53 protein-coding genes, 15 tRNA genes and 2 pseudogenes (1 of these 70 running past the window's edge) are annotated in these 57,671 nt (G+C 36.0%); 8 read left to right on the top strand and 62 right to left on the bottom strand.

Annotated features, from left to right (window positions below):
• On the bottom strand, positions 1-523 hold the 5' end (the start) of the coding sequence (gene mqo / locus C8D70_RS18370; protein ID WP_110368270.1) for a malate dehydrogenase (quinone). 983 nt of this gene lie to the left of the window's left edge; the window shows 523 of its 1,506 coding nt (coding positions 1-523); its start codon is at positions 521-523; the stop codon falls past the left edge of the window.
• 267 nt (positions 524-790) lie between these two features.
• Positions 791-1,831 (bottom strand): NAD(P)H-dependent glycerol-3-phosphate dehydrogenase, encoded by a 1,041-nt coding sequence (locus C8D70_RS18365; protein ID WP_110368269.1) that lies wholly within the window; start codon positions 1,829-1,831, stop codon positions 791-793.
• A gap of 224 nt (positions 1,832-2,055) precedes the next feature.
• Here C8D70_RS18365 and C8D70_RS18360 point away from each other — a divergent pair, with 224 nt between their 5' ends.
• Entirely contained in the window at positions 2,056-3,087 is a 1,032-nt protein-coding gene (locus tag C8D70_RS18360; RefSeq protein ID WP_110368268.1) for a M23 family metallopeptidase, read from the top strand.
• A gap of 300 nt (positions 3,088-3,387) precedes the next feature.
• Here the strand turns inward: C8D70_RS18360 and C8D70_RS18355 are convergent, their stop codons facing one another.
• The 5 genes from C8D70_RS18355 to C8D70_RS18335 all read right to left on the bottom strand — a co-directional run bounded on the left by C8D70_RS18355 (position 3,388) and on the right by C8D70_RS18335 (position 7,294).
• On the bottom strand, positions 3,388-4,560 hold the full coding sequence (locus tag C8D70_RS18355) for an MBL fold metallo-hydrolase (protein WP_110368267.1): 1,173 nt from the start codon (positions 4,558-4,560) through the stop codon (positions 3,388-3,390).
• Positions 4,561-4,577: 17 nt separating this feature from the next.
• Positions 4,578-5,231, bottom strand: a complete 654-nt coding sequence (locus C8D70_RS18350) for an NAD(P)-dependent oxidoreductase (protein WP_110368266.1) — start codon at positions 5,229-5,231, stop codon at positions 4,578-4,580.
• 62 nt (positions 5,232-5,293) lie between these two features.
• A complete protein-coding gene (locus C8D70_RS18345; RefSeq protein ID WP_110368265.1) occupies positions 5,294-5,704 on the bottom strand; it encodes an Rrf2 family transcriptional regulator in 411 nt (136 codons plus the stop codon).
• A 65-nt stretch (positions 5,705-5,769) separates the two neighbouring features.
• Positions 5,770-6,720, bottom strand: coding sequence for a hypothetical protein (locus C8D70_RS18340; protein ID WP_110368264.1), 951 nt, complete (start codon positions 6,718-6,720; stop codon positions 5,770-5,772).
• A 139-nt stretch (positions 6,721-6,859) separates the two neighbouring features.
• Positions 6,860-7,294 (bottom strand): FKBP-type peptidyl-prolyl cis-trans isomerase, encoded by a 435-nt coding sequence (locus C8D70_RS18335; RefSeq protein WP_076596658.1) that lies wholly within the window; start codon positions 7,292-7,294, stop codon positions 6,860-6,862.
• Between the two features lie 298 nt (positions 7,295-7,592).
• Here C8D70_RS18335 and C8D70_RS18330 point away from each other — a divergent pair, with 298 nt between their 5' ends.
• Complete coding sequence (locus tag C8D70_RS18330; RefSeq protein WP_110368263.1) at positions 7,593-8,594, top strand: catalase; 1,002 nt, start codon at positions 7,593-7,595, stop codon at positions 8,592-8,594.
• Between the two features lie 48 nt (positions 8,595-8,642).
• Here C8D70_RS18330 and C8D70_RS18325 read toward each other — a convergent pair whose 3' ends face one another.
• The 9 genes from C8D70_RS18325 to C8D70_RS18285 form a co-directional block, all read right to left on the bottom strand.
• Entirely contained in the window at positions 8,643-9,053 is a 411-nt protein-coding gene (locus C8D70_RS18325; protein WP_110368262.1) for a nuclear transport factor 2 family protein, read from the bottom strand.
• A gap of 3 nt (positions 9,054-9,056) precedes the next feature.
• A complete protein-coding gene (locus C8D70_RS18320; RefSeq protein WP_110368261.1) occupies positions 9,057-9,584 on the bottom strand; it encodes a TetR/AcrR family transcriptional regulator in 528 nt (175 codons plus the stop codon).
• Positions 9,585-9,748: 164 nt separating this feature from the next.
• Entirely contained in the window at positions 9,749-10,789 is a 1,041-nt protein-coding gene (locus C8D70_RS18315) for a TerC/Alx family metal homeostasis membrane protein (RefSeq protein WP_110368260.1), read from the bottom strand.
• Positions 10,790-10,875: 86 nt separating this feature from the next.
• Entirely contained in the window at positions 10,876-11,484 is a 609-nt protein-coding gene (locus C8D70_RS18310; protein ID WP_076596653.1) for a TerD family protein, read from the bottom strand.
• A gap of 68 nt (positions 11,485-11,552) precedes the next feature.
• A complete protein-coding gene (locus C8D70_RS18305) occupies positions 11,553-12,500 on the bottom strand; it encodes a hypothetical protein (protein WP_083688872.1) in 948 nt (315 codons plus the stop codon).
• Positions 12,501-12,516: 16 nt separating this feature from the next.
• Positions 12,517-13,692 carry a toxic anion resistance protein gene (locus C8D70_RS18300; RefSeq protein ID WP_181416165.1) on the bottom strand — a complete coding sequence of 392 codons (1,176 nt, stop codon included), beginning with the start codon at positions 13,690-13,692 and terminating at the stop codon, positions 12,517-12,519.
• Positions 13,693-13,694: 2 nt separating this feature from the next.
• Complete coding sequence (locus tag C8D70_RS18295) at positions 13,695-14,252, bottom strand: TerD family protein (protein ID WP_047428250.1); 558 nt, start codon at positions 14,250-14,252, stop codon at positions 13,695-13,697.
• Positions 14,242-15,066, bottom strand: coding sequence for a phosphoribosyltransferase family protein (locus tag C8D70_RS18290; RefSeq protein ID WP_110368259.1), 825 nt, complete (start codon positions 15,064-15,066; stop codon positions 14,242-14,244). Before C8D70_RS18290 ends, C8D70_RS18295 begins: the two co-directional genes overlap by 11 nt.
• Positions 15,067-15,074: 8 nt before the next feature.
• Positions 15,075-15,743: an HAD family hydrolase gene (locus tag C8D70_RS18285; RefSeq protein ID WP_110368258.1), complete on the bottom strand. Its 669-nt coding sequence runs from the start codon at positions 15,741-15,743 to the stop codon at positions 15,075-15,077.
• A 625-nt stretch (positions 15,744-16,368) separates the two neighbouring features.
• On the opposite strand from C8D70_RS18285, the gene fusA reads away from it, so the two are divergent.
• Entirely contained in the window at positions 16,369-18,435 is a 2,067-nt protein-coding gene (gene fusA, locus C8D70_RS18280; RefSeq protein WP_110368257.1) for an elongation factor G, read from the top strand.
• Between the two features lie 161 nt (positions 18,436-18,596).
• On the opposite strand, the gene C8D70_RS18275 is transcribed toward fusA, so the two are convergent.
• Complete coding sequence (locus C8D70_RS18275) at positions 18,597-20,135, bottom strand: SulP family inorganic anion transporter (protein ID WP_110368256.1); 1,539 nt, start codon at positions 20,133-20,135, stop codon at positions 18,597-18,599.
• 622 nt (positions 20,136-20,757) lie between these two features.
• On the opposite strand from C8D70_RS18275, the gene C8D70_RS18270 reads away from it, so the two are divergent.
• Both C8D70_RS18270 and C8D70_RS18265 read left to right on the top strand, forming a co-directional pair.
• Positions 20,758-21,186, top strand: coding sequence for a transposase (locus C8D70_RS18270; RefSeq protein WP_076596648.1), 429 nt, complete (start codon positions 20,758-20,760; stop codon positions 21,184-21,186).
• Positions 21,187-21,197: 11 nt separating this feature from the next.
• The gene (locus tag C8D70_RS18265) at positions 21,198-21,536 is read left to right on the top strand and encodes a helix-turn-helix domain-containing protein (RefSeq protein WP_110368255.1); all 339 of its coding nucleotides are present in this window, start codon (positions 21,198-21,200) and stop codon (positions 21,534-21,536) included.
• Between the two features lie 611 nt (positions 21,537-22,147).
• Here the strand turns inward: C8D70_RS18265 and C8D70_RS20930 are convergent.
• The 4 genes and pseudogenes from C8D70_RS20930 to C8D70_RS18250 all read right to left on the bottom strand — a co-directional run bounded on the left by C8D70_RS20930 (position 22,148) and on the right by C8D70_RS18250 (position 25,346).
• Positions 22,148-22,234 (bottom strand): annotated as a pseudogene (locus C8D70_RS20930).
• Positions 22,224-22,445 (bottom strand): phosphate ABC transporter substrate-binding protein, encoded by a 222-nt coding sequence (locus C8D70_RS18260; protein ID WP_076596646.1) that lies wholly within the window; start codon positions 22,443-22,445, stop codon positions 22,224-22,226. Before C8D70_RS18260 ends, C8D70_RS20930 begins: the two are co-directional and overlap by 11 nt.
• A 344-nt stretch (positions 22,446-22,789) precedes the next feature.
• A complete protein-coding gene (locus tag C8D70_RS18255) occupies positions 22,790-23,317 on the bottom strand; it encodes a DUF6584 family protein (protein WP_110368254.1) in 528 nt (175 codons plus the stop codon).
• A gap of 511 nt (positions 23,318-23,828) precedes the next feature.
• A complete protein-coding gene (locus tag C8D70_RS18250; protein WP_110368253.1) occupies positions 23,829-25,346 on the bottom strand; it encodes a TROVE domain-containing protein in 1,518 nt (505 codons plus the stop codon).
• Positions 25,347-25,715: 369 nt separating this feature from the next.
• On the opposite strand from C8D70_RS18250, the gene C8D70_RS18245 reads away from it, so the two are divergent.
• On the top strand, positions 25,716-26,168 hold the full coding sequence (locus tag C8D70_RS18245) for a VOC family protein (protein ID WP_110368252.1): 453 nt from the start codon (positions 25,716-25,718) through the stop codon (positions 26,166-26,168).
• Between the two features lie 83 nt (positions 26,169-26,251).
• Here C8D70_RS18245 and C8D70_RS18240 read toward each other — a convergent pair whose 3' ends face one another.
• The 35 genes from C8D70_RS18240 to C8D70_RS18075 form a co-directional block, all read right to left on the bottom strand.
• The gene (locus C8D70_RS18240; RefSeq protein ID WP_076596642.1) at positions 26,252-27,595 is read right to left on the bottom strand and encodes an SWIM zinc finger family protein; all 1,344 of its coding nucleotides are present in this window, start codon (positions 27,593-27,595) and stop codon (positions 26,252-26,254) included.
• 3 nt (positions 27,596-27,598) lie between these two features.
• Positions 27,599-30,295, bottom strand: a complete 2,697-nt coding sequence (locus tag C8D70_RS18235) for a DUF6493 family protein (RefSeq protein WP_076596641.1) — start codon at positions 30,293-30,295, stop codon at positions 27,599-27,601.
• 5 nt (positions 30,296-30,300) lie between these two features.
• The gene (locus tag C8D70_RS18230) at positions 30,301-30,861 is read right to left on the bottom strand and encodes a hypothetical protein (protein ID WP_076596640.1); all 561 of its coding nucleotides are present in this window, start codon (positions 30,859-30,861) and stop codon (positions 30,301-30,303) included.
• 689 nt (positions 30,862-31,550) lie between these two features.
• Positions 31,551-32,102: a 3'-5' exonuclease gene (locus C8D70_RS18225; RefSeq protein WP_110368251.1), complete on the bottom strand. Its 552-nt coding sequence runs from the start codon at positions 32,100-32,102 to the stop codon at positions 31,551-31,553.
• Positions 32,103-32,213: 111 nt separating this feature from the next.
• On the bottom strand, positions 32,214-32,756 hold the full coding sequence (locus C8D70_RS18220) for a 3'-5' exonuclease (RefSeq protein WP_076596638.1): 543 nt from the start codon (positions 32,754-32,756) through the stop codon (positions 32,214-32,216).
• 87 nt (positions 32,757-32,843) lie between these two features.
• Positions 32,844-33,407 (bottom strand): metallophosphoesterase family protein, encoded by a 564-nt coding sequence (locus C8D70_RS18215; RefSeq protein WP_076596637.1) that lies wholly within the window; start codon positions 33,405-33,407, stop codon positions 32,844-32,846.
• A 193-nt stretch (positions 33,408-33,600) separates the two neighbouring features.
• Positions 33,601-34,617 (bottom strand): RNA ligase, Rnl2 family, encoded by a 1,017-nt coding sequence (locus C8D70_RS18210; RefSeq protein WP_110368250.1) that lies wholly within the window; start codon positions 34,615-34,617, stop codon positions 33,601-33,603.
• 6 nt (positions 34,618-34,623) lie between these two features.
• On the bottom strand, positions 34,624-35,187 hold the full coding sequence (locus C8D70_RS18205) for a DinB family protein (protein ID WP_110368249.1): 564 nt from the start codon (positions 35,185-35,187) through the stop codon (positions 34,624-34,626).
• Positions 35,187-35,558, bottom strand: a complete 372-nt coding sequence (locus C8D70_RS18200) for a cyclic-phosphate processing receiver domain-containing protein (protein WP_110368248.1) — start codon at positions 35,556-35,558, stop codon at positions 35,187-35,189. The genes C8D70_RS18205 and C8D70_RS18200 overlap by 1 nt, the downstream gene beginning before the upstream one ends.
• A 7-nt stretch (positions 35,559-35,565) precedes the next feature.
• Complete coding sequence (locus tag C8D70_RS18195) at positions 35,566-36,342, bottom strand: ATP-grasp domain-containing protein (RefSeq protein WP_110368247.1); 777 nt, start codon at positions 36,340-36,342, stop codon at positions 35,566-35,568.
• Positions 36,343-36,367: 25 nt separating this feature from the next.
• Positions 36,368-37,180: a RimK family alpha-L-glutamate ligase gene (locus tag C8D70_RS18190; protein ID WP_110368246.1), complete on the bottom strand. Its 813-nt coding sequence runs from the start codon at positions 37,178-37,180 to the stop codon at positions 36,368-36,370.
• Between the two features lie 17 nt (positions 37,181-37,197).
• The gene (locus tag C8D70_RS18185) at positions 37,198-37,683 is read right to left on the bottom strand and encodes a ribonuclease H-like YkuK family protein (protein ID WP_110368245.1); all 486 of its coding nucleotides are present in this window, start codon (positions 37,681-37,683) and stop codon (positions 37,198-37,200) included.
• Positions 37,684-37,784: 101 nt separating this feature from the next.
• Positions 37,785-37,855, bottom strand: a tRNA-Trp gene (locus tag C8D70_RS18180).
• Positions 37,856-37,863: 8 nt separating this feature from the next.
• Positions 37,864-37,935, bottom strand: a tRNA-Gln gene (locus C8D70_RS18175).
• Between the two features lie 85 nt (positions 37,936-38,020).
• A tRNA-Leu gene (locus tag C8D70_RS18170) sits at positions 38,021-38,093 on the bottom strand.
• Between the two features lie 78 nt (positions 38,094-38,171).
• Positions 38,172-38,245, bottom strand: a tRNA-Leu gene (locus C8D70_RS18165).
• A 336-nt stretch (positions 38,246-38,581) separates the two neighbouring features.
• Positions 38,582-38,653: transfer RNA gene (locus tag C8D70_RS18160), tRNA-Glu, on the bottom strand.
• Between the two features lie 77 nt (positions 38,654-38,730).
• A tRNA-Tyr gene (locus C8D70_RS18155) sits at positions 38,731-38,817 on the bottom strand.
• A gap of 209 nt (positions 38,818-39,026) precedes the next feature.
• A tRNA-Cys gene (locus tag C8D70_RS20925) sits at positions 39,027-39,108 on the bottom strand.
• A gap of 218 nt (positions 39,109-39,326) precedes the next feature.
• A tRNA-Asn gene (locus C8D70_RS18150) sits at positions 39,327-39,398 on the bottom strand.
• A 4-nt stretch (positions 39,399-39,402) separates the two neighbouring features.
• A tRNA-Ile gene (locus C8D70_RS18145) sits at positions 39,403-39,476 on the bottom strand.
• A 2-nt stretch (positions 39,477-39,478) separates the two neighbouring features.
• Positions 39,479-39,553, bottom strand: a tRNA-Glu gene (locus tag C8D70_RS18140).
• A 6-nt stretch (positions 39,554-39,559) separates the two neighbouring features.
• A tRNA-Pro gene (locus tag C8D70_RS20920) sits at positions 39,560-39,631 on the bottom strand.
• A gap of 68 nt (positions 39,632-39,699) precedes the next feature.
• Positions 39,700-39,773, bottom strand: a tRNA-Arg gene (locus tag C8D70_RS18135).
• Positions 39,774-39,781: 8 nt separating this feature from the next.
• A tRNA-Lys gene (locus C8D70_RS18130) sits at positions 39,782-39,855 on the bottom strand.
• A gap of 75 nt (positions 39,856-39,930) precedes the next feature.
• Positions 39,931-40,004, bottom strand: a tRNA-Arg gene (locus C8D70_RS18125).
• An 8-nt stretch (positions 40,005-40,012) separates the two neighbouring features.
• Positions 40,013-40,080 (bottom strand) — tRNA-His (locus C8D70_RS18120).
• Positions 40,081-40,655: 575 nt separating this feature from the next.
• A complete protein-coding gene (locus C8D70_RS18110; RefSeq protein ID WP_076596632.1) occupies positions 40,656-40,784 on the bottom strand; it encodes a penicillin-binding protein in 129 nt (42 codons plus the stop codon).
• Between the two features lie 196 nt (positions 40,785-40,980).
• Complete coding sequence (locus C8D70_RS18105) at positions 40,981-42,003, bottom strand: hypothetical protein (protein ID WP_110368244.1); 1,023 nt, start codon at positions 42,001-42,003, stop codon at positions 40,981-40,983.
• Positions 41,996-43,693 (bottom strand): APC family permease, encoded by a 1,698-nt coding sequence (locus C8D70_RS18100; protein WP_110368243.1) that lies wholly within the window; start codon positions 43,691-43,693, stop codon positions 41,996-41,998. The genes C8D70_RS18105 and C8D70_RS18100 overlap by 8 nt, the downstream gene beginning before the upstream one ends.
• Positions 43,683-46,061: a hypothetical protein gene (locus C8D70_RS18095; protein ID WP_110368242.1), complete on the bottom strand. Its 2,379-nt coding sequence runs from the start codon at positions 46,059-46,061 to the stop codon at positions 43,683-43,685. Before C8D70_RS18095 ends, C8D70_RS18100 begins: the two co-directional genes overlap by 11 nt.
• The gene (locus C8D70_RS18090) at positions 46,052-46,795 is read right to left on the bottom strand and encodes a hypothetical protein (protein WP_110368241.1); all 744 of its coding nucleotides are present in this window, start codon (positions 46,793-46,795) and stop codon (positions 46,052-46,054) included. The genes C8D70_RS18095 and C8D70_RS18090 overlap by 10 nt, the downstream gene beginning before the upstream one ends.
• Positions 46,768-47,901, bottom strand: a complete 1,134-nt coding sequence (locus tag C8D70_RS18085; RefSeq protein ID WP_110368240.1) for an AAA family ATPase — start codon at positions 47,899-47,901, stop codon at positions 46,768-46,770. Before C8D70_RS18085 ends, C8D70_RS18090 begins: the two co-directional genes overlap by 28 nt.
• A gap of 12 nt (positions 47,902-47,913) precedes the next feature.
• Positions 47,914-48,495 carry a DUF4919 domain-containing protein gene (locus tag C8D70_RS18080; RefSeq protein WP_110368239.1) on the bottom strand — a complete coding sequence of 194 codons (582 nt, stop codon included), beginning with the start codon at positions 48,493-48,495 and terminating at the stop codon, positions 47,914-47,916.
• Positions 48,482-49,138, bottom strand: coding sequence for a hypothetical protein (locus tag C8D70_RS18075; protein ID WP_181416164.1), 657 nt, complete (start codon positions 49,136-49,138; stop codon positions 48,482-48,484). Before C8D70_RS18075 ends, C8D70_RS18080 begins: the two co-directional genes overlap by 14 nt.
• A gap of 283 nt (positions 49,139-49,421) precedes the next feature.
• Between C8D70_RS18075 and deoD the strand changes: the two genes are divergently transcribed.
• Positions 49,422-50,132: a purine-nucleoside phosphorylase gene (deoD, locus tag C8D70_RS18070; RefSeq protein WP_110368238.1), complete on the top strand. Its 711-nt coding sequence runs from the start codon at positions 49,422-49,424 to the stop codon at positions 50,130-50,132.
• A 60-nt stretch (positions 50,133-50,192) separates the two neighbouring features.
• Here deoD and C8D70_RS18065 read toward each other — a convergent pair whose 3' ends face one another.
• The 5 genes from C8D70_RS18065 to C8D70_RS18045 form a co-directional block, all read right to left on the bottom strand.
• A complete protein-coding gene (locus tag C8D70_RS18065; RefSeq protein WP_110368237.1) occupies positions 50,193-50,978 on the bottom strand; it encodes a TatD family hydrolase in 786 nt (261 codons plus the stop codon).
• A gap of 220 nt (positions 50,979-51,198) precedes the next feature.
• Complete coding sequence (locus tag C8D70_RS18060; protein WP_110368236.1) at positions 51,199-51,849, bottom strand: hypothetical protein; 651 nt, start codon at positions 51,847-51,849, stop codon at positions 51,199-51,201.
• Positions 51,850-51,851: 2 nt separating this feature from the next.
• Positions 51,852-52,565, bottom strand: a complete 714-nt coding sequence (locus C8D70_RS18055) for a DUF434 domain-containing protein (RefSeq protein WP_168801996.1) — start codon at positions 52,563-52,565, stop codon at positions 51,852-51,854.
• A 125-nt stretch (positions 52,566-52,690) separates the two neighbouring features.
• Positions 52,691-53,740, bottom strand: coding sequence for an MBL fold metallo-hydrolase (locus C8D70_RS18050; RefSeq protein ID WP_110368234.1), 1,050 nt, complete (start codon positions 53,738-53,740; stop codon positions 52,691-52,693).
• A 349-nt stretch (positions 53,741-54,089) separates the two neighbouring features.
• Positions 54,090-55,841, bottom strand: a complete 1,752-nt coding sequence (locus tag C8D70_RS18045; RefSeq protein ID WP_110368233.1) for an alkaline phosphatase D family protein — start codon at positions 55,839-55,841, stop codon at positions 54,090-54,092.
• 1,165 nt (positions 55,842-57,006) lie between these two features.
• Here C8D70_RS18045 and C8D70_RS21345 point away from each other — a divergent pair.
• Positions 57,007-57,303: a lantibiotic dehydratase C-terminal domain-containing protein gene (locus C8D70_RS21345; RefSeq protein WP_369073661.1), complete on the top strand. Its 297-nt coding sequence runs from the start codon at positions 57,007-57,009 to the stop codon at positions 57,301-57,303.
• A 185-nt stretch (positions 57,304-57,488) separates the two neighbouring features.
• On the opposite strand, the pseudogene C8D70_RS18040 reads toward C8D70_RS21345, so the two are convergent.
• Positions 57,489-57,671 (bottom strand): annotated as a pseudogene (locus C8D70_RS18040) (IS256 family transposase); the annotation flags it as partial.

The following is a 57,671-nucleotide window of genomic DNA, read 5'->3' as shown; positions in this document are numbered from 1 at the left end:
CAGACTGATTTCTTTTGCTCATCACCAAAGGAATCCATTCTTTCAGTTTCTCGTGATCTGTAGAAAATTCCATTCCTGAAAAAAGGACAGATTCAGCCATTTTATCGTGGCGTTTTCTAAGGTATTCAGCATCCTTTTCTCCGAATACCAGACTCATGTGTGCACAGGAATTGATAAATTCTTTGGGTTCATGAATATATCCTTTGGTAATCAGATAAGACCAGAATTGTTTTGAAATTTCAAACTGCTCCGCAATACTTTCAGCTTTGGTAATATCAATAGATCCGTCTGGTTTTTCAGGGGTATAATTTAGCTCACAAAAAGCGGAATGTCCTGTTCCGGCATTGTTCCATGCAGCTGTACTTTCTTTGGCAAATCTTCCGAGTCTTTCGAAGATCGCGATTTCAAGAGTTGGATCAAATTCATGAAGCAGCGTTGCTAAAGTGGCGCTCATGATTCCGCCGCCTATCAGTACAACGTCGTATTTAGGTTTCGGTGTTCTGCTTGTAAGCGATTGTGACATAATTTTAAAATTTTACTTCAAATTTCGGGAAAAGTTTTAAAAACCGGAACGATTTTACACGTTATTTTTTCGTTCAAAACACTTATTGAGTACGCAACAAAAAACCATGGAAAATTTCAATAAAACATTATTGAAAGGATTGATAATGTAATATCATTATCATCTCCACGATCATCAAAATGAACATAAAAAAACTTAAGCATTGAAATGCCTAAGTTCAATTAATTTTATTTCACAAACAAGGTTTTAGTAATACGCCTTTGTTTTTTAATTCAATTTTGCAGTCAGTTTTTTAAACTGTTTTTCAGCATTTTTACCTTCATACAAAATAGCATATACTGTATCGATAATCGGGAGTTTAAGATTTTTCTGTTTCGCTGTTTTATAGATGGAATCTGCAGCGTAATATCCTTCTGCCACCATGTTCATAGACTGAATTGCAGATTTTACCGTATACCCTTTCCCGATCAGGTTTCCAAGGTTTCTGTTTCTTGAGAAAAGTGAATATGCTGTTACCAGAAGGTCACCCAGATAGGCACTTTCATTCACGTCTCTTGGTGCTTCGTAAATAGCTTCCAGGAAAGTTTCCATTTCACGGATCGCATTGGAAACAAATACGGCGGTAAAGTTATCTCCATATCCTAATCCACTGGCAATTCCCGCACCTATTGCAAAAATGTTTTTAAGAATGGCACTGTATTCATTTCCTAAAATATCTTTGCTTGTATGAACTTTGATAAAGTCTGAACTGAAGATTCCTTCAAGTTTTTCTGCAGTTTCATCTTCTACTGTCGCAATCGTAAGATAGGAAAGTCTTTCCATAGCCACCTCTTCCGCATGGCAAGGCCCTGCAATAACAGCCTGGTTTCTGAAACCGATTTTAAATTCATCACGCAGGTAATGCGCTACCACATCATTTACTTTAGGAATAATTCCTTTAATTGCAGAGATAAAAATCTTATCCGAATAATCACACGTCATCTTATCCAACGTATCAGACAGGTAGATAGACGGTGTTGCAAGAACAATAACATCACAGGCAGTAACAAGCTCGTTAATATCTGTGGTCAACTTTAAACTTTTAAGATTAAAATGTGCAGCTGTAAGATAAGTCGGGTTATGTCCACGAAGCTCAATGGCTCCTTTTACAAATTCATTTCTTACACACCAGTGTACTACTTTGCAGTTTTCAACAAGCATTTTTACGATAGCGGTTGCAAAACTTCCGCTTCCTACAACTCCTACAGAAATATCCTTTTTATTCTTTTTTGGATTCGAAGATTCTGAAATAATTTTCTTTTTAGCCATAATTGGAATGTGAAATGCAAAGATATTAAAACAAAGACGTAACGCAGGCTTTGAAACTATGATAAAAGCCATTTTCTGAAAAAATTAACACTTCCACACAATTAAACAGCTAATTAGCCGTTAAATACAGAAAAAACTGAATTTTAAATAAAAATAACTCACAAAACTTATTTTTATTTAAATTTGCATCTTCAAAACCGTTTTAACTTACTAAGAGAAGAAATATGAAAAAATTTCTAAGCAGCAAGAAGAACGTAAACATTCTCCTGGGAGGACTTTTACTAGTAGTTTTTGCACAAGGTGTATTCATTGCGAAGCTCTTTTCTGAAAGAGACGACAAAACCTACGAAGTGAACCTTGTAAAAATAAACACTGAAAAAGACAGTGTAGATTATTTAAAAATGAAAACTGATCTTACTCTTGTAGATCAGACCGTTGCTCAACTCAACTCCTTCCTGAAGGCCAAAGACATCACTAATGAAAAACTAATGATGCTCAATCAGGACAGTATTTCAAATTCTATTTATCTTTCCAGGCAGGCTAACCGATACAGCCAATACCTGATGGATCTTCAGAAAAAACTGATGCAGGTTCCATTAGGAATGCCTACTGACGGATATATTTCATCTAATTTCGGGATAAGAAAAAATCCTATTCCGTTCAAAACTGTTTTTGCTTCGGTAAGATCAAGTGCCGCAACAGAGGCAAAACCAACAGTAGTGGCAGCAGCTAAGCCTGAAGTAAAAGCTGAACCTGTTGAGAAAATTATAGAACTTACAGACAGCTATGGAAATAAAAGAGAGGTAAAAGTGATGGTTACACCAAAAGCGGCTCCTGTAGCTGCAACTTCTGCTCCTGCAACGACAACAAAAGCAGCTTCCGGAACTCCTGCAACTAAAACAACTGTTACTGAAAAAAACAATCCACCTGCTGAAGCTGATCAGATGCAGTTCCACAAAGGGCTCGATATTGCTGTGGCTTATGGTTCTGATGTAAGAGCTGCCGCTGCCGGAACTGTTATTTTCTCAGGACAGAAAGGCGGTTACGGAAACTGTGTGATTGTTTCCCATGGTAACGGATTGGCTACATTATACGGACATTTATCTGAACTTATCTCAAAAGTGAATGATAAAGTAAAAGTTGGTCAGGTCATTGCAAAATCCGGAAATTCCGGGCGTTCTACAGGGCCTCATCTTCATTATGAAGTACACAAAAACAATACTCCGATTAACCCGAAATTATTTATGAATCTATAAAAGAAAACGGTCTCTCATGAGGCAGTTTTTTGGTTTTACAAAATAGAGTATTCATTTAAAGACCTTTTTTAAACACGAAGAACACGAATAGTTCCACGAATATAAAGAATCACTAATATAATTCTCATGATCATAGATCTATAAAATCTGCGAGAGATTATTTTAACACAAAGTTTTTAATTTCCCATCTTTTGGTAAAGTTGGAATCAGCAAGCTGATGTGACGAAGCTTTAAGGATATTTTTATTGTTGATTGTTAATTCTTATGATATAAAAAAACAGCTGCCAATGCAGCTGCTTTTTAGTTTAAAATTTTAAGTGTTCCTTTCAGATGGGTAAATGTACCGTCCGGACCTGCAATATTCGAATAGATGATATTTTTATTATAATCCTGAATATGAGTTACATTGAAACCAAGTTGTGGCTCATGCCAGTAGACCATAAAAACATTTTTTGCTACTTCTACAGCAGTATATTCTACGGTATCTGTACTGTTTTTTGAACTTCCGGCTGTTCCTGTGAATGTCATGGTTTTGTTATCTTTAAAATCCAGGATGAATTTTACTGCTCCAAAATCCACTTCTACTTTATGTCCGATTGCCGGATATGATGATTTAAGATCCCAGTCCATTTCTTTAAGATAAACCTTTACTCCCATTTCAAGTTCTTCCTTTCCTGGCAGATCAGGGTATTTTTTAACCATGAAATCTACAATAGCAGATGAAGTTTTGTTTTCATTAACTGCCTGTTTATAATTTTCCAGATAGCTTTTTACAAAATCAAGAGATTGTGGTGATGTGGAAAGTTCTGCAAAATGAGAAGGAATAACTTTTTCCGGTTTCAAACCTTTCATAGCATCAATCTGTTCTATCCATTGATCGATTGCTTTAACATTCTGAGTATCCGCCATCCAAAGATGTGAGCCAACAGAAACTGAAATCCCGCCTGCAATGGTTTTGATGGAAGGAATCCAAAGAAAACTATGCGCCGGATCTTCCGGATTTTGTCTGATCTCAATTTTATTTCCTTCTAGATCAGGAATTGAAACAGCTGCTTCAGGAACTATAATTTCTGAAGGCGCATCTGTTTTCAACTGTGGTTTCCATACTGACAGTTTATCATCTTTGGAAGCTGATATCAGATAAGCGGTCTGAGCTGTTGAAATAATTTTTGCATCAGGAAAAGCTTTTTTAATCACATCCAATCCAAAATAAAAATCAGGATCACTGTGAGAAATGAAGACTGTTTTCAGGTTTTTTCCTGTTGCTTTTATTTCTTTAACGAGCTGTTCTGCATATTGTTTCTGAAACTGAGCATCTACAAGTATGGCATCTTTATCTCCATAAATAATGGTAGAAGTAATAGGAAATATAGCTTTGGTTCCCGGATTATATACTTTTACTTTGAGATTTCCCGCGAATATGCTGATAAATCCCAACAGTGCTAATAACGACCATAATTTTTTTTGTATCATCTTTGTTCTTTTATCTATTAGTAAGCTGCTGTGAAACGTTCACGGATATGGTTGTTCTGCTCTAATTCATCTACTAAAACTACGGCTACATCTTCTACAGACAGACGGCTTCTTCCGTTGTCATCAAATACAGGAGTTTCCAGTGATGTTCTGTATTTTCCTGTTCTTTCTCCTACGTTGGCCTGGTTCATTTCAATAGCAGGGCTGAAGAATGTCCAATCGAGAGTATTATTTTCTTTGATTTTGTTTAAATAGTCTCTTGCTGCTGTTGCACCTGGTTTGTAAGCTTCAGGAAAATCTGGTGTATCTACGATTTGTACATTATCCGGAGTATAAAGGCTGCCTGCTCCGCCTACTACAATCAGTCTTTTTACTCCAGACTGTTCTACTGCTTTTTCAATGTTCTCTGAACCATTTAAAAAATCGTTGTAAAGATTAGGATTCGTCCATCCTGCATTGAATGTGCTGATTACCGCATCACTTCCTTTCAATGCTTCTGCTAATTCATCAACATTGTTTACGTCAACACTTTTTGCGGTTACATTTTCCTGTATTTTCACTTTTGATGCATCTCTTACCAATGCTTCCACCGCATATCCTCTTTCTGCTAATTCTGATACTACGTGTGCTCCTACAAATCCTGTTGCACCAATTACTGCTACTTTTTTCATAATGTTTTATTTTTTTTAATTAAATTGTAATAAATTTTGTTACATTTAAGGTTAAAAAATTTTTAGCCGAACTGGTCTGTGAATTTTTGTAATGACTTGTCTCCTAAAAAGTTTACCACCAATTGATCCGTTTCTTCAAATAATGTATTTAAATGATTGTTGATCTCCTTTCCAACACTGCATGCCGGATTGGGATTCTGATTTTTTTTGCCTAATACTTCGGTATTTTTTACTGCTTTATAGATCTCAGAAATAGTGATCATTTCAGCATTCTTCGCAAGCTGGCTTCCTCCTTCTTTTCCTTGTCTGCTGATAATCAGACCTGCTTCTCTCAATACGCTGATCTCCTTTCGGATAATCACCGGATTTACATTGATACTGCCGGCCATCCAGTCAGAAGTAAGCCACTCCTGAGGACTTTTCGCCAATAGTGTCATAATATGTACTGCCGTAGCAAATCTTGTATTGTTCATTGTAATTACAGGGCAAAGATACACATTTTTTAAATGTAACAAAATTTATTACAGTTAAATTTTTCTTAAAGGATTAATTTATCCAGATCCAGCAACAGATAATTGATGTTCTGATTAATGGTACGGGTTGCCGACTGCATCTGATTAAGCATAGCAGCTCGGTTATGAAGATCATCAGCCCTGTAAAACCCGCCATCACTGAAGATCACAGATTTATCTGCTGTCTCCTTACTGTCATCAAACTGATAATGCAGCCATCTCATTTTCATATTTCCAATAATGGAATGCTCTTCTTTATTGGAAAACTTTTTCTCAGTATACATATACCATATAAAAGGCGGAAAATTGGGAGATTCTAATTTTTCTCTCCATATATCTCTTAAAAGATTTCTCTGATGGATAAATTCTACTTTTTTACCTTTAGGATTAAGGGTTGCCAAACCAAAACCAGCTCCCAGAACCCCTCCGCCTATATCGATAGCATTACTCCAGCCCTGATCTTGTACAATTCCTCCTGCGATGGAAGCTGCTGCTCCTGCAACGATTGAATATAAAATAAGTTTATTATTTCTTGACGAATTCAGGTTATCCACATAGTTTCCTATCTGTGCTACTCTTTCTCCTTCACAGTCAAACTCCGCAGCTACCGCATCCAATTCTGTAAGAGCAATCGTTATTTTACTATTTATTTTTGTCTTTAGCTGTAAAACTTTAATTTGGGAAGCAAGGGATGAGTCTTTTTTAAGATCAATAATTTTATGAACTTCGTCTAAGTTATCCAGTGCATTTAATATCAGGATACTCTGATCGGAAAAAACTTCTTTTAATTCTTTATTGGCTGCCAAAATAGAATCAGCATTGTAAGAGGGAAGTTTATTGCTGTAGTTATATTTGAACGGAGCTTTGCAGTAGCTGTCTTTCAGTGTGAGAATATTCTGCTGAATAGCCTGATTCTTCCTGGAAACACAGGATGTAAGAAGCCCGAAAACAATCAAAAGATAAAAAAGTTTTTTCATTCAGTCATTTTTTGTGCAGCATTGATGAATTGTACCCGGTTCATAATTTTCTTCACCCATACAATTGTCAATACGAATATAATACAAATAAAAAAATTTACCTGAAATCAGGTAAATTTTAATCTATTTTTAAGTAGTCTTATTTAATATCCAGCAATTCAACTTCGAAAACAAGAGTACTGTTAGGTCCGATTTCTTTACTGATCTCCTGATCTCCATACGCTAAGTGCGGAGGAATAATCAGTCTCCATTTGCTTCCTACAGGCATTAGCTGAAGCGCTTCCGTCCATCCTGAAATAACTCTGTTTAAAGGGAAAGATGCAGGTGTACCTCTTTTCACAGAGCTGTCGAATACTTTACCGGAAATGGTAGTTCCGTGGTAGTGACATTTTACAGTAGATTTTGGGCCAGGTTTCGGGCCTTCACCTTCTGTAATTATTTCATATTGCAAGCCGCTTGGTAACTGCACAACGCTTTCTCTTTTACCATACTCTTCCATATATTCTTTACCGTCTTTCAGGTTCTTTTCTGCTAATTCTTTTTTACGTTTAAATAACATATCTGCTACTCCCATATTATAATTTTTTACAAAGATAAGGCTTTTTAGGGTTGGAAGGTGGAAGCTCAGTGAGGGAAGTTTAAAACACCAAAGCATTTCCTTTCTAATCGATATGTTCTTAAAGCATTCTTATAAAAAAAAAACTAAACACTAAAAATCAACAAGTTAAACAGTATTTTTTTTAATATTCATTAATCATATTATCTTACATTTCCTTATTTTCAAAGATATTTTCAACAAAATTCAAATAATTGTAATACTTATTTAACACAGATTCCAAAACTTGGCGTTATAATTGAATTTTAAAAACTAAATGCCAAATCCATTAAAATATAATAAGAAGTTTGATGAACTGAATGAGGAGGAAAAAAAGCTTCTGGAAATCAATAAAAAAACAATAGCAGATTTTGTTGAGCAGTCCTCTTCCATCAGTGATGTCAATTATGCTACCCGGAATGCTCATGCCAAAACCTATGCGGTAGCAAAAGGTACTTTCTGGATAGAACCTGATATCCCTGAATCATTACAACCCTATTTTGATAAGGAAAAATTTGATTTGACCATACGTTTTTCTAATGCTCAGCTGAAAATCAAAAATTCAAAAAAAGATATTCCGGCCTATGGCTTTGCTGTGCAGATCAAGGATGAAAACGGAGTATTGCTTGCCAATTATCCGTTGGTTAATTTCCCTTTGTTTCCTATTAATTCTGTTTCTACATTTTTGAAGTTTTTTACAGCAATTAATCAGCTTTATATGAAGCAATGGAGAAAAGTATTCCCTATATGTATTCAGATGATTAAAATGATTCCTTCTTTGTTCACTGGGGATATGCTCCGCAATATGCTAAAGCTTATTGGAAAGAGAAATGATTTTATGCTGTCGTTTGATTATCATTCTGTAGGCGCTTACCGTCTGGGAGACCAGGTCATTAAAATAAAATTATGTCCAAAGTCTGTAGATAAAAATATTGGCAGGAAGCAAAAGGTCAAAGATTCGTTAAAAAACTATCTTCAGACAAATGATTTTGCAGCAGATGTTTTGATACAGATCTGTTATGATCTGAAAGATCAGCCTATCAACAAACTGAATGTTGAATGGAAAAACTCTCCTTTTATTAAAATTGGTAAGGTAAGAATCAATAAAGATTCCTTATTGGACTCCCGTAATTGTACGAATGAACTTCTTTCATTCAATCCTTTTGAAAGTAAAATATTCTTCCAGCCTGTAGGAAAAATACAGAAACTGAGGGATGAAGCTTATAAAATTTCTTTGCAAACCAGAAGAAAGATCAATAAGCTGCTGCATGGGAAATAAGGATAGAATAATTATAAATAAAAGACTGTCGTTATAACAGTCTTTTATTTATAATTTCCGGTCTTTTTCTTGGATAGCAAGATCATTGATGCTTGCGTACCTTTTGGCCATCAGTCCATTCTCATCAAACTCCCAGTTTTCATTTCCATAGGCTCTGAACCAGTTTCCATCCTTGGTCTGATATTCATATTCAAAACGAACGGCAATACGGTTATCAGTATGTGCCCAATATTCTTTTTTAAGCTTATAATTCAGTTCTTTTTCCCATTTCTTCTGAAGGAATACTATTATTTCTTCTCTTCCATTCACGAAGGTATCCCTGTTTCTCCATTCACTGTTGATGGTATAAGCTTTGGAAACCTTTTCAGGATCCTGACTGTTCCATGCATCTTCTGCCAGTTGAATTTTTTCCAGTGCCGTTTCAATAGTGAAAGGCGGAAGCGGATGTTTTTGTTCCATAACTTATTGTATTAAATTGGTAATTATTTTTTTTGACTTTTCAAGGAGTTCATTGGATTTAAAAAGCTGGCTTTCTATAATACTGCTTTCAAAAAGCAGATAGATATGATCAGAAAGTTCTTCATCATTAATCAATTCTGAAAAAAGATTTCTCAGATCTGATTTATGTGACTGAATAACGCTCAGTATTTTAGTATTATCCATTGGAATTTCCGATAGAATATTCAGGAAGCTGCATCCCCGGAAGTTTTCCTTTTCATTCATATAAACTAAAAAATCAAAAGCTTTGATGATTTTAGATTTTGAATCTTTTTCTTTGGCTAAAAAAATATTGAGTTCACCAAACCAATATTCATGTCTCACGTTCAGAAATTCTACACACAGATCTTCTTTGGATTTAAAATGCTGATAAAAGCTCGCCTTGGCAACTTCAGCTTCGGAAATAATCTGGTTGATCCCTGTAGAATTATACCCTTGTTTTGTAAACAATTCAAAGGTTGTTTCTACAATTCTTTCTCTTGGAGATTTCATATGCTTTTCTTTTCTGTAACAAATGTATGAAAAAAAACAATATACAGACCAGTCTGTCTATTGTTTTTTTTAAAAATATTTTTGGGGGAATAAGATTGGAAAACGCAAATAAAAAAGCCTCCGGAAAAAAATTCCAGAGGCTTGATAGTATATTTTAAATAGGATTATTCTTCCAGTTCTTCTTTCTTCTCTTCTTCCTTTTCAGGGAAGATAACGGATAAAAGAACAGAGATCACCAATACACCTCCTACGATTCCTAATGAAATCGGGGACGGAATATGAATCCATGGCGCAATAAGCATCTTAACTCCAATGAAGGACAGGATAATTGCCAATCCGTATGGAAGCTTGCTGAACATATGAATAAAGTTTGCCAGCAGGAAGTATAATGATCTTAATCCTAAAATAGCAAAGATATTCGATGTATAAAGGATAAAAGGGTCATTTGAGATTGCAAAGATCGCCGGGATGGAGTCTACAGCAAAAAGAACGTCCGTAAACTCGATAACACCCACTACTACTAAAAGAGGAGTTGCCATTTTGATTCCGTTCTGGATGGTGAAGAACTTATCTCCATCGTAGTTATCTGAAACTTTCCAGAAGCTCTTGATCAGTTTTGCTCCTGCCGTATTGCTGTAATCTTCGTCATCATCATCATCACCGTCTCCCCATGACTTGATCCCTGCATAGACAAGGAATAATCCGAATAAGGTCATCACAACGTTGATTTTAACCGCTTCACCAAAGATAATCATTTCAGGAAGGTAAGTCAGGTTAATTAACCCTACTCCTGCAAAGATGAATATAGCCCTGAAGATCAATGCTCCAATGATTCCCCAGAAAAGGACTTTGTGATGAAGAAATTTCGGAACTTTAAAGAAGCCGAAAACCAGGATAAATACAAATAAGTTATCCACAGACAAGGCTTTTTCAATCCAATAGGCAGCCTGATACTGTGTAAATTTCTCTACTGCCAAAGCGTGGCTTTCAGGGCTTCCATCGGTATTGAATACCCAATAAACCACTCCTGAAAATACCATGGATAATGAAATCCATACGACAGACCAGATGGTAGCTTCTTTGGAAGATACTTCATGACTTTTTTTGTTAAATACCCCTAAGTCCAGGAGCAGCATGATAACGACCGTTACTGCAAATCCCCACACCAGACCAGGGTGCAGTTCTAAAATACTTTGATGTTCCACTTTGAGTTATGTTATTATATGATAAAAGCAACAGATGTACAGAGTACAACTATTGCTAATTTATTTACCTTTTGATTTACAATTGATTATAGATAATTCATTTGTACCGTTTGGATCGTCTGCTCCAGCTTTTTATCTGCTGTAGGATCTCCGATTGCGTTGAATTTCCATTCTCCGTTTCTCTTGTAGAAAACACCCATTACCATTGCTACGTGTCCGCTGAAAGAAGCATCATTCGCAATATCATATTTTGCAAAAACTTCTCTCACATTGGTAGGAGTTCCTTCATAAATACGGATAGAAGCAAAAGGAATGGTTCCGAAATCCTGACCTCTGTAGCTGTTCAGCACCATTGCTACATGCTCTACATTAGGTTCCAGCTGGCTGAAATCTACAGTGATCACTTCGTTATCCAATCCGTCATCTCCGTTTACGTCACCGGTAAGATCGTCTCCACTGTGTCTTACAGATCCGTTTCTGGATTTAAGATTTCCGAAATAGATTACTTCTGTAACGTTTTTATTTGAATCATATAAAATACAGCTTCCATCTAAGTCTACTGCTTCTTTTTTAGTTCCAAAAAATCCTTTCTTTTCAATTGCTCCCCAGTTAATTCCTACGCAAGCCTGGGAAAGCTCAGCTCCATTTTCTTTTTTAAGGTTGATTCTCTGACCTTTTTGTAAGTTGATAGCCATCTTTTTATCTTTAGTTGTTATTTACTTTTCTGCAAAAAAGCGAATCTTCTTTGCTTTACAAATTTCTTTTAGTTATTATTCAAATTCAGATTAAGCATTGCCCGCAAGATATTGGTTTCTTCGTCGAAGTCAAATATTTTGCTCATTATATCCATATTTTCCAGGTTTTTGATATAATCTTTTAAAACTGCTTCTACTTCTGCCGGTAACGTACGTTTTCTTTCGTTCATGCTATGTTCAAGCTGTTCATTTTTGCTTCTCAGCTGATCAATAATAGAACTCTGGTTAGACTGATTTTCAGAAATATCCAGTTTATCCATTTCTTTGTCAAAAAGATACAATTTCTTTTCGTCTACACTGAAAATAAAATGATCATCAGACTGAAAGATTTTAAAAAGTTCATAATCATGGGTTCCTATAAGGTAACCGCAGACAAAACGGACTTTAAATCCCTGTATATTAAGTCTTCCCAACAGCTTTCTTTCAATGGAATAGTCTTTATACTGATAGGCCGGGAAAGAATCAGATTTCAGCAGCGTTTCATCTGCTTCCGTTCTGTAAAATTCCTGAGCATATTTTTTATGAAAGTACAGTACATTTTCCCAGTTGGCTGTAAAGCTATCTTCCGTAAGGTCTTTATATACCGTTTTCAGATGCTGGGAAAATACTCCGCTGTACATTTTCCTGTCGGTCTCAAAACTGTCTACCCTCCTTTCTTCAAAACCTGAAATATATTTACTGTTGATGTTAATTTCATTGATGACCGCCAGCATGTCATTTTCCTTCTGTTTTTTAATTTTAGTCAGAAGTTCTATAAGGCTGTCGGTATACTGCAGGTGGAAAAGTTCCAGTTTATTATAATCTAAAGCCGTATTTTCCTGGAACAGATTGTGAATAATATCCGTTTTGATGTAAATAGATATAATATCAATATGTTCAAAAAAATTAGCGAGAAGCTTAAGCTTTGTTAACCTTCTTTTGCTTTGCGACAATATGGTTGCTGCATCATCCCCCACCTTGGTATCCTATAAATTAACCTCTGACATTCGCTTTAAGTTCATGCTCCAATGTCTGAAGATCCTGATCCAGCTTTCTTCTGTTATCTGCTCCCTGTTTCTGGATTTGTTTCACTTCATTCAATGTATTGATCAGCATTGATGTTGTTTCTCTCAATGTTTCTACAGACACAATAGTCTGTTCGTTGGCTCTGGCAACATTCACTGAATTCTGGCCAAGACGTTCAGCATTCTTTCTTAAAATTTCTTCTGTAGTAGAAGAGACTTTCTGCTGGATTTCAATATTCTGCTGCTGTCTGTACATCGCTACAGCTAATGAAAGCTGATTTTTCCATACAGGAAGTGTGGTGGTAAGAATTGTCTGTGCTTTTTCAGCAATAGAAACGTTATTATTCTGTACCAGTCTGATCTGAGGAAGCGACTGCATCATGATTACACGCACCACTTTAAGATCAGCCATTCTCCTGTCTAGCCTTGCAATGAAATCTCTTTTATCTGCAATCTGATAATCCTGAAAATTCTGAGGAGCAGCTTCCATTTGAGCAAGCTCTACGGCAGCTCTTTCCATTCTGATATTTCCTGCAATCACAAGATCTTCAATCTGCTTGATAGAATTCACATTGCTTTCAAAAATAGTCTGAAGTACAGCGTTATCTTTTGTAGAGGTGATAATTCCGGCATTTACTTTATAAGAGATCTGCTCAATATTATTGATGATCTTATCGTATTTTGCAAAAAGATTTTCCACCTGAGTCATCACCTTTTTCATGAATGGTAATTTGCTCAGGAAGCTTTTTACTTTATTTCCGTGAAGCTCCTCTACATCTACATAATTAAGCTCTACCAAAAGATCATTGATAAGTCCTCCTACTTCTCCGGAGTTGGATCTTCTTACATTCCCTAAGAAGCTGTCACTCTGATTGGTAAGAGTTTTCTGAAGTTCCGCCCCGAAATTCACGATGGAACCTGGGTTGGCCTCATCAATGGAGTTGGCAAGAACTTCATATTTCTGACGTTCTTCTGACTGCAACTGAGTAAGGTTTACATTTCCTTCTCTATCCACAAGAACTGCCGGCGCTGCATTCTGAACAGGCTGAGCCGGAGTTGGCGGAACCATTGGAGTCGGTTCAAAGGTTTTAAGAGGTTCTATTGATCCTAGCGGATCTATGGGTTGATTTTCCTGATTGTCCATAATTACTTCTGATAAATTGATACAAATTTCTCAAGGCCGTCTCTCTGTCCTGCTCCTACAGCCTCAAATTTCCATTCTCCGTTTCTGTTGTAAATTCTTCCGAATTCTACAGCGGTTTCGATGGAGAAATCTTCGTCTAATTCATATTTTAAGATCTCTTCATTCGTATCTGTATTGAAAATTCTGATGAAAGAATTTCTTACCTGTCCAAAGTTTTGTTTTCTTGAATCAGCTTCGTGAATGGTTACTACTACTGTAATTTCTTTGATAGCATCATCAATCTTTGTAAGATCAATTTTGATCTGCTCATCATCACCTGATCCTTCTCCTGTAAGGTTATCTCCTGTATGAATTACAGATTTGTCCGGAGACTCAAGATTATTATAGAAAATAAAGTGATTATCTGAAACTAATTTTTTGTCGTCACCAAGCAAAAATAAAGAAGCATCAAGGTCGAAAGCCGTTCCTGTAGAAGTATTATTGATATCCCATCCTAAACCTACAGTAAATTTAGGTGCGTTAATGTTTTCTCTTTGTCCTTTTTGTAAGTTAATAGCCATAATATAATTCCGTTTGTGTTAAAGTATTGATATTGTTTTCGTATTCTTTTATTAAATGATAATTGTTACTGATCGCCAGCTCCAAAAGCAGGTCCATCTGTTCCTTTTTTACTTTAGACGTAAGATAATCAAAATTACCTGAATCCAACCCTAAAATATATTTTACAATCCTTGTATTGAACTGAAAGCTTTCTTTATTCATCACTTCTGCAACATGATTTACATTTTTCACAGCGTAATAGTTGAAAAAGTTTTCAATTTTCGGGTCAAGGTCAAAATTCATCAGCTCTGCATAATACAGGAACATAAAGTCAGCCTCCACGTTATATTCGTCCAGGATTCTGTTGACTGTATATTCATGACTTCCCGTGATTTTTATATCGTCTATAAAAATACAAAGTTTTCCTCTCAAAAAATCTTTATCGATATAATAAGTGTCATTGGCGATCAGATTTTTTCGGTCTTCAAAATTAAGATTCCCGTAATCTGTGATGTATGTATGATTACGATTGATTTTAGATAAAATGCTTGACTTTTTTCCTTTTTGAAACAAGTAAAAATCAAGATGCTTTTTAAAGTAAAAACATAAAAAATTGGATGCTGTAGGAATCGCCATGTACGGACTTGGAAGTACAACAATTTCTTTATCCGTATTTAAGAGTTCTTCATTTTCCGAAATAAATCCGTCGAATAATTCTCTTGCAAATTTTTCAGCATACGACTTATCGCCATACTTGAAATAGCTGTATTCCGCAGGTGAGAAACTAAACTCATCCGCCGAATGAATGTGGTGTAAGCTATACCTTGTATTCATGTTTATTTTTAGTGTTTAAGTAAGTGGGCACTGAAACCGAAGTCTTTTGCTCCCTTATAATCTGCTACAGGATTATCTCCGATGTGCAGAATCTGATTGAGTGGCAAGTCCTGATCTTTGATCTTATTCTTCACTTCCTGAAAAATAAGCGGGTTCGGTTTGGAACAGTTGATTTCATCAGAATAGATATGAAAATCGATGTACTGATCCAGATTTTCATGAATCAGAAATTTTCTCATAGTTTTCCCTTTGATAAAGCCTGTATTGCTCAGAATATTAATGGTCTTTCCCTGGTTTTTGATATCCTCAAAAAAATCATGAATATTTTCAAAAATAACAACGGGTCTGTATTCCAGAAACAAGTCTTCACTTTTAGCGTAAAACGCATTGAGTTTTTCTTTATTCAATTCCTTTACATCTACATCCAGAGCACCGAGAATCATCAGGTAGATCTCAAAAGTGTTTATATTTCCTCCCGTCACTTCATTAATATTATTGCAAAGATTATCGTAATATTTTACGGTTTTCGCAACCTGCTCTATCGGTTTATCTACATTAAAAAATGAGGAGAACAGCTCAACTCTTTTTGTTTTAAATTCAGGGTGAGATTTGATTAAGGTGAGCCACAGGTCAAAGGAAAAATGACGGTGGTTATGGATGTCGATATCTGTTTTCAATAGGTTTTAAGTTAAAAGTTTTTATTTAGCTTCTTGAAAAAGATGTAATTTTTTTATCATCAAAAAGTGTCTATAATACTATTCTTCCCAAAGATAAAATATTTATCATAAAAGCATTACGTCCGTTATCTGTTTTAAGATATTTTTATGAAATTCTATGAATTTGGCAGACTTACAGAAAGTGGTTTACAAAGTGTTTAATATCCTTTTACAAAAAAATATTTTCAAAAATTGTTTGGAAATCAAAAAAAAATTATAATTTCGCAACCGATTAACAATCAACAATGTCAACAAAAATGATACATATTATAACGTTAAGTAATCCTGTCAGAGCTGTGTTCTTTGGCAGCACTGAATATTTATCTGAATAGTTCTATAGATCTTTTATACCCAAAAATATATTGAAGACCTGTCTATTCGGATAGGTCTTTTTTGCTGCCCTGATTTCAGACTTTAACAATTCAAAAAACTTCTGGTATTTGTTAAGATCTCTGAAAATTTCCCTTTGATACGAAATATAAAAAATGTTTTACCGGCTTTATAAGACCGGGGTGTATTTTGTGTTCATTTTTTCAGAACCTTTTCTAAATACAGAGCTAAAAATCAACAATTTAAATCAAACAAAATGAAATATAACACACGAAATATAGGGGTCATAGCACACGTAGATGCAGGGAAAACAACGTTATCAGAAAGGCTTTTGTATTATACAGGACTTATTCATAAAATTGGTAATGTAGATGATGGAAATACCACCATGGATAAAGACATACAGGAAAGAAACAGAGGGATTACCATTTCATCCGCTGCAGTTTCTACCCAATGGAAAAAGGACGAAAAAGTTTATAACATCAATATTATTGATACGCCAGGACACATTGATTTTGCAGTGGAAGTAGAACGTTCCTTAAGAGTTTTAGATAGTGTTGTCGCCGTTTTCTGTGCTTCTTCAGGAGTTCAGCCACAGACTGAAAATGTCTGGTTCCAGGCTGAAAAACACGGAACATCCAAAATCTGTTTCATCAATAAAATGGACAGAATTGGGGCAGACTTCTTTGCGGTTCTTCATGAGATAAAAACCAAACTGAATGCTGTTCCTCTTGCCCTTCAGATTCCGATTGGCGCTGAAAACCATTTTGAAGGAGTAATCGATCTTGTTAAAATGAAAGCGTTATACTGGAATGATGAAAACGGTGAAACCATTGTGGAAAAGGAAATTCCCGACCATTATATTGCTGAAGCCGATGAATACAGGATAAAATTAATGGAAACTCTGGCAGAAAATGACGAAAAGTTCTTTGAGATTTTTATGGATACAGAACAAAAAGTCACTCTTGAAATACTCTCGGAAGCTATACAAAGCGTCTGCAAATCAGGATCTGCTGTACCTGTTTTATGTGGCTCTGCTTTTAAGAATAAAGGAATCCAGCCTCTTCTTGATGCTATAGTCACTTATCTTCCTGCTCCGGACCAGCTTGCTGACCTGCAGGGAAAAGATCCTCATACAGAAGAAACGGTAGTACTGAAAAGAAATGAGGAAACTGCCTTTTCAGGACTTGTTTTCAAAGTATTGATTGACAAACACATGGGAAGACTGGCTATGCTTCGTGTGTATTCCGGAAGGATACAATCCGGAGATACTATACTGAATGTAAGAACGGGTGAAAGTTTCAGGATTTCCAGGATTTTACAAATGCAGTCAGACAAAACGTTATCTCTTGAAGAAGCTAAAGCTGGAGATATTGTTGCCTTAACAGGAATAAAAGATGCCAAAACCGGAGATTCTTTATGTTCTACAGAGCAACCGATTTTACTGGAAGCCATTACAATTCCGACTCCTGTGATCAGAGTTGCTATCGAGCCGAAAACGAATGGTGATGAGAAATCTTTCGGTTTGGTATTGGCCAAAATACAGGAAGAAGATCCTTCTTTGGTGGTTGAAAGAGATCCGCAGACCGGAGAGACTTTATTGAGTGGATTGGGTGAACTTCATCTTGAAGTCACTTTGGAAAAAATCCGCCTGAATCATGGTATTGAAATCAATCAGGGAAAACCTAAAGTTTCTTATCGTGAGATCTTAACGGAAACTAAAGTTCACAGAGAAAAGCTTTCCAAACAAAACGGAGGAAGCGGTCAGTTTGCTGATATCACTTTTGAAATCGGACCAGGAAATGACCATGAACACGGATTGGAGTTTATTAACCTGATCAAAGGAGGCGTTATTCCTACTGAATTTATTCCTTCTATTGAAAAAGGATTCAAGGAAGCCATGAATCATGGACCATTGAAAGGATATCCTCTGGAAAATATGAAAGTCACTCTTCTTGACGGTTCTTTCCACGCTCAGGATTCTGCAGCATTTGATTTCGAAATTGTTGCACGAGAAGGATTCAAAACGGCAGCAAAAGGATGTAGTCCTAAACTGATGGAACCTGTCATGCAGGTAGAGATCCAAAGTATAGAGGAATACACAGGTGCTGTCACTGCGGATATTAACAGAAGAAGAGGAATGATCACTTCTATTGATGAAAGATCAGGAAGAAAAATTTTTGCGGCAGAAGTTCCGTTAGCTTCCACTTTCGGGTACATCTCTGACCTGAGAACACTGACAAGCGGACGCGCTTCTATCAGCATGAAATTATCTCACTATGCTTTAGTGCCTGATTTTATTGCCAATACATTAATCACCTAACCAAGCAAGGACTGTAGATTTTTTCTTACAGTCCTTGTCTGGTTATGGGGAGTTTTTATAGTGAAAAGTCAATCGTCAATCCGCTGCGCCTGTTAATTTTTTCTAAACTACAAAAATTCATCATTCACTTGCGAAGCAAAATTTACTTATTGCCCTCTTCGCTATTTTTCCGGCATTACTTTATACGTTGGATCTTCCAGGATATCAACTTCCACTACGGCCTCTGCATTTTTAAGTATTTTCCGGCAGTCTTCGCTGAGATGACGCAGGTGTAAGGTTTTATGATATTGCTTATACCGTTTGGATAATTTGTCCAGCGCATCTATTGCACTCATGTCTACAATGCGGCTTTCTTTAAAATCAACCACCACCTGATCAGGATCATTCATAGGATCAAATTTATCTGTAAACGCTGTTACTGAACCGAAAAATAAAGGTCCGTATATTTCGTAATACTTCACTCCATTTTCATCCTCATATTTTCTGGCTCTGATTCTTTTAGCATTATCCCAGGCAAAAACCAATGCTGAAATGATCACTCCAATCAAGACTGCTAAAGCCAGGTTATGTAAAATCACCGTAACCAATGCCACAGTAACTCCGACGAAGATATCAGACTTCGGCATTTTATTCACAATCCTGATCGATACCCACTGAAAAGTACTGATAGCGACCATCATCATCACTCCAACCAAAGCTGCCATAGGAATTTTCTCTATGACTGATGCTCCGCACAGAATAATGATTAAAATTAACAATGATGCAATAATCCCGGATAATCTGGCTCTGGAACCGGCGTTAAGATTCACCAGCGTTTGCGCTACCATTGCACATCCACCCATTCCGCCAAAGAAGCCATTGGTAATATTAGCCAGCCCCTGAGCTACGGATTCTTTATTTGCATTTCCTTTTGTATTGGTAATTTCATCTACCATGGATAATGTCAGAAGGGATTCAATAAGACCTACTCCTGCCATAATTAAGGCATAAGGGAAAATAATCTGTAACGTTTCCAGCGAAAAAGGAATCTGCGGGATATGAAAATCAGGAAGATTTCCACTGATATGAGCAATATCTGCTACCGTTTTTGTCGGAATATTAAATCCGAGAACAATTGCAAAGACAATTATAATTGCCACAAGAGAGGCTGGGACAACTTTTGTGATTTTCGGAAAAAAATAAACAATTGCGATTGTAAGAGCCGTTAAGCCTGCCATGATATACAAAGGCATTCCCTGCAGCCAGCTTATCCCACCATTACTATCCGTGATTTTGAACTGTTCTACCTGTGCCATGAAAATAATAATAGCCAAACCGTTCAGGAATCCGTACATAACGGGTTGTGGAATCAGCCTTACAAATTTCCCCAGTTTAAAAATTCCTACCATCATCTGAAGGATTCCGGCAAGTGCTACGGTGGCAAAAAGATATTCTATCCCATGAGATTGTATTAAAGCAATCAGCACAACAATAGTTGCTCCTGCTCCACCGGAAACCATCCCCGGACGCCCTCCTAAAACAGCTGTTACCAATCCCATCATAAAAGCTGCATAAAGCCCTGTAAGAGGAGACAAACCGGCCAGGATAGCAAATGAAAGAGATTCAGGAATCATCGTCATCGCTACAGTAAAACCAGCCAGCAATTCATTTTTATAATTGATTTTTTTCGAAAAATCGAATAAGCTTATAGTATTTTTCATTGATAGGCAAAGGTATGGACTGTCCCGATGGTACACAATTTTTTCTTTTTATGATTTTTTGAGAAACAAATCCGCCATTTAAATAATTCCCACATCAGTTCTTATAATATGTTAATTTTAATTAAAATAAATATATAATCTATAATTTTTATATTTATGATTCTTTTTACTTCTTATTTTTGTCTACATTTGAAAAAGAATAAGCAATTATTCGGTACTAATTTAAAATTCAATGTGTAAAAAGCTGTTTATCAGTTTATCTGCAGCTTTAACTCATAGAATTGCATAAAACCTTAATAGGTTATATATTATTTGACACAAATGGCAGGAAAAGAAGTTTGAAAGAGAAGAAGAGAAAACCATTGAAAATAAAGAATATATTGCAAGTACATTAAGGCGATCCCTACCCGCCTGTTATTAAGATATTTAGCAAAATACATATCCACTTTTATAAGATAAATAGTAGTCTTATAAAACCTATTTTAGTATTCTTAAATCATTGTTTCTATTGTTAATCAATTTCAAATTTCTGTGAATTATTCCCTGCAAAGCATAATATATACAGCACCTATTCTCGTTTTTTTATATATAAATTTAAACAAAAGAACAATATTCAGTAAAAATGTTATATAAAGAAATCCATATTGGGAAATTTATAAAGGAAAGAGTTGATGAAAATGAAATTACAGTAGAGAGGATATGCAAATTTTTAAGTAAAGATGAAGAGACTGTTGAAATGATGTATGACAGCAAATCAATGGATACGGATCTTCTTTTAAGATGGAGCAAGTTACTGGAATATGATTTTTTCAGACTTTACAGCTCACATTTGATTTTATACGCCCCTCCTTCTGCCATTAACAAAAACCAGCAGAAATCCGAAAAAACGCCTTATTTCAGGAAAAATATTTATACTCAGGAAATCAAAGACTTTATCATGAAAAGAATTCTTTCCGGTGAGATGACCCATAGTGAAGTGATTAAAGAATATTCTATTCCGAAAAGTACCCTTCACAGATGGCTTCAGAAGAGTGATAATGCAAACGGATAAACAGATAAGACATGCGTCCCAATTATAAAAAAATTTACCTGGATATGCTTAAAACGGAATATCCTGAAAAGCTGAAAGATCCGAAAATCAAAGAACTTCTTGAAAAGCTTAATACCAGTGAGGATGTGCTTAAATTCAATGAAAAACTGTTCAAGCAGTCCAGAGAAAATCAAAAACTCAAAACCTATGACAAACAGACTATGCTAAAATTACTGCAGTATCAGAAAAAGCATGGTCATTCCATAAGTTATATGTCCAGAAAATATAAAATAAGCAGAACTACTCTTTCTAAGTGGAAAGTGATGTTTGAAGAAGAGCTTGAAGATACAATGAAAATTGCCGGTAAGTAAACTACCGGCTTTTTTTAAAGGTAATAGTAAGGAAAAAACGGGCTAACGTTTGCCGGAGTCGAACCGGATAACCTTGCCGGAGTGACCGGCTTCGCTATTCCTCCCCTAATTGTGTTACGATGAATTTTTTCCTAACGACACTTCAAAATAGTAATATAAAGAAGCTGGAAGTGGAAAGAAGAAAGAGGTTAAAGCCGATAATCTATCTGACTTTATAGAAAATTATATACAAAGATCTTTCAACGTCCCACTTCCGGCTTCTTGTATGATAAGACAAGGCGATATGCGAATAATGCAGTCGTGCTCTAACCAGCTGAGCTACTCTTCCTATATAGACTGTGTTTTTTTATTGTGGAAGAGACGGGACTCGAACCCGTGACCCCATCGTGATGAGCGAAGTAACATTTTTCTACGGCACTTGTTTGTTTTTAAAATAAAAAAGAGGCTAAGTTCGAAAAGACTTATACAAGATCACTTTCATGAGCTTTCTGGAATCGAACCAAATTAAACCGAAGCAGGCCTTTTCTACGGCACTCTTTTACAAATCAAGGTAATATTTTTAGAATCTTCCGTGCATTTGCTCTACCTCCTGAGCTACTTCTCCTTTTCGAGGGAAAAGGCAGGATTCGAACCTGCGACCCAATGTTTATTCAATCTCGAAGTATGATTCCAAAACGACACCTGATTTTAATTTTTCCATTGGGTTTTTCTGTATTTCTTCCAACATCGCTGGAACTTTGTATACGTTGCATTCACCACTTCAAAACCGTGTGGAAAACATCGCGAACAACCCATTTCATTTCCATATAAGATTCTGGAAATCTGTACACCGGAAATTTTCTTTGGGAAGTCAATCAATTCATATTCATTGAATCCGAATTTCTTTCTTAACGCTTTAGCTTTTTTCATAAGTATTGAGTATTAACCTCAATACAGTGCTTCTTTTAGATCTGGTTTATGATTATTCATGGTTATTCGTTTTATTCTTTACAAATTTATATTCTTAGTGCGCATTCTTTTTACGCATTTGTTTTTTTATTAAAAACCAAGTAACAATGTATAAGAGTTTTTGATTCGATTCAAATTAAAAGTTTGATGATGGAACTCTTATGAACGACATTGGTCAGCTACCGGGCAATCTGGTGAAAGACTTTGTCAGTTTGGAATCGAAGTAAGTCTTTCTAACGGCACCGGTAATATTAACACTGCAAAATTATATTGTAAGTACGCAATCTTTTTACGCAGTTTTATTTTTAATAATAAAATAATGATGAAATCACTTCGAAAAGTTTTAAAACACCTAAAATGGGAAGTAAAATAATAAATCCGATCAATAAAAAGATTCCGATTTTACTTAAAAAATCTGTTTTATCTTCTGAATAGTTTCCTTTCTCTCTTGTTTTGGTTTTGAAAACAGGAATCTGTTTTGTGATTCTAAGACTATTCTGTTCAAGTTCAGTGATTACTTTCAATGCATATTCATCAAGCAGATTTTTATCTCCTCTGAAAACAATGTCTTTTAAAATGGCATTTCCTGAATTGCTTAAAGACTTTATGTAAATCTGTACTGCATTTTCCATTTCATTATTCTCCGGTGCAGACAGAATCCAGAATTTACCTGCTTCATCAAGAAATCCTGCTTCAAAGTAAATATACCCTAACTTTTTTCTCAGGGAAAGATCATCAGGAAACTGATTGATCATATTTCTCAATCTGTCGCATGCCTTTTTCTTTCTGCCTTCTTTAAGATCCTGTTCAATTCTGTACAATAAATTTCCCATTGTTATTTTGCCGTTTTATTTTTTATTTACCTATTGGTTCATTTTGCCTTGAAGCAAAAGAACCAAAAGTTCAAGACCTGGAAACTCCGGCTAAAAATAACCTACACGCTCTAAAAATTCTAAAACTTGCGCGAATGTTATATTAGTTCTTCGTTTCACCTTCTGTGTCGCGCTTCAAACAATAGAATTTTCTTACCATTCGTATAGCTTATTTTCTTAACCCTTCCGTTTTCTATTTCACATTTCCATAGTTCTCATCGCTGGAGATTTCAACTTTTTATTATTATTCTTCATATACATTCTGTTAAATTTTACAAAGAACTATTACTTCATGATCAAGAAGAATTCACCATTTTTAATTTATAATTTTTTTATTCCTAGCCCCGATTGCAACGGCATCCTTTTTCTGAATGGCTTGAAGAAAGCTTTGGCGAAAAAGATAGAGTGGAAAGCGGGATTAAGCTCCTGAATATATTGATTATTTTATTCTATATGTTAAAAGCAGTGCCTGTTACAGCACTACTTTCTGAATCATTTTCACTGCCGATTTTTTGTCTTCCAAAGCATTCAGTACATCGAAAATTTTGTCTGACCAACCTGCAATTAGGTGTACATCATCCTTCCTGATATCAAGCGGCTGCGTACCATAACCTGCCAGGTCAAAAATATACAGCTTTGCATGAGGCGCGATGGCTTTGTACTTTTTCCACACGTCTTCAAAGGAGTTTCTGTTTCCTGTGCTATCCCATAGCTGAGTATCCGTGAACAGCATGACTTTATCTACCTGTTCTCCTCTTTTGATGAGATCTTCAATGACCAGATAACCATTGGTAGAGTATCCTACTTCACCTTCACGTTTGTAGAATGCATCTACATTCCTTAAAATACCATTTTTCGGCATTGGAACTCTTAACCAGCGGTCGCCGAAGATACCTGTTACCACATTTTTACACTGTGACTGGAGGATCATGGACATCAGCAATCCGATATCATACAGCAAAATTTTACTTTTACCGGAAACTGCTTTCTGCATAGAGCCTGATACGTCGGCAGCAATCACTACCGAAGTTTCAAAACCAAAACCTTTGATATTTCTGGCACTCACTACAACAGCATTTTCCAATGCTTCCAATACTGAGGACAGGTATGGAGAATCGATATTTTTTAATTCTCTGTAAGCAGCAAGAAACCGGAATGGGAGCTGTTTTGAATTGGATACTGCTCTTTCATCGGAAAGATAGGCGCATACTTTTTTCATAGCATCAGAAGACACTCCGACTTCCAGGATATTCCTCAGGTTTCTCATAGTTGCCATATAACCCAATTTGTTGCTGAAGATCAATTCTTCCCACTTGTTTCTGAAAGCCAGTTTTCTTTCTGCATCATCTGCAAATTTCGCTTGGCCCAGAACGGAAAGCTCCACTTCCCAGGTATAAGGTGTTTCCAGTGTATTGTTGGCAATTTTATTGAAAACTGTTTGCTGATTTTCATCTTTAGCTTTCGGGTGTACCAGGAATAATGCGTCTTTCAGGGTTACTTCCGCTTTTCTGTTATATTTTGCGAACTGGTATTCATCAAATTTATTGAATGATTTCACCAGACCTTTCTGAATCTGCTTTGAAAGCTTGTTCAGTTTTTTGGTATCTGTTCTTTTGTTGGCAAGCTGGTAATATGCCAGCAATTCTGTGATTTCATCTGCTCTCTGCACGACTCCGTCTACTGTTTTGCTTACAAGGTCTGTACCGGAAGTCCGCTTTGCCAATTCGGTTGTTAAAACCAATGGAATGGATCTTAAGTACATATTTTTTCTAGCATATACGGCCAGTTTTGCCACAAATTCAGGATCATTTTTTTTGATCAGAGACTGGATTCTCACCAATCTGTCATTTCCTTTTTCATAATTGGCATCGGACAGTCCTGTTGTAACAACAGCACTATACAACTCTTCTGCAGGTGTCATGGCATATGCTTTTGCACCTTCATAGTTCTGTACTACTTTATTTTCTTTTCTTAAAAAATTAAATTTCATGGTTACTGTTTTTATTGTTAAACATGGAAAGGATTAATACTTCCTCTCTGATTTCTGATGCAAAGTAAAAACGATATTACGCAACCTTTTTGCGTAGTAATTTTTTCTTTGATTTTTTAAATTTTTATTTTTGAAAGGTGATTGAAAGGAGATTTAAATTCGATATAATAATTGAATAACTGTAGCAGATTTTAAGTTTTGGCTCTAAAGCCCACCTCTATTGAATTAACATTAAAAAAATATTGATATTCAACAAGAATCTAATTCTTAATTATAAACTCCTTCTATTATTCATTTTCAAGAAAGGAATCGTCTATACTACGTTTTCCGGCAAAGGTTTTCTAGCTTTGCTTTTATTAAAATTGAACTATGATTAAAGGAATATATGAAACCCATGTTCAGGTAAGCAATCTGGAAAATGCGATACTGTTTTATACGGAAGTATTAGGGCTAAGGCTAGCTCATAGGGATGAAACCAGGCCTATTGCTTTTTTATGGGTGGGAGAAGAAAAGGAATTTATGCTGGGATTATGGGAGCAAAAGGAAAATCTTCAGACCAGACATTTTGCTTTTTCCAGCAGTAAGGAGGATATTTTGAATTATTCTGTGGAGTTTCTAGAAAAAAAGAATTTAAAACCTTACAATTTTCTGAAAAACGGAAGTACAGAGCCTATGGTATTTGCATGGATGCCTGCACTGGCTATTTATTTTAATGATCCTGATGGAAACCAGCTTGAGTTTATTTCTATTCTGGAGGGTGAAGGCAGACCGGAACTGGGAGTACTGAGCTATGAGGAATGGATGAAGCAGACTGGTAATTAATAAGACACTAATACAACACAGTGGCGCAAGATGTTGCGCCTTTGTGCTGCTCAACAAAATGATAAAATGAGCATCAGTAGTATTTAAACATTAACCAGTCTTTTTACCGCCAATACATGTTTACAGGGACCTCTTTCTCCCTGATATTTACTGAACCATTCGCAGGTACAACGCTCTTTTTCTTCTTGAATGATTACTATATGATGTACCCCGGTTCCTTTTACTCTGGCTTCTGTTCTTTCTTTATTATTATTTAAGATTTCTACTTTTCCGTCCTCTATCAATTTCTGAGCATTTTTTATACGAGGATTGAGTCCAATAATACGGTTTAATTTAAAAGGAAGTCTACGATAGAAAAATTCTCTGTCATCAAGATCATAACCTAGTAATCCCATTGCGGCAAGCCTGCCTGTAATATTTTCAACTTTATCAAAACTGATATGCTCTTCCAAGGCAAGTCTGCGGGGATTAAAAGACTGATTGGCATAGGCATATTTATCCAATGCATCAATCCATTCATCAGGAACATCTGAAATCAGACTATCCAACACTGCTCCTTCACCTGAAAAACCTCTCCAGCATTCTCTCGATAAAGAAAAACTAAACCGGATATTTCCCATACTGAGTTGCCATGTAGTAGACTGCATATTAACATGTGCAAAAACCTGCATACCATCAATATAAGGAAGAAGGGGTTCTAAAAGACGAAGCCTGTGAAGTCCTCCTATGCAAACAGAATCCGCAGATTGTACCGGAGAGAAAACAGGTTTATTTCCTCTCACAATTAAATAATAGTCTGACTTCACCACTCCTTTCGGCATTCCTCTAAACAATTGCTGTGTCTGGATTTTATTGAAGGTATGAAGCTTTTCTGATTCTGATAAATACACCTGAACGGTTCCCAGTCCTTTGATCCATTTTACAGGCAATGGCACTTTTCTTTCTGTTATTTTACTTTCCTCTTTGTATAGGCCCACTTCTTTTTGTCCTACAGAAAGTATAATTTTTTCATTAGGACGGATGCTTCCTAATGCAGTTATCATGGGCTGATTGAAATCCACATTCGTTGTTCCGTTTTCAAGAAACTCTCCATCCAATCCCTCTGGCAGCATATCTACTCTTGCATACACTCCCGCACAATGAGAAAAACCTTCCAACCTTAATCTTTCATTTCCTGCCGTCACTATGGGATCTTTAAGAAGTACCATCTGAAACGGAGACAGGTTAAAGCTGGATTTTACAATATTGGAAAGCGTGATCAGACATCGGGCCAAAATAAAGGGCTGCCCTACATTTCCCCAGAAAAAACAGGGAGCATCAGTGTTTTTATGTATCTCACTGTACTTGGCGAGAAATAATTCTTCAAGAGCACCTTTCTTAACTAAAGCGGATGCTCCTGGATAGTTGTAAAAAAGCGTATCTTCCATAATCTATTTTTTCAGAAGAAGATTCCCTATTTTTTTTAGACTTGAGCTTTCTTTCCAGTGGTTTAATTTTTTCATGACTTCTTTATGAACCGATGAATGGTTTAAAGCCAATACTTCATGGTAGATTTCCAGAATTCTTTTCAGGTTGGTAACCGGTTCTTCCATTTGAAGCAAAATACTGGAAATCAATTCCTCAAGAGCAATATTATGGTTTTTACTTACATTAAGCATGTGGTGCTGCATAAGATCGGTTAATCTTTTCACCGGGGCCCATTCTAATTTTTCGTGTAAACCAATCACTCTTCCCAGCCTTGCATTATCCATCATCTGGCAAGAAACATGTTCAAGCCATATTTCAGCCGCCGTTCCCCGGATCGTCTTATCACTGTCCAGGAAAATAGTTCCAAGAAACAAATAGCCAATTTCATCCAGAGGTTTTTTGATCTGATAAAGCGTATTCGCAGTATTCAAAACAAGACTTCTTTCATATACTTCTGCAATTCCTGAATAGAAAAGGCAGTATTTAATTACTTTCGCCAGAGCATTTGCAGGTGTATTGGGGAAACAAAGCATCAGCGCTGGAATTTCATTAAGCTCTTTCTGTTCGGCAACGAAATATTCCATGAACAAAGGTTCTTTTCTTTTTTCGAGATGATATTTTGGAATCGTAATATTCAGCTCCACCGGATAATAAGAGTTTTTCTTATTGTCAATAGTTTTCCACTTATAAGCGCCTGAGAAGAATTCTGCAGGAATACTATTATATCCGAGAGTTTTGAACTGCTCAAAAAAGGTTTCGGGGGAACGTGTAATCCCAGCTGTTATCCACCATGAGGGATGTATAAACGTCCCTTCGGGCTGTACATTTTTACCAAAGAAGAAAAGCAGTAATTCTTTATATTCCCCTTTTAATCTTTTCTCAACTTCTTCAATTGCTTTTGAGGTATCATCTAAAGCACAACGCTGCAGGGCAAGCTGAATATCCAGATGATGAGGCTCTGTATTATTATTCTGATAATTCTCCAATCTCTCAACAAGGGTTACAGGAGAAATCCAGCATGGGGAATGGGTAACGGGAAACAACAAAGGAATCTTATCCCCGGATTTTATTTTGTCAACAGCATATATCGCAATATCCTTAAAAGCCTGTCTTGCGGGACAATCTGCTCCAACATCTTCTATCGGACCTAATTTTTTCTGATAATTGGAATAAGATTCTCTTGCCGCTTCCTCCTCTTTGGTTTTCTGATATATTTTTTCCAGATTCTTTAGCTGAATCGGATATTTTTCCATTAAAGCCAACCCATAATTGATGATTGCATTGCATAATAAAACATTCAGATAAGGAACTTCCCATTTTGCTATAGTTTTACAGGCTTTCAAAAATACAGGTTCTATCAGTTTCACAGATTCAGCATCTACATCTCCTGCAAATTGGATAAATCCCGTCAAAGCAATATCACAATGATAACTGTATGGATCATCCATTGCCACAGGCAGATAGAACATCAGATCTTCAAAATTCTGAAGTACCTGCACTGCATTTTCATCTGCAGCCAGCAGTCTCTTTTCGGAGTCTATTACCTCAAGTTCCGGCTGTTTCTCTTCAATATATTTTATCAAGAGAGGACGCACATTCGTCAGTATATTATCTGAATAATGAGAAAGAGCCTCTATCATATTTTCTGAAGCCGGAATATATTTAAGGATAATCTTTGCTGCTTTTGACTGTATACCATCATCTTTACTAACAAATGCTGTACTTAATGCCATTCCAAGCATGTCCGGATCCACCTTCTTTCTCTGAAATATTTTTTCTGTAAGTACCAGACTGGAAACCACTACTGTTTTTACCTCTGAACTGAGTAAATTGGGCAGGTAATGTGAAAATTCCTCACTCTTAAATTCAGATGTTCCAACAATTTTTTTCAGATGTGATAATATTGTATTCACCGCTTTTGACTGTGAAGAAACAAGCCCTGCAAGCAGGTCATCCTGCAGATCAGACAATTCTTCTTCCGTTGGCTTTAATGAGGTAAATGAATCCATAAACCAGCCCGTGACATTTTTATTAAAGTTTCTGTTGGAGGCCAGAAGGCACTCTCTCAGAAATCTTTTTCTTTCAATCTTCTTATCAGCAATAAGCTTTTGAACAATAGGAAACCATTCTTTACGGAAAGGCAAAGATCGGGAAGGGAATTCACACAAATACCAAAAATGAGTAGCAAGTGTTTCGGGGTAATGGTCAAGATCTGCCGGGTAATTGCTAAGATGATGTCCCAATAATTCGGGTTTGGGCTGCACATATCCTTTCTCCGTCCATCCTAAAATATCTTTATAATTAAATGCTGTAAATTCAGCTTCAACTGATTCATTGATAAAATCTGAAAACCAATCCGGGCATCCCCATTCCAGTATCTGCTCGGTCTGTTCCGCATTACGGAAAAGGCTCCAATAGTTTTTACCAAAATTCTTTTTGTCCATGCAGACAAATGAAGCAATATCTATAATGGAATGCTGGCTCACAGATCCCGCCGTGTGGTAGGAGTTTTTAGTCATTACAATTTTACTGATCTCACGGTCCATTTTCTTGATAGATGGTATCAGTGTTTTCCTTTCTTCAATACTAAGCTCTTTTAGAAAGGGGATAATCTCATGTACTTTTTCCTCATTAAGGATCTCATAAAGTCTTTCTTTCATGTGCTTTAATTTGATGTATAAATTTGTTTCAGGTTATTTATTTTTTTCCATTCTTCAGGCGGTCTGACAAAAATTTTCTCCGGTTCAAACCAATTTTGCTCTACCAGTTTATTATAGAGCGAAAGGAACTTTTTACTATTAAAAACCTTTCTCTCAACTGCTGAAAGAATGGAGAACAGCAGTTTACTTAAGGCAGCATTACATCTGATTTTCAAATGAATAAGTTTAAAAATCCCATATGCAGGTGTCTGTACAGGCTTACATTCAAAGCTGGACTTTTTGTGGATTACTGTTTTCCGTTCCTTTTCTTTATAACAACCTGAAAACACTGTATCCAACAGGGGGTCAAAAGCTTTACCACCGCAAGCTTCATATTTTTCAAACTGTCCCAGAGACAGAAATAAATAAAGCCTCGTTATGGAAAGTAAATTCATCTTCATTTCAACATTTAAAACCATTACATACCCTTCAATACAATACTGATATACAGAACTTAACAATAATCTGCTATTTCTTTCCTCTGAAAACAGAGTCTGAAAAACAGGTCTGCTATATAAAATTCTCATCAGAACATTATCATAAACACCTTTCTAAAAATTGAATAAATCATTTATAAAAGAGGGATTTTCAGGACTGTAATATTTAAAGAATCCGGTGTCAAAATGATCTGATAAATATCTCACCGGAATTTTTTCTTTATATTCATGATCTCCTTTGCAATTAATCAACAGTTTAATTATTTTGCCTCAAAACCTTCCTTAATAAACATCCATTTATTCTCATTGGCTAAAATAAAAAAAAATGGCTGACAGACAGTAAATTATCCCATAAAAGTGATTTTTTTAACAAATATTAAGTTAATAAAACAATGCCTGACAAAGCCTTTAGCAAGATAAAAATAATTCCCTGTTTAAAGATATAAAATTAAAAAACAGCTAAAAGCACCATATAATGACATTTACACAACATTTGGTGTCTTATTTTAAGTATTGATAAAGTTTTACAACAAAATTATCCTACCCTGCCGATACGTTAATTTTTTTTAAAATAATAACAAAAGAACTGCAATCCGTTACAATGCCGCAGAAGATTTAGGGTTTCTGCAATATTGTAACGGATTGCAGGAAAGGAATGGGCAATATAACTTTTATAATTGATCTCCAACAATACCCCATTTTACAAAAAAAGCTGTCTCAAACCAAATTATTCGACATTTGAGACAACTCTTCTTTTTTATCTGTTTATTTCAGATTATTTAGTAATTCTGCAAACACCAATGTAGAATCTTTGCAATGTTCTTTGCGTCATCTACTCCTCTGTGGTGGGTACCTTCTAAAGTCATACCCAATTCCCCCAAAGCTCTGTTCATTCCGACACTTTTCCTGATGGTAGGATGGATTTCACCAAATAAGGTCTTCACATTGATGTGATCATCACTCATGGGATAATCTGTGTAGAATCTTCTTGCCTGATCCTTCAGCATATTCAGGTCATAGTTACCATAACTTGCCCATGTCAATTCTTCGGAATCATATTCTGCTCTCAGGATATCGAAAGCATCATCCAGCATGATGCCTTCATGATCCAGCATATTTTGGGTAAGAGTGGTCAATTCCGTACAGAAAGGACTTACTTTTGAATATTGGGGTTTTATTAAAATCCCTTCATTTTTTGAGATCTTACCCGTTTTTGCATTTATAATGCATACCCCGATTTCGATGATCTCACTTTCCTGACCTCTTGGCGGCCGGTTTTCCCAACACGTTGCTTCAAGATCTACTATTAATATATTTTCTGTTGTTTTCACTTGTTTAAAATTTAATTGTTAAAGATTGGAAGATGGATGCGGGAAGAGGAACGTTTTACAGTGTTGATTTACTTCCAACCTCCAGCTTCTATCTTCCAGACTAATTACGGTTTACAGAATTTCACTTAAAATTCTGGCTGTATTGTAAGCATCGTCTGCTCCGCTGTGATGAGTGCCTTCAAAATCCATATTTAAATAACTCAAAGCCCTTTTAAGACCTATCTGTTTGTGGAGATTGAAATGTCTTTTAAATTCATGCATCACATTCATATAGTTTTCCGAAAAAGGACTGGTTATTCCGAGCCAGTCACACTGTTCTGTGATCTGCTCTCCATCAAAGTTTCCATATCCTGCCCATGTAAGTGTTGCAGTATGGTATTGATCTCTGATCATTTCACAGGCCTCTTCGAAATAGATCCCTTTTTGTTCTATCAGCTGCGGAGTAATTCCTGTCAGTTTTGTACAGAATCTATTGATTTCTGACCGTTCCGGAATGATGTAAATGCTTTGTTTTTGGGAAATTGCTTTAGATGTTAAGTTTAATTTGCAAATTCCTATTTCTATAATATCGACCTTTTGCCCGGTGGGAATTCTGTCGTTTTCCCAGCATGTAGCCTCCAGATCAATGATGATGATCTCATTGGTTGTTTTCATGATTTTTTTGAAATCAGGAGCCAGAGGTTAGAAGTTGGTTAGGTTTCCACTTCTCCTAGCCTTCTGCTTCCTTTCCATTATTAATTATTAATTTCTTGGAGCAAATGGTGGTGTCCATTTTTTCCTCTTCATTAATTCTTTGACTTCCTCATAGGAAACCGGATAAAAATTGTGGCAGTCTACTCCAACGTCAAAACTGAGTGCCATTTCATCATCCGGCAAAGTTCCGTGCGAATGGCCGTATAATTGCCAGACTCCGCGGTGTGAGCCATTCCAGGTACGCATGGCGTAATGGAAAAGAATGATTTTCTGTTTACCGTTGTTTTGGTCCGGGTCATCAATTTTCAGTTCGTGGTAATCTCTGATGGACGCAAAACGTTTGGGATAAGTTAATGCTGCACCTTCATGATTGCCTTTGATCAGATGAATATCGCCATGTAAACGGTCTAAAATTTCTTTTGTAAAATCCGGTTTTCCTAAACTCATATCTCCTAGATGGTAGACTGTGTCGCCAGGTTCAATTTTCTCATTCCATCTTTTAATGAGCTCTTCATTCATATGGTCCAGTGATTCAAAAGGTCTTTCTGAAAACTTTATAATATTCTCGTGACCAAAATGATGGTCTGCTGTAAAAAATATATTGGGTTTCATTTTTTTAATTGTTTTTTCTTTTTAAAACCACCCCGTCAAAAATTCTTTGAATTTTCGCCACCCCTCCAAAGGATGGGAATTGTCACACTTTCATGAGTCCCGTTTCTCTTTAATACAATGAAGTGTTTTCGTTCTTCTGACTGTGATGGATACTTATTATACATAAAAAAGTTTCGGTAAAAAATTACCGAAACTATACTTTAAGAGTCATCAACTCTTCTTTTATAAAATCAATGACTAAAGAATTCAACTTTTTGTTGATCCTTTTCTGCTCTTCTTTTTCAATAGCTGTGAAAGCTGCCGGGAAGTCCTTTTGAAAGTCTTCTAAAATATCCTGTGAAAAAAGACCAATCACCTTACCTATCATTTTAGGTTCGAATTCGCCTATTTTACTTACCACATTATTCAATCTGTTGGCTGTAGCATATTTTTGGATTTCTTCCCAGATTTCATACGCTTTTTCACTGAAATGAACCTGTTTATGAACAGTTTTACCTTCTTTTTTAACCATTTTGGACTTTTCTACCCATTTTTCATTCTTATTTTTCAGAATAATTCTGGCACCGTTTCCAAAGTATCTGGTTTTCAAAGTTTTTACGATGGTTCCTTCACACCTATTGTCTTCCAACTCGGGTAATCCCAGCAAGGCCGGAATTTTTGAATTGAAAACATTAGGGAATTTTAAAGCTTCTTCCAGAGTTCCCTGAAACAAAATTTTAGCATAGAAAAATCCTGTCTCTTCAAAAATCTGATTGATCACTTCTGTATCCAAATAGGTAATCCCATTTAGTTTAATATCGAAAGCGTAAAATTCGTTGTGAGGGGCATACTCAATGCCTTTCTGTACCTTCACAGCATCTTTTACAGGTTCTACATCTTGATGTTTGTATCCGCCACCGAACAATTCACCGTAGATCACTACAGTTTCTACATTCGGGTAAATGGCTTTCACTTTTTGAAACACTTCTATTACATTTTTTCTGTAGCGTTCCAACATCTGATGGGCATTGAAAAATTTCTCATCTTTTTCGATGAAAGCAGTTCTCTTCGCAATTTTAATTTCCTTTCCGTCGGTAAAGAAAGAGAAATTAGCTCCGTGAACTTTTTCCTGTACGATGAAAACCTCATCCCCAAAACCCTGCATCCTGATCTGTTCGATCACGCGGGCCTGGTAAGCATTTTCTATAGCGTTATATGTTTTAAAAATCATTTTGTTTTAGTTTTTAATTGTTTCTGTTTCATTTTTCTTCATCTGGGTAATGTGTCTCCGGGCATGAAGTGTAAGGAAATAAATATATTCATATACATTAATTTTTCCCAGCTCATTCACTGTCATTGTAGTTTTATACAAAAGGCCTTCTCCATTTTTCATAACTTCAAGATAATTTAAGCATTGAAGATATTGCTGATGTAATAAACTTCTGATTTCATTCAGACTCCAATCTCCTTTCGGCTCCATATGTTCTGGTCTTATCCATTCAAAAGCACCATATTCTCCTACTTTGTCAAAATTTTCTTTATTGAAACTGTAGTTTTTTATTTCAGATTCCAGATCAAGATCCAAAGAATTCTTCATTGCTTTTTTGAAACCTTTTTCAATAAGGATCAGCAGGTAAAAATTCGTAAGATAAATATGTTCTAAAATCTGCTGAACCGTCCAGCCTCCATTTGAAGGCTGATGATTCAACGTTTTTTTATCTTTTTCAAACCATTCATCCACATCGTTAAATGTGAGTTTCAGATAAGTTTTTATATCTTCAATAAATCTAAAAATGTCCATTACAATTTTTTAAAGTTTTGCAGCAGGCTTAAGATATTTTCCTTTCCTACCGGATTCATGGAGTGGCAATAGAATTTGGGAAGGTCCAGATAATTGTCCATGCAATATTCTATCAGCCATTTGGCACAGTCGTATCCTGTTTTTTCAACAAATTCCCGGGAATCCTGTTTTAAATAGTGCTCGTCTGCAAGGTCATGGTCAAAAGAAATCATTTCCGGAAGTCCCTTTTCCAAAATCCTGTTGACAAACTGCTCGTAATTACGAACGATATGCCAGTCGCTTCTGAGGAAAATATTCTGTTGGTTATAATGATAGACCTCAATAGGATATCTTATATCATCCAGAAATAATAGTCTTTTTGCTTTTTCCATGATTTTTTTAATTTGAAAAATAAATGTTCAATGCTTTAATCACGCTTTTCACATTCGTATTCGGATAAAATCCGGAACTGTTGATACAATTTATTTCAACAATTTTCCAACCTTCTTCCGTTAAACAAATATCCATTACAAAAGCTTCTTCAAGATTAAAAAGTCTGATCATTTCATTAGCAAAACTCAATCCGTCTTCTGAAACTTTTTCTTCAAAAGGAGCGTTATCATTAAACTTATAATATCCTCCATCAATAATCTGTCTTCCAACAATCCAAAGCCTTGCTTCTTTTATCGTTTGTTTTACTTCAGAAAACTGTATCAATGAATCTCTATTAATTCTATTATTTTCTGACTTCAATGCTTCAAATACGAAATCTTTCCATTCTGTTTCCGTGAAAACTTTTCCTGTAAAAATTTTTGCTTCATTGTATGGTTTAATGAATTTTATTTCATCTTTTTTCCAATTCAACTGTTCGGAAATTGGATGAACAGAAACATTATCATTAAGCAGGTTTTCACCATAATATTTTGAATATATTTCATACTGATGATTTCCTCCGTAAAAAGAACCGGGAAACCAGTCTTTATTTTGTTTTGCCAATCTTGCAATGGTCACCGAACCGTATACAAAAACATCTTTCCTATCTGTTTCGAAATCTATTTTCTCTGCAGTTGGCGGAATATTAATTACATCATAATCAATATTCAATTCTTCCAGTGCATCAAAAATTTTATAGTGATCCGGATCTAAATACACATTAGCCTGAACTAAAAAATACATGGTTTTTAATTTTTTAAGGTTCTTTTTACTTACTTTTCACAGTCAGTGACAACTCCAGTTTTGCATCTTCAGGAAACCCTGAAAGACCTGGAATATCATTATATTCTAAAATTATTTTTTCTCCATTTTCTGTTTCCAATACATCAATTGCGACAATGTCTGCCTTTATATATTTCTGTAATAGTTTTACTTTTTCAATCCATTCATCTTCCGGTTTTATGATTTGATATTCCTGGGTTAAGGAGTTGGCTTTCCAATATTTTCCTTTTCTTTTCATTGCCCAAACCTTATCATTTATGGCCAGATATCGAATATCACACTTATAATCAATAAACTTTTCAGTAGTCACATAGTCCTGATGAATAAACAGCAAATCTTTTAGTTCTTCCCATTGTTTTTCTGTTGAAACTAAACTTTTACCATATCCGCCATGATGATTTCCAACTTTTACCACAAAAGGAAATTTCATTTCCAGATTTTTCAGATGCTGAGTACTGGTTGCCACATTAAAGTTAATAACCGGTAATCCTAGCTTTTTAAGGGTATTAAGCATTGTCAGTCTTTCATATCCCATCAATAATGTGGAAGCTGAATTAATGCAAGGTACTCCTGAATAATCAATCAACTCTAAAATATTTCTGTATTTAGGTTCAGGATTGATGGCTCCCAAACGCCAGAAAATAACATCCGGCTTGCAAACCCCATCTACATCTGCCACATACAATGAAGAATCTTTTATTATAAATTCCGATGTCTGAACTTTCTTTTGAACTACATCAAATCCAGCAAAGTATTCCTTCCAGTATTTTTCTCCATTAATAATTAAAACTGTTTTCATTTTTTTGATTAAAAAGATTACACCATCATATCAGCACAGTTGGAACTTGCGAAAGCAAAGGGTTTTGCTTTAAACACATATCCCATTCCCAGAATATATCCCATGGCATCTTTCAATGCTACGTTGGATTTAAAATCCGGGTCGGTATTAATGTCTGCGTGTACCTCCATTTCCACACCATAAGTATCCAATACAGAACAGATCGCGTAAGCAATTTCAACGGATTTGTTGACTTCATTCAGCATTCGCTCCTTGATACTGATACTCTGTATTTCTCTTTCTTTTCTGATAAAGGTAAACGCTCCTTTTCCCTCACGAATAAATACTACTGCCGTAGCATAGCTGATGGCATCTCCGTATACATGAGAGTCTGATCCCACACATACTTTCAGACGGTGTCCGTTAGCCTGTTCGCGAATGATGGCTTCTTCTACCAGCTGTGTGATAGAGTACTGGAAAATTTTTCCATTCATATTCTGCCATGTTTGTTGTTGCGTTTCCATTTTTTCTAACTATTTTAATTCATAAATGATTGTTGATAATTGATAAATGATAACTAGCAGTTCTATTTTCTAACTTCTAGTTTCTAATTTCTATTTTTTTGCACTCCGAACCGGACTCGAACCGATACCATCAGTTTTGGAGACTGAGATGCTGCCATTACACTATCAGAGTAACTGCTGTTGATTCATTAGGACTCGAACCTAAACTCCAGGAATCAAAATCCTGTGTGCTGCCAATTACACTATGAATCAATTTTATAATCGATAAATGTTGATTGATAATTGATGAAGTGCTCAGCAATCATTGATCATTAATCTCTTATCATTTATGTTTTTGTACGGAAAGAGGGATTCGAACCCCCAAAAGCTTGATCCTAAATCAAGAGTGTCTGCCATTCCACCATTCCCGCAGGCTTTTTTATGAGTAATGAGTAATATTTTCTATTTTCATTATTACTCATTGCTCTTTACTTATTACTTATATTCTGTACCTCTCCCCAGATTCGAACTGGGACTTTACGGGGTTTAAAGCCGTTTTCTCTGCCAATTGGAATAGAGAGGCGTATCTTATTGGTAATTAACTAGTAATGAAAATCCATGGGTATTATTTATTGCTCATTACTTATTACTCATATTATGTCTAGGTTTGAGAAAGCTCTGTCTGTTAGTGTTTGTAAAGATCTTCTGCGCCTGACAAACCTTTCTCATTTCCTAATTCTATTTTATTTTAAAAAAGTAAAAGGCTGTCTGTTTTTATTGACTAAAGATCTTCTGCTCTTGACAGTCCTTTTTCTCTTTTCTTCATTTTTGTGTGAATGGTAACTGGCCAATTTTTAAAAAAATCTGAACTTTCATGGTATTATTATCAATTCAATATTGACCAGTTATTCACATCCAGTACTCTATAAGGGAATCGAACCCTTGTTTTCTGCTCGAAAGGCAGGCGTCCTCACCGTTAGACGAATAGAGCATTGAGCCACTGACCAGGAATCGAACCTGAACAACAAGAGTACATTTCCTGCATGCTGCCATTACATTATCAGCGGTTGGTGGAAGTAGTAGGATTCGAACCTACTCAGCAATGAAGCAACAGATTTACAGTCTGCCCCGACTCTCCAACTTCGGCGTACTTCCGGATTTTTATGAGCAATTAGTAATAATTCATAAGTAATTCCTCATTTTTACTTTCAAAAAAGAAAAGGTCTGTCTTTATATTGAATGTTTAATTAAAGATCTTCTGCGCTCGACAGCCTTTTCCTTTTATTAATAAAGGATATTCTTTGCTATAGATGATAAAAGATCATTGATAAAACATTCTTATATTTCCTATAGTTTTTACTTTGAGATGGCTATGGGATTCAAACCCACTCAGTTTACACAACGGTTTTGCAGACCGTCCCGACTCTTCTACTTCGGCGAACCATCAGATTAAAAAATAAAGTCTGTCTTCATTTATTTGATAAAGAACTTCTGCGCCTGACCAACTTTATTTTACCTAAAAATTTATAAATGATATTCTTTAACTTTTAATTAATCCGGAGAGAAGAAAAGCCTGTCTCTATTTTTCGTGTTTGGCGTAAAGATCTTCTGCTCTCGACAAACTTTTACTTTTTCTCCTGAAACAATTAACAATTAGTTACCTGCGATTCTGGAAAGATTCGAACTTTCAACTTCCGGTTTAACAAACCGGTGCTCTGCCATTGAGCTACAAAATCATTGTAATTCCGGAAGGACTCGAACCTTCAACCTTCGGTGTATCAGACCGACACTCTAACCACTTGAGCTACGAAATCATTGGTATTCCATAAGGGAATCGAACCCTTGTCGTTCGGTAGAAAGCCGAATGCACTTACCTCTATGCTAATGGAACAAATAGTCTGGAAAGCAAGATTCGAACTTGCGGCCTCCCGCGTCCAAGACGGGTAAACAACCACCGTTATCTTTCCAGCTTTGGGGTTCACTTCTGTTTCTTTTCCGGGAGACAGCCGGATGGGAAAACTTCCATGAACCTTTTTGTGATTCCGAGAGGACTCGAACCTCTAACCCTGGGTTTAGAAAACCCATGCTCTATCCGGTTGAGCTACGGAACCGTTTTTTGTAATCCCAGAAAGATTTGAACTTTCAACCCCCGGTTTAAAAGACCGGTGCTCTAACCATTTGAGCTATGAGATTGTTTTAGCTTTGTGAATCGTGAATGATCAATTCGCTTTGTTTGTCAATTTTTAATTTCGCAATTCACATTCTTTGTAATCTCAGAAGGACTCGAACCTTCAACCTTCGGTGTCGTAAACCGACGCTCTATCCAATTGAGCCATGAGATTTTCTACTTTGGGTATCTCCGGGGATCGAACCCTGTTCTCCGGTTCCACAGACCGGCGCTTTACCAAATAAGCTAAAGAAACCATAAAAAAAGCGCCTCTTTTCGGGAGGCGCTTCATCTATTTAAACGTAAGAGATCATTAGCTGACCCACGTATATAAGCACCTTTTATCCACAATTCCACTTTCAAGAAGACACGCAACACCTGTCGGCTTCTGTCCGAATAGTCTTGAATATTGATTGAATATGTTGTGTAACTGTTTCATTTTATTTTTGTTTGTTTCTAAATTATTTTTAATTGAATCCTGAAAACCTGTTGCTTTCAATTTTCGGTTGCAAAGTAAATAGGATTTTTTGGAATTCACAAATAAATTTTCAAATTAAATTATTGATAATCAATTAATTACACTCCATTTATAGAATAGAGAATTTCCGTCCGCAATATTTTGCAGATATTTTAATTACCTAAATGACTGTCTCTCACCGGGTTGCTTATCACTCTATTTTATCGTATTAAAGTTTCATTGTTGATTAAAAAATTTTCATGTTGATGGTTATTTTTTTTCATTCTAAATAATTTCTGACCTAAAAAACAAAAAACGCCTCGGTTTTCCGAGACGTTTCTGTTGTATTTTGATTAATTTTTTACGGGTTTACAGTAAATAATTTCCAAAGTCAGCACATTTCGCCTCATTCCATATCATCTCATCATATCCGAATAATCCTTTATTAGAAGGACTTTCGAATAGTTCTGCATTGATATGTGCTCTTTGTATTGTCATAATTTTCTGGTGCAAAGATAAATCTTTTTTGATATTATTTTATAATATTCACAATTTCGAGAAGGTTTCGAATACACAAAGCCACAAAACGATCCCAAGAAAATTACTATAAAGTGTAGGGATTTTATTTATTTTTAGGGAGCTATGAAGAATCAATTAAAAATTGATTTAATGAAGCAGAACTCTTATTTAATAATTAATTCCTGAACATTTTATTTCTTCCTGTTTTGAATCTTGAGAAGTCTTTCAGAATCACTGCATCATCAGGGTTGAAAAATTTAAGTTCGTTTACAATTTCAGAACGGGTAGTTACTTTCTCGGCAATGATTTCATACGCTATATTCTTTGTTACCGCATGTAATTCAGTATCTTTCCTGAATTCATGCTTCATCGCTTCCAGATAGGTGATTTTTTTATAGGCTGGAGTCTTTTCATATAAATTCAGAATTTCAGATTCCAGCTTTTTAACATCAAAAATATTGGAAAAATAGTTATTCAGGCAGTTGAAAGCATCTTTATCTTCTTCCCATCCTTTCAACAATATTTTCTGTGCCTCATCCGGCTTTTCCATCTTTTTACGATAAATCAGGGAAGCTTTCACCATCTGATTATTTCCTGTATAATCGTCTGCTACCATCTGGTAATAATAATGGGCATTTTTAAGATCGTTGATTTCTTTATAAAGATCTCCTACTTTTTCTTTCTGCTCCATTTCTTTGTAAAGCTCAATGGCTTTTTTGTATTGTTTTGCTTTTTCATAGCAGACTGCAGCATCGAATTTATTATTGAGTTTTTTAAGATATACTACAGCTGCTTCATTATAAAGTCCTCCGTTTTCCAGTGTTTTTGCACCTCTGTAATTATCCTGCAGTAGGTTCATATAGACTCTTGCTGCTTTTTTATAATCTTTTTCGGCAATGTATTTTTCGGCCAGTTCTTCATATTTACTCCGGATTCTGTCGAAAAGTGAATTTTCCAGATAGAAACTGCTGCTTCCGCTGCCTTTTCTTCCTGCAGAATTCCTGTTGTTCTGTTCTTTGTCTTTTAAAGAAGTGATCACCAGAAGAATAATAAAGGCTACAATTAAGAAAATCCCCAATGTTCCTACCACACTCCAGAAACTTTCATGGAATAGCTGAGCTACAATTCCGACAACCTTAAACATGGCCAGCAGGACGAATGCCGCCATAAATTTATCTATAAATTTCTGTCTATTCATCATCATCGGAGTTTAAAATAGTTTTATCTTCTCTAAACAGGCGGTAAAGAAGTAACAGCACACAAATCACCAAAACCCATACAAACCAGTTGTATCCAAACATTTTTACCAGCGGATAAAATAAGTACACAAGCATGGCTACAAGGATACCAATTAAAATAAATTTCACCCAGGCAGGTACATTATCTCCACCCAGATTCAAAGATTTGTTTTTAAACAGGAAAGAATACAATCCTACTCCCACAATCATCAGGATCACCATATACAGAATATCTGAAACGGGAGCTTTTTTTTCTAAAGGAGTTCCTTCTGTACCCACTCCTTTTACTTTCGATTTGTCAATTGAAGCAGAAGAAGGATCCACGATATCCAATGTACCATAAAGTTTTCCTAATGAATCGGCCATCAATGCCTTCCTCTTTTTCAGAAGATATTTTACAACATCACCATTTACTGGTTTTCCTTTGGTGTATTGCTTTAAAGAATCTGAAATTTTACGTTTCAGGTTTTCTGTTTTCTGTTCTAAATGTTTTGTAATTTTTTTGGTGTAAATGATTTTAAGAGAATCTCTGCTCTGTTTTTCTTTATGAACAAGCTTTTCGATATCACTTCCTATTTCGCTTACATCTCTTCCTCCGCTTTTTTTATAATTTTCTTTATCTTCTTTCGTTTTGGATTCTATGATTCCTGCATGAATGAGTTCTTTGGATAATCCTTTTCTCTGCTGGTGATATATTGAATCTATCTTCAGATCAATTTCTGAAGTTCCGGATTGAAAAGCTATCATATCGGAAGGTGCCTTTACCGCATTGCTTACAATAGTTCCTGATGAATTGCTGTTTTCTTCCAGCTCTGAACTGTTTTTATCAGAAAGTAATGCAATCTTTAAAACGATAGCTGCAATAATGAGTGCCCAGAAAACTCTGCGGAAATTTCTTGTTCCGGCACTTTCGGTTTTCCCTGCAGAGCCTCCGCCAAATAATCCTTCCAGCCAGGTAAATTTACCAAAACCATCTCCTCTGGAGGTCCCCATTACATCCAGTGAAACGCCCAATTCTACAGCTCTTTCAGGGTATTTTTCAATGTATTTTAAATATTTCTCTATTTCTTTTTTATTCCCGGCCATTACTTTCTTAAGGTCGAACGGCAGGCTGTTCATCCATTCTTCTTCTGTTTGCTTTGGCTGTAATGCTTCCATTACTTTTTCATCCTCTATTTCTACGGTATAGCTTTCTATTTTTTGAGGGATTGAAACTCCGTTCAGTGGTTTTCTGATGATTTCATTTATTGCACCGGGCTGTTGAATTAATGAAATCCAGTCAATTTCTTCAGACAGTTTTACCAATCCGAATTCGGGATGCATAATCAGAAAACGGCAATCGAGCTGTGCCCAGTCTTCCGGATTTATTTTGGGATAAAAGGTGGTGTTTTCAGGAATAAAAAGCCTGTCATCCACCTTTTGAAAATATGCATTCCTGCCTATTTCCTGCGGAGTATGATCATTAAAAATAAGAAAACACCCATACAGCACATTGGGACGATCTGCCGGAATAGCAAAAGATTGGATCTGGCTTAAATTGATCCCAAGCGTGTCCATTTCCTGAAGCCACACCACAGGTGAAGAACCTCTGATCAGAAGTCCTTTTTTAGGATAGCTGTTTTTGGGAAAAGGTTTTATTCTAAGCTCCATAATCCACAATCTGTTCTATAAACGGTTTTAAAAACCTGTCACACATATCATCCATTGTTCTTACTTTCAGCAGGGCATTTTCGGGAAGATAATATTCTGATCCGCCAAATTCCGTATAGGTAGTTAATGAGAGAAAACCACCCAATGTTGACGGAATGAAGAATTCTTCGATACTTTTGTTACTGCTTCTGAAAGTAAGCATTCCCCTTGAATCGGTTATGATTTCACTGCCGTCAGGGAATGTAAATTTATTTTTATTCTGCTCAGCAAAAATTCTGATATCATATTTATTTCTGGAAAAATTCAACGTATTTTCAGAAGCACTGTATAATTCATTTCCTGAAACCACCAGGTTTTCATACTGATTAATTCCGATTTTATTGAAATTATTGATAATCTTCAATCCGCTTCCTTTCAACTTGGCGACTTCGGCTTCGGCTTTTATATTATTTTTTTCAAATTCTTTTTCTTTTCCGGTAATAGGTTCTACGGAAATATTCCCGTCAATATTGATTTTGTAATGGGTAGGATTATATTTCTCATGCAGATAAAAGTTACGCCCAAAATAAATCAGCCTGTAAGATTCGGGAATATGCATTCCTGTAAGATTCTGTTCAGAATATTCTCCGGTATTAAGGTTAAGCTTTGATAGTAATTTCTGCTCAGGCTGATACTGACACAAAATAAAATGCTGCTGCCTGTTTTTCGCGAGCGCAAACTGTCCTTTGGGTTTTATGGAAATTTTATCAAATAATACTTCACAGCCATGATGCGTTTTATAATAATCGTAGGAATGTCTGTCGTAATAGTTATCGGAAAGATAAGTTTTCAGCAATTGCTTTTTTGAACTCAGAATGAAAAATTCTCCGTCATATAAGAACTTAGCAATCTTATTAACAGGAGTTGGGAATAAAATCGGATAGTTTTGTGGAAGATCAGTTTTCTTTCCGTTGAAGTTCTGAGTGGATTGTTTTTGCTGTGGCGGATTGGCCCAAAGTTCCTGCAATGGAAGTTTTATTTTCTGAATATGTTTTCTTGCTCCTTTGTGGTGTTTATAAAAATTTATTTCACCATCTGAAGCTGTAGTCACTAAAAATTTCAGTTGATCTCTGTTCTGATGGACCACCCGCTGAATTTTTTCATCAGCCATATTATCCTGATGGGTAATAAAGAAAACCTCCATATCTTTTTCCGAATGATGTCCGTCAAAAAATTTCTCCAAAGCTTCTGAAACCTCCAGAACCGGACTTACCTGATTCAAATTTTCCACCACCTCTTCCACTTTATTGAGCTGAATAGGAATTCCCGCCTGCCCTAAAGCAAAGACTTTACATTCAGAATGGGCTTTGGGATGTTTGATAACGGCTATTGCCGAGGCATAGGCCAATACTTTTGGAGTTCCCCAGTTTCTGAGGGAAGTATCTATCAGGATAATTCTTTCAAAAATATTTTCTTCAGGCGGAATTTCTCTCTGAATATAAAGCGCTTCGTTATTGGCTACACGATTCATGAAAACGTCCTCTTCATTGGCAAATTCTGAGAGCAGCATCCTGTGGAAATCGCCTTTGTTGGTTATATCAGAAATCCCTCCGACAGGCTGCTCTCCGGGAGAAAGATGTCTCATCGGAATTTTCAGTCCACTCCAGATTCTTTTGATCAGGCTTCCTATCTGAAAGGTCTTTGGTTCTTCAACTAATTCTTTAATAAAATCTTTACTGTTATCTGCCGTAGTTTCTTCCTCTGCGACCTCATCATCCAGCTCAGGCTCATGACTCAGGCCTTTCATGGCATCAATAATGGATTGTGCAGTTGGAAACTTTTCATTCAGATTCAGAGCGCTTAAATCTTTGTTTAAAGCTGATGAAGCGTCGTCTTGTTTTTCTGCACTGGCAGCAAGTTCCTGCGGTCTTTTGTAATAGAACCTTAATAAACCATCGGAAAGACTGGGAGATAATCTGTTGTGCCCGTTTTCAAAAAGGGTCTGCAGCAGTACAATCCTGTTCTGTCTTTGTTTACAGGCTTTAGGAAGTGATTTTATTTTTTCAAGAAATTCAATTTGTTTTTCCACACTGAATTCAAAATCCTCTCCGCTATAAAACTCTGCTGTACGTCTTAATGGGCTGGCAAAATCTGTATAACCATCCTGCATGGCATATAAAACCATAAGCAATGCTCCGAACGGAGGCCATCCTACAGGCTGAAGATAGTTCAGAATTTCCATTATATAAGGTCTGTAAGCAATGGCTCCCACTCCGGGAACCGAGAGGAGATTGTTGTCATGGTAACCGGAATCACCAGGAACATCTTCATCAGTTTTCCATTCCCAAAAGTAATTTTCGTAAGACTGGAAATAGGCCTTTAATTCCATTTTCTAGATTTTTCGGTGAGACGGAATGAACTTACGGACAATGGCCGGAAATCGGTCTCTTTCATTAAAAGACAATTTCCGCTTTCGTCCCATAAAAGCCATCCTTCCTGCTCTTTATTATATTTCTGCTGCAACAGTGTGCTTACATTTTTAAATTCAAAATCCAGACCGGCAGGCAGTAAATGTCTGTCTTTGGTCCAATAGGTTTTTCCGGGAAAGCTGAGTAGAGGAACTCCTACAAATAATGCTTTATCTCCAAGCAAGGTCCATTTTATTTTTTCAAGTTTAAATCTGGGCAATGCGGCAATACTTTCTTTAATATCTTCAATATTGCTGAGCAAGGCGATTACCGGCTGTTCGTCATTGCTTTCTTTAAGCTTTATATGAACCTGTTCGTGAATCCCAAAATAATTCTGGTTTGAAGGCGGCAAACTAAGCTGTAATGCTTTGTCTATAGGTATCCAAAGCAATGCTGTTCGCATTTTTTTACTCGGAACTAAGGCTTCCTTTCTGAATAAAAGCCCATCACGAAGTTCATACAGAATACAATCCGGCAGCTGTTGTATTTCTGAAGCAGCGGCCTGTTCATCAGTAAAACCTTTCAGCCAGATTGTTTCTTCATCTACTGCCAGCTGAACATTTTTCCAGTCTCTTATTGAGCCAAGAAAATCTTCATCAGCATGGGGAATTTCCGCCCAGAATTCTTTTAAACGCTTTGAAGAATCTTCTGCCATAAGCTTTCAATTTCCTGCTGGATATACTGCTTCTGTTCCGGATTTCTGATCCAGTCGCAACGGGTCTGCAGATATCTCAGTTTATCTTTTATTACATTCTGTTCTTCAAAACTCAATGTTCCTCCATTCCATTTTTCCACAAGAATTTTGACGTCTTTCATGACCTCTTCGGGATTAGGAGTTTTGTTCTGCATTGCCTGTGGATGGGAATCCGGGTGATCATCTTTCTCAATCGTTCTGTTGATGATCCCTTCCAGAATTTCAATCTGTTCTTCTGTATCCCAGATATGTTTCAATACCCAAAGATCAGAAAGTACGGCTTCTTTTCTTCCGCAGATCAGGGCGCTTGCTGCAATCAGGTTCTGAAGCTTCACTGCTCTACGGTCTGAAATAGCAATCCCTGTATTTCTGAGACTCATAATGGTATTCAGGTAGACTTCATAAATCGGTTTAAGATCTATTGTTCTGCATAAGTTTTGTAATTGTCTGATCTCATCAGCATGAATTTCCGGAATTTCAGTTTCTTCTTCATTTTCCAGTTTTCTTCCTGCTAAAAGTACCTGTTGTAAGAGCTCTGGGTTTACATAATCTACATTAATTCTCACTAAAAAACGATCAAATAATGCATTCAGCGCTTCATCTTCCGGAAGAACGTTACTTGCTCCTACAAACATGAGCGCAGGTAAGTGTTTGGTTTCTTTTCCTCTTTTAAAAATCTTTTCGTTAAGAGCCATCAATAAGGAATTCAAGATAGCTGAATTGGCATTGAAGATCTCATCCAGAAATACCATGGATGCTTCGGGCATCATTCCTTCCGTATTGGTTAAAAGTTCACCTTCTTTCAGTTTCCTGATATCAAAAGGACCGAAAATTTCGTTCGGTTCAGTAAAACGGGTTAATAAATATTCGAAATTTCTGCCGTCTTTCACTGTTTTGGCCAGTGTTCTGACAATGGCTGATTTTGCTGTTCCCGGAGGTCCGTATAAAAATGCATTTTCTCTTGCCAACAGGCATATTCCTAACAGATCTACGACATCATTTTTACCTACAAAAGTATCTTTTACGTAGTTAAGGACTGTATTAAGCTGATTGATATTCTGGTTCATTGATTTAAAAAATTAAAATTTCCACCACTTTTTCTTCTGAGGTTTCTCTTCTTCTTTATTTTCTGCCTGTTCATTTCTTTTACTGAATGAAAAAGCCAGTCTCTGATAAGGCACTTTGATATCGAAATACAATTGCGTTCCGTCCTCCAGTGTGAGTGCATCCATGATTTTATCTCCGTCCCTGATCAGGTTTTGTGAAACATCCTGTTTATTGAGATGATGTCTTACTAAATCCCTTTCATCAGAAATCCTGGTGATAATATAAGGAGAATCTTCTGTTCCGTTTCCTGTTTTTTCAAGGCATTCAAAAATAAGCTGTGCTATTGTCATCTCAATACTTCTTCCTTTTTCATCGCCCAGTTCTTTGTAAGCAAAATATTTATAAATATGTGCTCTGGGACTCAGCAGAATATTGACATTATTATATCGTATTACCTCTTCAAATTTTCCTTTATTGAGTAAATCCTGTATATTTTCGATATCTTCGGAATAGGGATCATATTCCGGATCATTAATCACCCGTTCACGGCATTTCAGGAATGTTTCTTTTGTAGGATCGGTTAAAAATTCAAATACTTTCTCATACATTTTCATTGTTATCTTCGGTTATAGTTTTTAGTTCTCGCCAGAATGCTTCTTTGTGCATTCCGAATTCGGCAGTTAGCAGTTTATTGATCAACGGAATTTCTGCCAGTTTATAATCTCTTTTTTCTACAATTCTTTCCAAATAGAGTTTTCTGTAGGTAGAGTCTTTCAGTTCTTCCTTCCAGTTCACATTCTTCAGCTCAAGATCATACCCTATTCCGGAATAGTGAAACTGTGTCAGTATATTTTCCAGCATAGCAATTACAGGATCTTCAGGATCAGCCGTGTTTAGAGCAGCCACTACCTGTGGTAAAAATCTCAGTGATAGGTCTGCGGATAAGATAGAAGAAATATCCCGTGTTCCTTTGAATCCGGGAATAAGATTTTCAATATTTTTCTCTGTATTTTCTCTGATGAGATAAAGCTGTGTGCTATGGTAAAGAACTTTTGCAGCCCATACTGCAGCTTCTTTATTGCAGATCAGTTGGTGAGACAAAAACTCAAGCCGTTCTTTTTCGAATTCTGTTTCAAAATAGTCTCCTGCTTCCGCCTCTTCCCGAGGGGAAATTTGCTGTAAGGTAGAAAAAAGAGTAATACATTCTTCCTTACGAAGCAAAAAGATCGTGTCTAAAAACGGTGACTTGGTTTCCATGATCTAACAAAAATAAAATTATTTCGTTGAGAATAAAATTTTTGTAGAGAAGATTCATGTTAAATATTGAATGATACCTGCTCTGCAATATTCTTTTATTGTTCTGTATTTACCAGATTGAATTTTTGATTTACCTAAAAGACGGTATTTAAGATTTTATTTAAAACATTTATTAGTAAGATCTTATAAATTCTTTTGACGAGATCTGGCTGCATTATTTCCATTTTCGTAATAACTGATACAAACTAAAAGTTATTATCTTTGTCCCATTCAAAATAACATTATGAGTATTCACATCAGTGCAAAAAAAGGAGAAATTGCTAAAGTAGTATTGCAGCCGGGGGATCCGCTTCGTGCACAGTATATTGCTGAAAATTATTTAGAAAATGCTAAACTGGTAAGCAAAACCAGAGGTATTTTTTATTATACGGGACTTTATAAGGGTAAAGAAATCACTGTAGGAGCTAGTGGAATGGGTTTCCCAAGTATTGGAATCTATTCTTTTGAACTGTTTACAGAATATGAAGTAGATACGATTATCAGAATCGGGACTTGTGGAGCCTACAATACCGATCTTAAACTTTTTGATATCTTAAATATTGATAAAGCTGCCAGCGAAAGTACATACGCTAAATATGCATGGGGAATTGAAGAAGAAATCCTTTCTCACCAGGGGAATATCTTTAACACGATTAATGAAACCGCTAAAGATTTATCTTTAAATGCTAAAGCTATCAATATCCACAGTAGTGATATTTTCTATAGAAAAGATCCTGCAACTCCTGAAATTGCTACAAAATACAACTGCCCGGCAGTAGAAATGGAAGCTTTCGGTTTATTTGCCAATGCTCAGCATTTAGGAAAAAATGCAGCGACTATTCTTACGGTAACGGATATTATCCCAACGCATGAGAAAATTTCTGCTGATGAGAGAGAAAAAGCTTTGAATCCGATGATGGAACTGGCTCTAGAGTCTGCCATTAAGAGTTTGTAAGAAGTGATAAGACAAAATTAATTATAAAAAAGAGCTATACTTTATCAGTAGAGCTCTTTTTTATAGTCTGAAAAAATTTCTGGCAGTTTCTGTAGTCTCATCTGCCACTTCAGAAATTCTGATCTTCTTCAGATGTGCAATGGTTTGTGCTACATAAGGTAAAAATGAAGGTTCGTTTCTTCTGTTCTGCATTCTGGGCATATTTTTCGGAAGCATAAATGGTGCGTCTGTTTCAATCATCATTCTGTCAAGAGGTACGTATTTTATAACTTCTTCGAGATGTTTAAATCTTTTTTCATCACTGACAGCTCCTGTAAACCCTAAATAAAACCCTTTATCCAGATAGGTTTTTGCTTCGGCCAATGTTCCGGTAAAGCAGTGTACTACGGCTTCAGGTAACTTTGAAAGATATTCATCTGTGATTTCATTAAATCTTTTAAATGCGGATCTTTCATGAAGAAAAAGGGGTTTGTTTACTTCAATGGCGAGTTCAAGATGTGCCTGGTAACATTTTTCCTGCATCGGTCTTGGAGAGAAATCACGGTCAAAATCCAGTCCGCACTCTCCTACTGAAATCACATGATCCTGTTTTAATAATTTCCTAAGCTCATCAATACTTTGCCCATTAAAAGATTTGGCATCGTGGGGATGAATTCCGGCTGTTGAAAATAAAATTTCAGGATATTGTTCTGCAATTTCCGCAGATTCTTTGCTTCCTCTTACGTTGGTTCCCGTGAGAATCATATGTTCAACTCCGTTGTCCAAAGCACGGTTGATTATTTCTTCGTGTTCATTATAGAACTGTTTATTGGTCAGATTAATGCCAATATCAATGTAAGTATTCATTTGTTTTTACTTTTTATTATACATTATTACTTTATTTTCTGTACCCGGTTGATTTTTTGATCCGAGTGACTTATTTGGCAAAAATAGAAGCCTGCTGCGCAGTGTTTTTACGCAGTAAAAATAATAGAAAAGGACTAAAGGATAGATATATGAGTCTTAATCGTCTGAAAGACCTTATTTCCCCCAGATTTCGCTGATGACACAGATGTCTGTGTGGTATTTATTCATTGAGAAATTTTTCCAGAAAGCCGATCAGCTTTGTTCCTCCATGGCTCCATCGTATTCCATGCCCTTCTTTTTCCCGGACTTCGAAAACCAGTTCATGTTTATAATGAAAAAATACATTCCACCAGGTTTTATTTTCAAGGATATCGTGGATTTTTGCCATTACTTTTTCCTGCTTCTGCTGATTGTTCCCTTTGATTTCTCCCCAAAAATCATCATCTATTCTTCCTATATGTTTTTCCCAGGCTCTCTGCGCCATGGTTATTTCACTGTTGAAGGGTTCTTTGCAGGCGTTGATCAGTATAGTTTTCAAAGGAGGGACGGCATTTTCATTACGGATGCTTGCTGAGGTTAATCTTTGTCCCAAAACATTCAGCCAATGCTCGAACGGAATTGCTTCCAGAAAATCTGCTTTTACCTCATCTGAATCACTGCTTTCAAGAACAGTAATGAATTTTTCAAAGCTTTCCTGTCTGTTGATCGTTATTTCTTCATTAAAATAGGGAAAATCCCAGTCTAAAGTATTTTCTTTAAACCTATAGATATTTTTCTCCATGTTTTCCAGATGTTCTTTGGCTAAAAGGGCTTTGTATTGGTCTTTCCATGTGTCGGAAAACAGGTAAATATAGGGTTCAAACAGATTCATACTTATTTTGTTCTGATCAGGTTAACGGGAATATCTTCTTCTTTGATCAGATAACCGATCAGATTAAACCATGCTTTACAGTGATCCAGAATCCAGGCATCTGAGGAAATAATGATTTCTGAACTTTCCGCCAAAAATTTATCAGGATTGTATTGCAGGTCGAATTCCCAATTGAGCTGGTGCTCTTCTGCAAACTCCAGGATACTCTGTTTAATTCTTCCACTGTTGGAGACTGGCTTATCAAAGATCCAAACAAGCTGATGAATCTGATTTTTCCGGTAAAAAAAAGCCACTAGCTCCACAGCTCTTAAGGTTTGATTAACTCTTTTATAGGTTCCATGCACCCCTGAAAGATCACGGATACAGCCATCCAGTCCTTCAAAAATATAAGCCTCGGAAAGCAGACTTTCCAACAGGATCAAAACATTAAAACCGTCGAGATAAATAGTTTTCCCTTTTAAATCTGAGGCTTCTATCTGTTTTAACTGTCTGTTCTGAAGCTGGGCAGCCGAGGCTGATGCTCCACGAAGAGCCTGTATCTGGCGGGTTTTCAATCGGTACCTGTTTCCCACAAGATCGGAAGCTGCTTTTTCCGGGTATTCTCTGCTCAGCAGATAATGCATGTCTTCAACTGCCAGTTTCAGCTTGCCGATCTGTTTCTCTGAGCCGAACAGGGCATCATCGCCAGTATTTTTTCCGCGGTTTCTGTTATTCATGTTCAAAAATAAAATTTTTACCGAATTTTTCTGGCAGGAAATTGATTCAGCTGATGAATATCAGGCCCCTGACAAGTGATAGATAGGTTTTTATATTTTACAAATGATGTATTGCCTGCAATTATTTACCTGTATTCTTCCCACCAATTTTTCCAGCTTACCGTTCCCAGACTGTCCAGGTTTACTTTTTCCCCGATCATAGGGAGACTTATCGGCATATTACTTTCTTCTGCATATTTTGAAGCCAGCTCCAGAGGTTCGTACCAGGCATGCTGTGCCAGCTTGAATTTGGAATTGTGTACCGGGATAAAGTTTTGGGCTTTCAGTTCTTTTATTTCCGTGATCAATTGATTCGGCAATGTATGAATATAAGGCCACTTTTCATTATACTGCCCGGCTTCCATTACGGCCAGATCAAATGGTCCATATTTCTCTCCAATTTCTGTAAAATGATTTCCATAGCCGCTGTCACCGCCTAGAAAAAGATTTTTAGCAGGAGTTTTTAAAACAAAAGATGTCCACAATGAGATATTACGGTTCAGCAATCTCCCGGAAAAGTGCCTTGCCGGAGTGAGTGTGACTCTGAAGTCTTCTGCAATGTCTATACTTTCCCACCAGTTCTTTTCGATAATTTTATCAAAGCTCCAGCCCCAGTATTCGAAATGTTGCCCGGTTCCCAGACCACAAATAACTTTACCGACCTTATCTTTTAATTCATGAACAGTTTTATAATCCAAATGATCCCAATGATCATGGGAAATAAGCAGGAAATCTATATCCGGCATATGTTCCGGTTTGTAATAATCTGCTCCCTGAAAAGCTTTTATGGAACCTGGCATGGGGGAAGCATTACCACTGAAAACAGGATCTATCAGGAATTTCTTTCCATCAGCCTGAATGAAATAGGAGCTGTGTCCAAACCATACCAATACATTTTCATCGGGCTGAAGATTTTTAAGATCAGTTTCTACAAACGGGAGAGCGGTTTTGGGTGATGTATTTTCTATTTTACACAGGCTTTGAAGAAGCAGTTTAGTCATACTTTCTCCTTCTAACAATGCTGGTGTTGTTAATATATTCTGAAATCGTCCGTTGAGATAATTGGGCAGTGTACTGAAATATTCTTTTCTTTTTTCATCGGGAAACTGTCCGAGCTGTTTTTTTAAACCTTTCATTTATTTAATTTTAAATCCAGCCATGGTTTCTAGATAAATACACTCTATTTTATTGACCGGCAAACCTTAATATAAAATAAATATAAGCATAAGATTCTGAGATATAAAAATAAATTGAAAAGGATATGAAATTTAAATTCTCCATTAATCAATGAGAAATTCTTAAATAAGCCATTTAACCAACCCAAGCATAATACTCCTTAATACTAAACAGAAGAGTATCATTATTGTAAATCTTTTCTTGTATTTTCTCACATTTGTTTAAGATACAAAAAAGAATAATATAAAAGAGCCATAGCAGCACCATGACTCTTTTTAGCAAATTGAAAATAAGATATGATTATTGAAACTATGAAATGGTATAGGTCTTTTCTGTGGTGATATTGTAGGTATCTGAAATAACGTTGTCTACAAACCTCCATTCTGCAGTAGAACTTCCAGTGGTAAATTTCACATGCAGATATCCTCTTTTATAAAGATTGGCATAATCCAGGTCATCAATCAGCAATGAAAATGCCTGGGCCAGTTCTATTGCTTTTGCAGGATCTGAAGTGATTCCCAGATATCCTTCGAGACCAGGAGAAGAAACGGAACTGCAGGCAAGCTCTGTTCCGATGAATTTACCCTGTGCATCGGTCAGTTTTCCTAACCACGCATTGTGGGTATCTCCTGCCAGCACCACTACATTTTTTCCTGCAAGAACAGAGTAAAGCTGCTCTCTTTCCATGAAATATCCATCCCACGCATCCAGATTATATGGTAAAGTAGTTGTAATTCTTGCAATTTCCTGCGGCGTTAATGTAGGATCCTGCTGCTGATATCTTGTTTTAAGAATAATCAGCTGAGTGATGGTATTCTGAAGTGCCTGCATAGTAGCCGGCTGTGCGCTTCCATGCTGTTTTATTTCTGCTAAAATCTGATTCAGTAACATCAGAAGTTCTGCAGGAACCATCATTTTAGTCATTAAAATCTGCTGTCCCAGTACTTTCCATTTTGCTGTATCGCTATTGATCTGAGAACTCAGCCATGACATCTGCTCGCTTCCGATAAGTCTTCTGCTGGTGCTTAAAAAATCTGTTTTAAACTGTACCTGATTAAAATTTCCTGTATTATCAAGATAATCCGAATATTCCATCTGTTTATCCCTTGCAATTACCCTTGTATCCATCATATAAAGGGAAACTATATTTCCAAAGCTGAAACTTCTGTAAATTCTCATGTCCTTCCCCGTTTTAAGGGGAATATATTCGCTGTATGCCTGGAAAGCGGCCATTTTTCTTGCCTGAAAATCCCCTTCATTCGGCTGGTGATTTTCTGCTCCCGATTTATAGGTATCGTTGGCAAACTCATGGTCATCCCAAACACAGATAAATGGTTTTTTCTGGTGAAGAAGCTGAAGATTTTTATCTCCTCTGTACTGTCTGTATCGTTCCCTGTAATCACTGAGGGTAAGAATTTCTTTTGCTGGCTGATGGGTTCTTCCTAACTGATTGGTGTAAGGGTTCGTGCCATATTCTCCAGGAGCATATTCATAAATATAGTCTCCAAGGTGTACTACAACATCAGCTTCAGATGTTGCAATCGCACCATACACATTGAAAAGTCCTGCAGGAAAGTTGGAACAAGATACGACAGCCATTTTTACTTCATTTACAGCATCTGATTTTGACGGTAAAGTAAGCGTTTCTCCTGTTACGCTGACTTCCTTACTTGTACTGTTATAGAATCTGTAGTAATATTTTGTATTGGAAGAGATATTCTGTACATCTACCGCTATAGTAAAATCATTGACCAGTGCAGCATTCGCCTGACCTCTTCTCACTACTTCTGAAAAATTGCTGTTTTTACTGATTTCCCATGTAATCTCTGCATCAGTTCCTTTTGAATACCGGGTCCAGATAATAATTCCTGTTGCGCTTGGGTCAAAGCTTGCTACTCCGGATTCAAAACCTCCGTTCTTAAGATCGTCAGGAGCACTGCTATTTTCAGTAAAATCGTCGCTGCAGCTTTCAATGAGAGGAGCAAGAAAAATTCCTCCGGCTGCCAATAGTGAATTTTTAAGAAATCTTCTTCTGTTGAATGGGTTGTTGTTTTCCATCATTACTTTTTTTGCAAAGCAACGGTATCCGGAGAAGAAGGCTGTTAACTGTATTTTAAATATATTTTATTATTTTTTAAACAAATGTTTAATGTTATACATAGGAAAAGTAATAATGGTAGGATTAATATGTGTTTCATAAAATGAAAAAATCAGTAATTTTGAAAAAAAAATTACTGATAAAATGGTTATTAGTTTTTTAGTTTTGTTCCTGGTTGGATATCGATAGTGTCTGGTGTTTTGTTTACAACTATATCATTAGCTTTATTATCTATTAAAAAGTTCGATCGTTTACAGCCAAAATACCTCTGATGGAATTAGTATGCATGTTATCTTAGACATTTTAAGTTTGTTTAACGATAATTTTTCTTTCTATTTTCTTAAGCCTTTAAAATTGATATGCAAATAAAGTTCTAATCTTGCAGATAAAGAAAATATATGTACCGAAATTGATAAATTTCGATAAAATAATATTTCAACACACTGTTAATGAGGATGTTATTACATTTGTCTTTAATTGAGTTATTTTATATGAAGAAGAGGACGTCTGATTATTTTCTATGATAATTGAATCTGCAAATGGATGTCTGGCTTCAATTTTCAGTGTTTTTTATCAGAGACATTTGTATATTACCCACATAAAAAAACTGAAAATTAAAAGGAAACCGAATAAGGTTTTCTTCTCTGTATACCCTCTCGGGTAATACGTACCTTTTCTTTTATCGATTACTATCATTTTTTTTCAAAAAATAATCATTAAACAATTTAATGAATACGATATTGAAAAGATAAAAGAGCTTGACTCGGAGAATTTTGTAGTAATGGACAGCTTAGCGATTAATAATTAAATAAGTATAAGAGTTGTTTTATACGGTATAATGATCCTAAACCGCATTTACGGACTAGATTAGCTCTTAAAAACCTTAGTTACTAGAGCTATGTTCTGGAAATCCTCAATTCAATATCTAAAGATTATCTGAAATCGGGAGAATTGTCTGCCTTCATCATGGAAACGTACTCCAGAGAACTTGAGCGCTACTATAGAATGTGCAGAAGAGCTATTTTTTTAAAGCAGCGAATTGATTTTAAATTTCTCAGAATATAATGATGAAGAAAAAATAATTGTATCTCTGTTTTATATTGATCAAATTTATACAGTACTGAAACTATCTACAGAAGAAAAACGCAGTATATAAAAAGTTATGAAAATGCTTTTAAAATAGAATTCAAGGCGGATAAGCACTTAAATAATCAATTGAAGAGAAAATATAATGAGTTTTTTGAATTCGTTACTTCCAGTGAATATGAAGAAATAAGGGATTTAATAATCAATAATATTTCTGAAAGTAATGTAAAGCTTGGCGAAATTCTAAAATTTCGAAAAGACGATATGTTAAAAGTCCCTATAAAAGATTTCTTTCAAAGTATTTTTTATATGCATATTAACAGATTATTTGTTTCTTAACAGCGATTATTTGAAATGGTAGTATATGACCACTTACTTCATTTTTATAAGGCAAACAAAAATTATCATACAGATACACAATAAACAAATAAAGACAATAAAAAACCGCTCACATTATATAAGCGGTGATTTTCTGTGGACACTATCCCACAAAGTGTGTAAGTTAAAAAGTCAGGGCTTGGATTTTATAATCTGAGCCTTTCTTCAAAAATAAGCATAAACTGGTTAAGAACAATACCCCAATTTTGAATTGGCATTGTCCATTTTTTAGTCGCTTCTTTTAAAGCGAGATACACTGATTTCATGACGGCATCATCTGTAGGAAAAGACATTTTGTTTTTGGTGTATTTTCTGATTTTTCCGTTGAG

The organism is Chryseobacterium sp. CBTAP 102, from assembly GCF_003201365.1.
GTDB classification, from domain to species: domain Bacteria; phylum Bacteroidota; class Bacteroidia; order Flavobacteriales; family Weeksellaceae; genus Chryseobacterium; species Chryseobacterium candidae.
Note: the sequence above shows the minus strand (reverse complement) of the source record. Positions and strands in the feature narration are given on the sequence as shown.

Excerpts from the sequence above, each read along its gene's own strand:
- C8D70_RS18365 (WP_110368269.1), bottom strand. The coding sequence starts at position 1,831 with ATGGCTAAAAAGAAAATTATTTCAGAATCTTCGAATCCAAAAAAGAAT.
- C8D70_RS18360 (WP_110368268.1), top strand. The coding sequence starts at position 2,056 with ATGAAAAAATTTCTAAGCAGCAAGAAGAACGTAAACATTCTCCTGGGA.
- C8D70_RS18355 (WP_110368267.1), bottom strand. The coding sequence starts at position 4,560 with ATGATACAAAAAAAATTATGGTCGTTATTAGCACTGTTGGGATTTATC.
- C8D70_RS18350 (WP_110368266.1), bottom strand. The coding sequence starts at position 5,231 with ATGAAAAAAGTAGCAGTAATTGGTGCAACAGGATTTGTAGGAGCACAC.
- C8D70_RS18345 (WP_110368265.1), bottom strand. The coding sequence starts at position 5,704 with ATGAACAATACAAGATTTGCTACGGCAGTACATATTATGACACTATTG.
- C8D70_RS18340 (WP_110368264.1), bottom strand. The coding sequence starts at position 6,720 with ATGAAAAAACTTTTTTATCTTTTGATTGTTTTCGGGCTTCTTACATCC.
- C8D70_RS18335 (WP_076596658.1), bottom strand. The coding sequence starts at position 7,294 with ATGGGAGTAGCAGATATGTTATTTAAACGTAAAAAAGAATTAGCAGAA.
- C8D70_RS18330 (WP_110368263.1), top strand. The coding sequence starts at position 7,593 with ATGCCAAATCCATTAAAATATAATAAGAAGTTTGATGAACTGAATGAG.
- C8D70_RS18325 (WP_110368262.1), bottom strand. The coding sequence starts at position 9,053 with ATGGAACAAAAACATCCGCTTCCGCCTTTCACTATTGAAACGGCACTG.
- C8D70_RS18320 (WP_110368261.1), bottom strand. The coding sequence starts at position 9,584 with ATGAAATCTCCAAGAGAAAGAATTGTAGAAACAACCTTTGAATTGTTT.
- C8D70_RS18310 (WP_076596653.1), bottom strand. The coding sequence starts at position 11,484 with ATGGCTATCAACTTACAAAAAGGTCAGAGAATCAACCTTAAAAAAGAA.
- C8D70_RS18300 (WP_181416165.1), bottom strand. The coding sequence starts at position 13,692 with ATGGACAATCAGGAAAATCAACCCATAGATCCGCTAGGATCAATAGAA.
- C8D70_RS18295 (WP_047428250.1), bottom strand. The coding sequence starts at position 14,252 with ATGGCTATTAACTTACAAAAAGGACAAAGAGAAAACATTAACGCACCT.
- C8D70_RS18290 (WP_110368259.1), bottom strand. The coding sequence starts at position 15,066 with ATGAATACAAGGTATAGCTTACACCACATTCATTCGGCGGATGAGTTT.
- fusA (WP_110368257.1), top strand. The coding sequence starts at position 16,369 with ATGAAATATAACACACGAAATATAGGGGTCATAGCACACGTAGATGCA.
- C8D70_RS18275 (WP_110368256.1), bottom strand. The coding sequence starts at position 20,135 with ATGAAAAATACTATAAGCTTATTCGATTTTTCGAAAAAAATCAATTAT.
- C8D70_RS18270 (WP_076596648.1), top strand. The coding sequence starts at position 20,758 with ATGTTATATAAAGAAATCCATATTGGGAAATTTATAAAGGAAAGAGTT.
- C8D70_RS18265 (WP_110368255.1), top strand. The coding sequence starts at position 21,198 with ATGCGTCCCAATTATAAAAAAATTTACCTGGATATGCTTAAAACGGAA.
- C8D70_RS18260 (WP_076596646.1), bottom strand. The coding sequence starts at position 22,445 with ATGAAAAAAGCTAAAGCGTTAAGAAAGAAATTCGGATTCAATGAATAT.
- C8D70_RS18255 (WP_110368254.1), bottom strand. The coding sequence starts at position 23,317 with ATGGGAAATTTATTGTACAGAATTGAACAGGATCTTAAAGAAGGCAGA.
- C8D70_RS18250 (WP_110368253.1), bottom strand. The coding sequence starts at position 25,346 with ATGAAATTTAATTTTTTAAGAAAAGAAAATAAAGTAGTACAGAACTAT.
- C8D70_RS18245 (WP_110368252.1), top strand. The coding sequence starts at position 25,716 with ATGATTAAAGGAATATATGAAACCCATGTTCAGGTAAGCAATCTGGAA.
- C8D70_RS18240 (WP_076596642.1), bottom strand. The coding sequence starts at position 27,595 with ATGGAAGATACGCTTTTTTACAACTATCCAGGAGCATCCGCTTTAGTT.
- C8D70_RS18235 (WP_076596641.1), bottom strand. The coding sequence starts at position 30,295 with ATGAAAGAAAGACTTTATGAGATCCTTAATGAGGAAAAAGTACATGAG.
- C8D70_RS18230 (WP_076596640.1), bottom strand. The coding sequence starts at position 30,861 with ATGAGAATTTTATATAGCAGACCTGTTTTTCAGACTCTGTTTTCAGAG.
- C8D70_RS18220 (WP_076596638.1), bottom strand. The coding sequence starts at position 32,756 with ATGAAAACAACCAATGAGATCATCATCATTGATCTGGAGGCTACATGC.
- C8D70_RS18215 (WP_076596637.1), bottom strand. The coding sequence starts at position 33,407 with ATGAAACCCAATATATTTTTTACAGCAGACCATCATTTTGGTCACGAG.
- C8D70_RS18210 (WP_110368250.1), bottom strand. The coding sequence starts at position 34,617 with ATGATTTTTAAAACATATAACGCTATAGAAAATGCTTACCAGGCCCGC.
- C8D70_RS18205 (WP_110368249.1), bottom strand. The coding sequence starts at position 35,187 with ATGGACATTTTTAGATTTATTGAAGATATAAAAACTTATCTGAAACTC.
- C8D70_RS18200 (WP_110368248.1), bottom strand. The coding sequence starts at position 35,558 with ATGGAAAAAGCAAAAAGACTATTATTTCTGGATGATATAAGATATCCT.
- C8D70_RS18195 (WP_110368247.1), bottom strand. The coding sequence starts at position 36,342 with ATGTATTTTTTAGTTCAGGCTAATGTGTATTTAGATCCGGATCACTAT.
- C8D70_RS18190 (WP_110368246.1), bottom strand. The coding sequence starts at position 37,180 with ATGAAAACAGTTTTAATTATTAATGGAGAAAAATACTGGAAGGAATAC.
- C8D70_RS18185 (WP_110368245.1), bottom strand. The coding sequence starts at position 37,683 with ATGGAAACGCAACAACAAACATGGCAGAATATGAATGGAAAAATTTTC.
- C8D70_RS18110 (WP_076596632.1), bottom strand. The coding sequence starts at position 40,784 with ATGACAATACAAAGAGCACATATCAATGCAGAACTATTCGAAAGTCCT.
- C8D70_RS18105 (WP_110368244.1), bottom strand. The coding sequence starts at position 42,003 with ATGAATAGACAGAAATTTATAGATAAATTTATGGCGGCATTCGTCCTG.
- C8D70_RS18100 (WP_110368243.1), bottom strand. The coding sequence starts at position 43,693 with ATGGAGCTTAGAATAAAACCTTTTCCCAAAAACAGCTATCCTAAAAAA.
- C8D70_RS18095 (WP_110368242.1), bottom strand. The coding sequence starts at position 46,061 with ATGGAATTAAAGGCCTATTTCCAGTCTTACGAAAATTACTTTTGGGAA.
- C8D70_RS18090 (WP_110368241.1), bottom strand. The coding sequence starts at position 46,795 with ATGGCAGAAGATTCTTCAAAGCGTTTAAAAGAATTCTGGGCGGAAATT.
- C8D70_RS18085 (WP_110368240.1), bottom strand. The coding sequence starts at position 47,901 with ATGAACCAGAATATCAATCAGCTTAATACAGTCCTTAACTACGTAAAA.
- C8D70_RS18080 (WP_110368239.1), bottom strand. The coding sequence starts at position 48,495 with ATGAAAATGTATGAGAAAGTATTTGAATTTTTAACCGATCCTACAAAA.
- C8D70_RS18075 (WP_181416164.1), bottom strand. The coding sequence starts at position 49,138 with ATGGAAACCAAGTCACCGTTTTTAGACACGATCTTTTTGCTTCGTAAG.
- deoD (WP_110368238.1), top strand. The coding sequence starts at position 49,422 with ATGAGTATTCACATCAGTGCAAAAAAAGGAGAAATTGCTAAAGTAGTA.
- C8D70_RS18065 (WP_110368237.1), bottom strand. The coding sequence starts at position 50,978 with ATGAATACTTACATTGATATTGGCATTAATCTGACCAATAAACAGTTC.
- C8D70_RS18060 (WP_110368236.1), bottom strand. The coding sequence starts at position 51,849 with ATGAATCTGTTTGAACCCTATATTTACCTGTTTTCCGACACATGGAAA.
- C8D70_RS18055 (WP_168801996.1), bottom strand. The coding sequence starts at position 52,565 with ATGAATAACAGAAACCGCGGAAAAAATACTGGCGATGATGCCCTGTTC.
- C8D70_RS18050 (WP_110368234.1), bottom strand. The coding sequence starts at position 53,740 with ATGAAAGGTTTAAAAAAACAGCTCGGACAGTTTCCCGATGAAAAAAGA.
- C8D70_RS18045 (WP_110368233.1), bottom strand. The coding sequence starts at position 55,841 with ATGATGGAAAACAACAACCCATTCAACAGAAGAAGATTTCTTAAAAAT.